This window comes from Streptomyces sp. HD, from assembly GCF_028369295.1.
GTDB lineage: Bacteria > Actinomycetota > Actinomycetes > Streptomycetales > Streptomycetaceae > Streptomyces.
This window is the reverse complement of record NZ_JAQMYP010000002.1, coordinates 283,314-340,294: the sequence shown is the minus strand read 5'-3', so window position 1 is coordinate 340,294 and position 56,981 is coordinate 283,314. Positions and strand designations below refer to the sequence as shown.

Below are 56,981 nucleotides of genomic sequence, written 5' to 3'. Positions count from 1 at the left end.
TGACGACGCGAGCGTCGATCTTGCCGGCGTCCACGTCGGCCTGGGAGTAGCCGACGGTGGCGATCTCGGGGTCGGTGAAGACGTTGGAGGAGACGGTCTTCAGGTTCAGCGGGGCCACGGCATCGCCCAGGAAGTGGTACATGGCGATACGTCCCTGCATGGCGGCGACGGACGCGAGGGCGAAGACGCCGGTGACGTCACCCGCGGCGTACACGCCCGGCGCGGTCGTCCGGGACACCTTGTCGGTCCAGATGTGCCCGGACTCGCGCAGCTTGACGCCGGCCTCCTCCAGACCCATGCCCTCGGAGTTCGGGATGGCACCGACGGCCATGAGGCAGTGGCTGCCGCTGATGACCCGCCCGTCGGCGAGGGTGACCTCGACCCGGTCACCGACCCGCTTGGCGGCGGCGGCGCGCGAGCGGGCCATGACGTTCATGCCACGACGCCGGAAGACGTCCTCCAGGACGGCCGCCGCGTCCGGGTCCTCACCCGGCAGCACGCGGTCCCGGGACGAGACGAGGGTGACCCGCGACCCGAGCGCCTGATAGGCGCCGGCGAACTCGGCACCGGTGACACCGGACCCGACCACGATGAGCTCTTCGGGCAGCTCGGTGAGGTCGTACACCTGGGTCCAGTTCAGGATCCGCTCACCGTCGGGCTGGGCGTCGGGCAGCTCACGCGGATGACCACCGGTGGCGATCAGAACCGCATCCGCGACGAGCGTCTCCTCGCTCCCGTCGGCGGCACGCACCACGACCTTCCGTGACCCGTCGAGGCCCTGCATGCCCTCCAGCCGGCCACGGCCGCGCATCACCCGCGCACCGGCGCGCGTGACGGAGGCGGTGATGTCGTGGGACTGCGCGAGCGCGAGCCGCTTGACACGCCGGTTGACCTTGCCCAGGTCGACGCCCACGACACGCGCGGGCGTGTCGATGTGCGGGGTGTCGTCGGCGACGATGATGCCCAGCTCCTCGTAGGAGGAGTCGAAGGTGGTCATCACCTCGGCCGTAGCGATAAGGGTCTTCGACGGCACGCAGTCGGTGAGCACCGACGCCCCGCCCAGACCGTCGCAGTCGACGACGGTCACCTCCGCGCCGAGCTGGGCGGCCACCAGGGCCGCCTCGTATCCGCCGGGTCCGCCACCGATGATCACGATCCGAGTCACGTACTCCATTGTCCCGCACGCCCCACCCTGCCACTGCCTGGGGGCCCGCCCGAGACACCACTGTTACGGGAGGGGCGGACGATTCGGCTGCCGTACCCTCTCTGCATGTCGCTCTACGCCGCGTACGCCGGCAATCTCGACGCGCGGCTGATGACCCGCCGCGCCCCCCACTCGCCGCTGCGCGCCACCGGCTGGCTGAACGGGTGGCGGCTGACGTTCGGCGGCGAGCAGCTCGGCTGGGAGGGCGCGCTGGCCACGCTCGTCGAGGACCCGATGGAGCAGGTCTTCGTCGCGCTGTACGACATCGCGCCGATGGACGAGGACTCACTGGACCGCTGGGAGGGCGTCGGTCTCGGCATATACCGGCGGCTCCGGGTCCGTGTACACACGCTGGAGGGCGAGGAGTCGGCGTGGGTGTACGTCCTGAACGCGTACGAGGGCGGACTGCCGTCGGCACGCTATCTGGGGGAGCTCGCGGACGCGGCGGAGTCGGCGGGAGCACCGCACGACTACGTGATGGAACTACGCAAACGCCCCTGCTGAGAACACTGAAGCCGCACCACCCTCTCCCGTCACACTCTTCGTTGGAAACGACAAGACAACGATCGCCATCCCGTGAGCTCTGTCATCTACGCGCGTAGGCCCAAACCGGCTACCCTCAGTCGCGTGAACGCATCTCTTCTTCCGGACGACATCCAGGGCGACCCTCACGCGGCCGCCGACGCCGCCGCCGCGCGCCTGCGCGAACTGACCGGCGCCGAGACCCACGACGTCGCCCTCGTGATGGGCTCCGGCTGGGCACCGGCCGTGGACGCCCTCGGCGCACCCGACGCCGAGTTCCAGGTCACCGAGCTGCCCGGATTCCCGCCGCCGGCGGTGGAAGGGCACGGCGGCAAGATCCGCTCCTACAAGATCGGCAACAAGCGCGCCCTGGTCTTCCTGGGCCGCACCCACTACTACGAGGGCCGCGGCGTGGCTGCCGTGTCCCACGGTGTCCGCACCGCGGTCGCGGCCGGCTGCAAGACGATCGTCCTCACCAACGGCTGCGGCGGCCTGCGCGAGGGCATGCGCCCCGGCCAGCCGGTCCTGATCAGCGACCACATCAACCTCACGGCCACCTCCCCCATCGTCGGCGCCAACTTCGTCGACCTCACCGACCTGTACTCCCCGCGCCTGCGCGCGCTGTGCAAGGAGATCGACCCCACGCTGGAGGAGGGCGTCTACGCCCAGTTCCCCGGCCCGCACTACGAGACGCCGGCCGAGATCCGCATGGCCCGCGTCATCGGCGCGGACCTGGTGGGCATGTCGACGGTCCTGGAGGCCATCGCCGCGCGCGAGGCGGGCGCCGAGGTCCTGGGCATCTCCCTGGTGACCAACCTGGCGGCCGGCATGACCGGCGAACCCCTCAACCACGAGGAGGTCCTCCAGGCCGGCCGTGACAGCGCGACGCAGATGGGTTCGCTGCTGGCGCAGGTTCTCGGCCGCCTGTAGAAGGGCATCGCCGACGGGGCTGCCTCGTCCTGTCGTATGGCGACCGCAGGCCCGTCGTGGCTTGTCGCGCGGTTCCCCGCGCCCCCGGGGGGGTGCAGGCGGCCTGCGCCAGGAACCGGCCGCAGTCGCCCACGGCGGGAAGGGGACGGGTCGGGGGGTGTCCGCCCGCAGCGGCGGGCGTCAAGAAACAGCACCTCTTGAGCCACAGCAACCGCCCGACCGAGGACGGACACCCCCCGACCCGGCCCGACCCACCACAAACCGCAGGCGCTCGGCGAACCCCCACCGCACAGCAACAGGCCGCCGCAGGCATAGACGCGCACCACCGACAACGAGAGGCTGACCCGCCGTGCACGACGATCTCATCGCCCGGGCCAAGACCTGGCTGGCCGAGGACCCCGACGCGGAGACCCGCGACGAACTCGCCAAGCTCATCGAGGCCGGCGACGTCACCGAGCTCTCGGACCGCTTCAGCGGCACCCTGCAGTTCGGCACCGCGGGCCTGCGCGGAGAAATCGGCGCCGGGCCCATGCGAATGAACCGCAGCGTCGTCATCCGCGCCGCGGCCGGCCTCGCCGCGTACCTCAAGAAGCAGGGCCACGACAACGGCCTGGTCGTCATCGGCTACGACGCCCGCCACAAGTCGGAGGACTTCGCCCGCGACACCGCCGCCGTCATGACCGGCGCCGGCCTGCGCGCCGCCGTACTCCCGCGCCCCCTCCCCACCCCCGTCCTCGCCTTCGCGATAAGGCACCTCGGCGCGGCAGCCGGCGTGGAGGTCACCGCCAGCCACAACCCGCCCCGCGACAACGGCTACAAGGTCTACCTCGGCGACGGCTCCCAGATCGTCCCGCCCGCGGACACGGACATCGCCGCCGAGATCGACGCGATCGCGAGCCTCGACGACGTCCCCCGCCCGACCGACGGCTGGGACACCCTGGACGACAGCGTCCTCGACGCCTACCTCGCCCGCACCGACGCGGTCCTCTCCCCGGACTCCCCCCGCACCGCCCGCACCGTCTACACGGCGATGCACGGCGTCGGCAAGGACGTCCTCCTCGCCGCCTTCGCCCGGGCCGGCTTCCCGACCCCGGGCCTCGTCGCCGAGCAGGCCGACCCCGACCCGGACTTCCCCACCGTCGCCTTCCCCAACCCGGAAGAGCCCGGCGCGATGGACCTGGCCTTCGCGAAGGCCCGCGAGACGAACCCCGACCTGATCATCGCCAACGACCCCGACGCCGACCGCTGCGCCGTGGCGGTGAAGGACGGCGAGGACTGGCGCATGCTGCGCGGCGACGAGGTCGGCGCCCTGCTCGCCGCGCACCTGGTCGACCGCGGAGCACAGGGCACCTTCGCCGAGTCGATCGTCTCCTCCTCCCTCCTCGGCCGTATCGCCGAGAAGGCGAACCTCCCCCACGAGGAGACCCTCACCGGCTTCAAGTGGATCGCCCGGGTCGAGAACCTCCGCTACGGCTACGAGGAGGCCCTCGGCTACTGCGTCGACCCCGAGGGCGTACGCGACAAGGACGGCATCACGGCGGCCCTCCTGATCACCGAACTCGCGTCCGCCCTAAAGGCGGAGAGCCGCACCCTCCTGGACCTCCTGGACGACCTCGCCGTGGAGCACGGCCTGCACGCCACCGACCAGCTCTCGGTCCGCGTCCAGGACCTGTCGGTCATCGCGAACGCGATGCGCCGGCTCCGCGAGCAGCCGCCCACGCGGCTCGCCGGCCTGGCCATCACCCGCGCCGAGGACCTCACCCGGGGCACGGAGACGCTCCCGCCCACCGACGGCCTGCGCTACACGCTCGACGGCGCCCGCGTCATCGTCCGCCCCAGCGGTACCGAGCCCAAGCTGAAGTGCTACCTGGAGGTCGTGGTCCCGGTGGCGACGCACGCCGACCTCCCGGCGGCCCGCACCAAGGCGACGGCCCTGCTGGCGACGATCAAGCAGGACCTGTCGACGGCGGCAGGCATCTGAATTTCGGGAACACGTACCCGATCCTCGGGAACAGGTGTCCGAACCTGAGAAACCCGGCGAGCCGCCATGCCCGCCCCCGACGGGGTGCCCCCATCCGGAGGCACCCCGTCGGGTGATTTCTCCAGGACGATTGACCCGGGCTCCACGCCCCACCCCACCACCCGGGCAACGGTGGAGCGGAAACGCACCACCGAATCGCCTGGAGCCGCCGTGTCCACGACCGCATCCCGGCCCACACCCCGAACGACCACCACCCCCGGCGCCGCACCGGAGCAGCCACAGCGACCAGCACGCGCCCCACGCGCCTTCACCCCCCGCGCGCACGTCCACCACGCCCTGCACGCCCTGCGCCACGCAGCCCCCGCCCTCCTCGCCTACCTCGCCGTACGCGGCACGGGCCTGCTGCTCCTCACCGTCTGGGCGCACCGCCAACGGCACGGCGTCTGGCCGATCCTGGCGACGCAGTGGGACGCCGACTGGTACCTCGGCATCGCCGACCACGGCTACGCCCACGAACTCGGCACCGCACCGAGCGCCAACAACCTGGCCTTCTTCCCGCTCTACCCCACCCTCGTGAAGGCGTTCGCCGCGCTCACCCCGGGCACCCGCGCGAGCACCGGACTCGCCATCGCCGTCATCGCCTCCCTCGTCGCCGCGTGGGGCGTCTTCGCGGTCGGCGACCGGCTGCACGGCCGCCGTGCCGGCATCCTCCTCACCACCCTGTGGGCGGCGCTCCCGGTCGGCCTGGTGCAGTGGATGGGGTACACCGAGTCCCTGTTCACGGCGCTCGCGGCCTGGTCCCTGTACGCCGTGCTCACCGGCCGTCTCCTCACCGCGGCCGGCCTGGCGGCGCTGGCGGGCCTCACCCGCCCGACCGGCGTCGCGGTGGCGGCAGCGGTCACCGCGGCGGCGCTGCTCGCCCTGCGCCGCCGCTTCTCCCTCCGCACCCTGGCGGCCGCCGCGATCGCGCCGCTCGGCTGGTGCGGATACGTCGGCTGGGTGGGCCTGCGCGTGGGCCGCTGGGACGGCTACTTCGCCGTACAGCGGCTCTGGCACAACGAGCTGGACGGCGGCCTGGAGACCCTGCGCTGGATGCGGCGCCTGCTCGTGTACGACTCGACGCCCGAGCTGTTCCTGGTGATGGTGACGCTCACGCTGATCGCGTCGGTGGCGCTGTTCGGGCTGTCGCTGTGGGACCGCCAGCCGGTGCCGCTGCTGGTCTTCGCGGCCGTACTGCTGACGATCGTCCTGGGCAGCGGCGGCGTCTACTTCCCCCGCGCCCGCTTCCTCCTCCCCGCCTTCCCCCTCCTCCTCCCCCTCGCCCTACGCCTCTCCCACGCCTCCAGCCGCTACCGCACCCTGACCCTCACCGCGGCCGTGGCCGGCTCGGCGTACTGCAGCGCGTACATGACGCTGGTGTGGCCCAGCGCGCCGTGAATCAGCGGAGCGGGCCGGTGCAGGGCAAGGTGCCTCTCCCACGCCTCCAGCCGCTACCGCACCCTGACCCTCACCGCGGCCGTGGCCGGCTCGGCGTACTGCAGCGCGTACATGGCGCTGGTGTGGCCCAGCGCGCCGTGAATCAGCGGAGCGGGCCGGTGCAGGGCAAGGTGCCTCTCCCACGCCTCCAGCCGCTACCGCACCCTGACCCTCACCGCGGCGGTAGCCGGCTCGGCGTACTGCAGCGCGTACATGGCGCTGGTGTGGCCCAGCGCGCCGTGAATCAGCGGGGCGGGCCGGTGCAGGGCAAGGTGCGCCGCCACAGGGACCGGTCGTGCGATCGATGCTCCAGGGCTAGCGGAGACACCAGTGGGCGGTCAGCCGGCCCCGACACACCCCGGCCGGCCGTTCAGCCCCACACCATCACCGCCACCCACCCCAACCCCACGAGCACCGCGAGCGGCCACAGCGCGCGCCCGCGCTGCCGCTCGTCGCTCACCCCGGCCGGCCGGGCGGCGGGGTCCTGCCACATCGCCGTGATCTCGGTGGCGACTCGGTCGTAGGGGTGGACGAGGCCCAGTTTCCGCTCCAGCCGACGCCAGCGGAGGGTGCTCACCGACCACGCGCCGAGGAGACTCCCCCGGCTGCCGATCCTCAGCTCGGCGCCCTTGCACTCGACGGCCCGCACGTCGTCCCACACGAGCTGACGCGGCCCGCCCAGCCCGTTGAACCACAGCCCCTCACGGTCGGCGGTGACCTGCCAGGCGAGCCGGCGCGGCACCATCGCGGCGACGGCGAACCCGAGCAACGCGCCGAAGACGTACCGCCAGAGCCCGCTCTCGCTCACGAAGAGGACCAGCACCCATCCCACCCCCAACGCCACCGTGAGCCAGTCGGACCACCCGGCCCGCCACCGCCGTACCTCCACGGCTCCCTGCCCACGCAGCCGCCCGGCGAGATCCTCGACGGCCTCCCGCCGCCGAGCCTCGTCCGCCACCGCACGCTTCTCACCGGCGATCCGACGCCGTACGGCCCCCTCGGTCAACGGCCGTACGGGCCCCGAGGACCGCTCCACGACCGGCGACTCGTCCAGCTCCCCCGCGGCGATGAGGAGCTGCACCTCGGCGCCGTCGTAGGGCAGCCCGTACAGGACGGCTTCCCGCAGGGGTCCGGCCTGGTCGTGGTCGAGCCGGTCGAGGAGTTCCTGCATCTCCTCGTCACCGCCCTCGTCACCGCCCTCGTCGCAGTCCTCACCACTGCCCTCGGCCTCACCCTCGCCGTCCTCGCTCCCCTTCTCGCCCTCGCCCTCGTCCTCGTCAAGCACCGACGTGGCGACAATGAACAGCGGCCGCACCGCCTCCAGGTCATCAGCGGCGTACACCTCGGTATCGATGTCCTTGTTCACCCGCATCAGCACCCGCAGCACCGGCACAGGCTCCCGGCGCAGCCCCGCCGCCCGCCCCCGCCCGAGCGCGGCGGACAGCAGCACGGTGACGCCGAGCCCGGCGACGAACCAGCCGACAGCAGAGGCGGCCTGCCGGTCGTCGGCGAGCTCCCAACCTCCGGAGCCGACCAGCACGGCACCGGCCACGAGCGGTACGGCCCCGACCCAGACAAGGAACTTCCCGCGCCCAAGTCGCGCACCGCCGTCCGGCAGGGCGCCGGTCACGCCCCCGGCGGCAGCCCGGGCCGCCTCCCGCTGTCGCCTCCTCGCGACGAGCCGCAGTACGGCGGCCACCCACAACACAACGAGGCCGGCCACGACAGCCGCCCGCACCGCCCAGGCCAGGGCGTCCCCCTGAACCAGCACGACCACGACCAGCGCGGGCGCCGCCACCGGCACGGCCTCGGGTCGTACCACCGCCCAGAGGAGCTGCAGGGCGACACCCGCGGCCACCCACCCCCGCACCCCACCGGACAGCGCCAGCCCTCCGGCCAGCGCACCGGCGGCCGGCACGAGGGCCACCACAGCGGCCGGACGCAACCGCACCGGCACCCAGCGGGGCGGCAGGGCACCGCTCCAGCGCCGGGCCTGCTCACCGTCCCAGGGGAGACAGCCGTCGGGGATCGCGGAGGCGGGCAGCGAGCGGGGTTGCTGAAGATTCGTAGTCATCGCTTGCCAGACGAGCGGATCACGCACGTGGTTGCTCCACGCACCCGCGGGTCTCAGGACATGGCGAGGCCCGTCTTAGAGCATGGCGAGGCAGGGGTCCTGGACCATGGCGAGGCGGGGTCCTGGACCATGGCGAGGCGGGCCTCAGGACACGGCGAGCAAGATCAGCAGCAACACAAACCCGGCGACGACCGGCCCGATCACCTCATAGGCCCACCGCACGGTCACCTCACCCTGAGCGGACTCCGCGTCCCCCCGGTGCTCCAGCAGTTCCCGCAGGTCGGCCATGACCTGGTCGGCGTCGGACCGCACCAGACCATGCGCGTCCGTGTCCGTCCCGGGCGCGTCGAACCCGAACTCTCCGAGCCCCGTGCCCCCGCCTCCACGACCTCCCCGGTCGCCCCGCGCGGGAGTGTTCCGCTCGGCGGCCGCCCGGGCCAACCGGCGCGCCGCCCTCTTGCGGGCCCGCAGCGAGACCGGGACCGCCCAGAGCTGGAACTTGGTGCCGGCGTTGTCGACGACCTCGTTGGAGTAACCGGACCGCAGCGCGGCGATCTGCCCCCAGGGCAGCACGATCACCCGGAGCGGGTTGCGGATGCGCAGCCGGTCGTCGTTGGCGTAGACGGCGGGGCGCAGGGTGAACGCGGAGACCAGCGGCACGATGAGGATCAGTGCGGCGAGGGCCAGCCACTGCGTGCGGCCTTCGCCCCGGATCAGCGCGTCGATGCCGAGCCAGAGCGCGATGGCCAGCATCAGGACGCCGCCCGCGATGCCCATGTGCGAGCGGTAGACCCGGTCCTTCAGGGCGGGGTCCGGGGTGGGGGGCTGCTGCTCCGGGGTGGTCATGGGCTCGATTCTGCCGTACGCCTGCGGCGGCCCGGCCGACCGCCTGTGCGCCGCGGGGGGTTCGCATGGTGCGCGAGTGCGGGTTGTCCGTGGCTGGTCGCGCCCACGCGGCGGAGCCGCATATCGATACAGCCCCGCGCCCCTTGAGGGCGTGGCAGCCCCCGGCGCTGCGAGAACCGTCTCTCCCGGGTAGAGAGACGTGCCCTCGGGGTGTACAGCCGCTACGCGCGTAGATATGCTCGTCTGGTGACCATGCCCACCAATGCATCTGCCGCAGCTCACGCACTCGCGGACGTCACCGCGTCCGACAGCACGCTGCGCCGCTTCCTCCACGGGCTGCCCGGTGTCGACGCGGTCGGCCTGGAGGCGCGGGCCGCGTCCCTCGGTACCCGTTCCATCAAGACGACCGCCAAGGCGTACGCCATCGACCTCGCCATCTCGATGGTCGACCTGACGACGCTGGAAGGCGCGGACACCCCGGGCAAGGTCCGGGCGCTCGGCGCCAAGGCGGTCCACCCCGACCCGACCGACCGCACGACCCCGGCGACCGCGGCCGTCTGCGTCTATCCCGACATGGTGGCCACCGCGAAGGAGGCCGTCGCCGGGTCCGGCGTGAAGGTCGCCTCCGTGGCCACCGCGTTCCCGGCCGGGCGCGCCGCCCTCGGTGTGAAGCTGGCCGACGTGCGCGACGCCGTCTCGGCCGGCACGGACGAGGTCGACATGGTCATCGACCGCGGGGCGTTCCTCGCGGGCGACTACATGAAGGTGTACGACGAGATCGTCGCCGTGAAGGAGACCTGCGGGGCGGCCCGCCTCAAGGTCATCTTCGAGACCGGCGAGCTGTCGACGTACGACAACATCCGCCGCGCGAGCTGGCTCGGCATGCTGGCGGGCGCCGACTTCATCAAGACGTCCACCGGCAAGGTCGCCGTGAACGCCACCCCCGCGAACACGCTCCTTATGCTGGAAGCGGTGCGGGACTTCCGTGCCCAGACCGGCATCCAGGTCGGCGTGAAGCCGGCCGGCGGGATCCGGACGACCAAGGACGCCATCAAGTTCCTCGTGCTGGTCAACGAGACCGCCGGCCAGGACTGGCTGGACAACCACTGGTTCCGCTTCGGCGCCTCCTCGCTGCTGAACGACCTGCTGATGCAGCGTCAGAAGCTGGCCACCGGCCGCTACTCCGGCCCCGACTACGTGACGGTGGACTGAGACCCATGACCATGGAAAACCTGTCTTCGGTATTCGAATACGCACCGGCCCCCGAGTCGCGCGCGATCGTCGACATCGCGCCGTCGTACGGCCTGTTCATCGACGGCGAGTTCACGGAGGCGGCCGACGGCAAGGTCTTCAAGACCGTCTCGCCGTCGTCCGAGGAGGTCCTCTCCGAGATCGCCCAGGCGGGCGAGGCGGACGTGGACCGCGCGGTCAAGGCCGCCCGCAAGGCCTTCGAGAAGTGGTCGGCGCTGCCCGGCACGGAGCGCGCGAAGTACCTGTTCCGCATCGCCCGGATCATCCAGGAGCGGGCCCGCGAGCTCGCCGTCCTGGAGACCCTGGACAACGGCAAGCCGATCAAGGAGACCCGTGACGCGGACCTCCCCCTGGTCGCCGCGCACTTCTTCTACTACGCGGGCTGGGCCGACAAGCTCGGCCACGCCGGCTTCGGCGCCGACCCCAGGCCCCTCGGTGTGGCCGGCCAGGTCATCCCCTGGAACTTCCCGCTGCTGATGCTGGCGTGGAAGATCGCCCCGGCGCTCGCGACCGGCAACACGGTCGTCCTGAAGCCCGCCGAGACGACACCCCTCTCCGCGCTCTTCTTCGCGGACATCTGCCGCCAGGCGGGCCTGCCCAAGGGCGTCGTCAACATCCTTCCGGGATACGGCGACGCGGGCGCCGCGGTCGTCGCGCACCCGGACGTGAACAAGGTCGCCTTCACCGGCTCCACCGCGGTCGGCAAGGAGATCGCCCGGACCGTCGCCGGCACCCGCAAGAAGCTCACCCTGGAGCTGGGCGGCAAGGGCGCCAACATCGTCTTCGACGACGCCCCGATCGACCAGGCGGTGGAGGGGATCGTCAACGGGATCTTCTTCAACCAGGGCCAGGTCTGCTGCGCGGGCAGCCGTCTGCTGGTCCAGGAGTCGATCCAGGACGAGCTGCTGGACTCCCTCAAGCGCAGGCTCTCCACGCTCCGCCTCGGCGACCCGCTGGACAAGAACACGGACATCGGCGCGATCAACTCCGAGGAGCAGCTCTCCCGCATCACCTCGCTCGTCGAGCAGGGCGAGGCGGAGGGCGCCGAGCGCTGGTCCCCGGCCTGCGAGCTCCCCTCGTCCGGCTACTGGTTCGCCCCGACGCTCTTCACGAACGTCACCCAGGCGCACCGGATCGCCCGCGACGAGATCTTCGGCCCGGTGCTGTCGGTCCTGACCTTCCGTACCCCGGACGAGGCGGTGGCCAAGGCGAACAACACGCCGTACGGCCTGTCGGCGGGCATCTGGACGGAGAAGGGCTCGCGCATCCTGGCGGTGGCGAACAAGCTCCGTGCGGGCGTCGTCTGGTCCAACACGTTCAACAAGTTCGACCCGACCTCGCCGTTCGGCGGCTACAAGGAGTCGGGCTTCGGCCGCGAGGGCGGCCGCCACGGCCTGGAGGCGTACCTCGATGTCTGACAAGTCCGAGCAGCAGCGCCTGAGCGTCTTCAAGACCTACAAGCTGTACGTCGGCGGGAAGTTCCCTCGTTCCGAAAGCGGCCGGGTGTACGAAGTGACCGACTCGAAGGGCAACTGGCTGGCGAACGTCCCGCTGTCCTCCCGCAAGGACGCCCGTGACGCCGTGGTCGCCGCGCGCAAGGCGTTCGGCGGCTGGTCCGGTGCCACGGCGTACAACCGGGGCCAGATCCTCTACCGCATCGCCGAGATGCTGGAGGGCCGCCGCGAGCAGTACGTCCGTGAGGTCTCCGACGCCGAGGGCCTGTCGAAGTCGAAGGCGGCGGCGCAGGTCGACGCGGCGATCGACCGCTGGGTCTGGTACGCGGGCTGGACGGACAAGATCGCCCAGGTCGTGGGCGGCGGCAACCCGGTGGCCGGCCCGTACTTCAACATCTCCTCCCCCGAACCGACCGGCGTGGTGGCCGTGCTGGCCCCGCAGGAGTCGTCGTTCCTGGGCCTGGTCTCGGTCGTCGCCCCGGTGATCGCCACGGGCAACACGGCGATCGTGGTGGCGTCGGAGAAGTCCCCGCTGCCCGCCCTCTCCCTGGGCGAGGTACTGGCCACCTCCGACCTGCCCGGCGGCGTGGTCAACGTCCTGTCCGGCCGTACGGCGGAGATCGCGACGCCGCTCGCCGCCCACCAGGACGTCAACGCGATCGACCTCGCGGGCGCCGACGACGTACTGGCGAAGGAGCTGGAGATCGCCGCGGCGGACAACCTCAAGCGCGTCCTGCGTCCACAGCCTGTGGACGACGCCGACTGGTCGGCCACCCCCGGCACCGACCGCATGACGGCGTTCCTGGAGACCAAGACGGTCTGGCACCCGACGGGTTCGCTGGGCGCGTCGGGCTCCTCGTACTGAGCCCCGACGGCAACCTGGACCGGAGAGCCGCGTTTCCCCGCCGTCCCGGGGAAGCGCGGCTCTCTGCCGCACTACGCCCGTGGCACAGGGTAGCCGGGGGAACGCGGGATGTAGTCGAGGTGTGACGCGCGCTGCAAACGCGGTACGCCGGGTCGTTCCCCGGCCCGCCCATGCCTCACACTGGTGTCCCGTGAGTTCCCAACCGCCCATACCGACGCGAGTCGTGCTGCTCTGCGGCCCTTCCGGCTCCGGCAAGTCCCTGCTCGCCGCCCGCTCCGGTCTTCCGGTACTGCGGCTCGACGACTTCTACAAAGAGGGCGACGACCCGACGCTGCCGCAGGTCCCCGGGAGCTCCGACATCGACTGGGACCACCCCGACTCGTGGGACGCCGACACGGCCGTCGCGGCGATCGTGGAACTGTGCCGCACGGGCCGTACGAGCGTTCCGCTGTACGACATCTCGCTCAGCGCCCGCACCGGCGAGGAGGCCGTCGAGATCGGCCGTACGCCCCTGTTCATCGCGGAAGGCATCTTCGCGGCGGAGATCGTGAACCGCTGCCGTGATCTCGGCGTACTGGCCGACGCGCTCTGTCTGAGCCGCGGCCCGGTGAAGACCTTCCGCCGCCGGTTCCTGCGCGACCTGAAGGAGGGCCGCAAGTCGGTGCCCTTCCTGTTGCGCCGCGGCTGGCGCCTGATGCGCCTGGAACGCTCGATCATCGCCCGCCAGACCGCCCTCGGCGCCCACGCCTGTGACCGCGACGAGGCCCTGGGCCGCCTCACCGCTGCCGCGGCGGGCCGCTGCCCGGCGGCGAACACGGCGCAGCCGGCCTCCTGAACCCAGGGCGGCCGTACCCCTCCGGAACGCACGAAGAACGGGACTGGACGGACCCCCCGGCCCTCCAGCCCCGCTCTCGTTGTGCTCCCCCATCGTCCCCCGTGGGTGAGCATCCCCCGATTCCCCCATCAGGTCCCCCGTTGGCCCCCCGGCCCCCGTGGGTCCCCCCACTTGTTACCGCTCCCCCGCGGTCCCCCCGAACCTTCAGGCGACAAGCTCCCCGAAGGCGTCCTCCTCGTCACGGCCGAAGCTGAGGACCTCGTCCTCGCGCAGCCGGCGGAGTGACCGCCAGATGCTGGACTTCACCGTGCCGACACTGATGTCGAGGATGTCCGCGATCTCCGGGTCGGTGCGGCCCTCGTAGTAGCGCAGGACCAGCATCGTGCGCTGGAGTTCGGGCAGCCGGGCCAGCGCCTGCCACAGGACCGCGCGCAGCTCGGTGCCGCGCATCGCGTCCGTGTCGCCGGGCGTCTCCGGCAGTTCCTCGGTCGGGTACTCGTTCAGCTTGCGGCGGCGCCACGCGCTGATGTGCAGGTTCGTCATCGTCCGCCGCAGGTAGCCCCCGACTGCGGCCTTGTCACTGATCCGGTCCCAGGCCTTGTACGTCGAGAACAGCGCGCTCTGCAGCAGGTCCTCGGCCTCGAAGCGGTCCCCGGTCAGGTGGTAGGCGGTTGCGTACAGGGAGGCGCGGCGCTCCTGGACGTAGGCGGTGAACTCCGCCTCCGACAGCGAGCGACGACGCTCCCCCGAGTCCTCCCTGTACGCGGCTCCCCCGTGCGGTTCCCCCGTGAAACCGTCAACCACCGTCATGTACGCGGTGTGCTGACGCCCGGTGCCGCGAGCGCACCCCCGCCCGCTCACGGCACCGGACTTCTCGGAACCCCGGCCCCCGTTCACGTCGTGCAGACGCGTGATCACTGCGCTGGTGCTGGTGCCGTGCAGCGTATTCATCTCGCGCCCCCCGTCGTGGACTTCCGGTGTTCTGCTTGGTGCGGCTTGCTGTCCTGCGTCCTGCTGTCTTGCCTGTGCCGAAAAGCTTGCCCGGGCACCTTCATGGCCGTGTCCGCCGACTGTCACAGAGCTGTCACAGGGGCCTGTGTCAGAGGTCCGCCCCAGGACCCGGACAGCTCGCGCACAGCCAACAGCGCTACGCGCACGTATCCCTACAGCTCGTACAGGTGTCGAAACACCACCCCCACATGAGCCAGAATGAGCCCGTGCCTTCCCTGTTGCTGATCGAGGACGACGACGCCATCCGTACGGCCCTGGAGCTCTCACTGACGCGCCAGGGACACCGTGTGGCCACCGCTGCCACCGGCGAGGACGGTCTGAAACTTCTGCGTGAGCAGCGGCCGGACCTGATCGTGCTGGATGTGATGCTGCCCGGCATCGACGGCTTCGAGGTGTGCCGCCGTATCCGGCGCACCGACCAGCTGCCGATCATCCTGCTGACCGCGCGCAGCGACGACATCGACGTCGTGGTCGGACTGGAGTCCGGCGCGGACGACTATGTCGTCAAACCCGTCCAGGGGCGGGTGCTCGACGCCCGGATCCGGGCCGTGCTGCGGCGCGGCGAGCGGGAGTCGAACGACGCGGCGGCCTTCGGCAGCCTGGTCATCGACCGCGCGGCGATGACCGTGACGAAGAACGGCGAGGACCTCCAGCTCACCCCGACCGAGCTGCGCCTGCTGCTCGAACTGAGCCGCCGCCCTGGCCAGGCCCTGTCCCGCCAGCAACTGCTGCGGCTGGTCTGGGAGCACGACTACCTCGGCGACTCCCGCCTCGTGGACGCCTGCGTCCAGCGACTGCGCGCCAAGGTCGAGGACGTCCCCTCCTCCCCCACCCTGATCCGTACCGTCCGTGGTGTCGGTTACCGCCTGGACGCGCCTCAGTGACAGACGTGCAAGGGGGTCTCCGCGGCTGGATCGCGGCTCGCAAGGGAGTGTGGTCGAGGCTGCGCTTCACCAGCCTGCGACTGCGGCTGGTGGTCGTCTTCGGCCTGGTGGCGCTCACGGCCGCCGTATCGGCCTCCGGCATCGCGTACTGGCTCAACCGCGAGGCGGTGCTCAGGCGCACCCAGGACGCGGTGCTGCGCGACTTCGAGCAGCAGATGCAGAACCGCGCGGGCCTGCTCCCTCAGGAGCCGACCCAGGACGAACTGCAGCACACCGCCGGACAGATGGCCAACAGCAGCCAGCGCTTCTCCGTCCTGCTGGTCGCCCAGGACACCGCCGACGGTCCGCTGTACGGCAGTTCCGGCGGCCTGGACGGCTTCACGCTCGCGGACGTGCCCAAGTCGCTGCGCACGGCGGTGAACGAGAAGCAGAAGGTCAACTCCACCAACAAGTCGGAGTACCGCCTGTACTGGCAGCGGATCGTGGTGGACGACACCCCGTACCTGATCGCCGGTTCCCGGGTGAACGGCGGCGGCCCGACCGGCTACATGCTCAAGTCCCTTGAGCAGGAGGCCAAGGACCTCAACTCCCTCGCCTGGTCGCTCGGCATCGCCACCGGCCTCGCCCTGATCGGCTCGGCGCTGCTCGCGCAGGCCGCCGCCACGACCGTACTGAAGCCGGTACAGCGCCTCGGCGTCGCCGCCCGCCGCCTCGGCGAGGGCAAGCTGGACACCCGTCTGCGCGTCTCCGGCACGGACGAACTGGCCGATCTCTCAAGGACCTTCAACAACGCCGCGGAAGCTCTGGAGAAGCGGGTGGCCGACATGGCAGGGCGGGACGAGGCGTCGCGCCGCTTCGTGGCCGACATGTCGCACGAACTGCGCACCCCCCTCACCGCGATCACCGCCGTCACGGAGGTACTGGAAGAGGAGCTGGAGGCGGAGACCGGGTCCATGGACCCCATGATCGAGCCCGCCGTACGGCTCGTCGTCAGCGAGACCCGACGCCTGAACGACCTGGTCGAGAACCTCATGGAGGTCACCCGCTTCGACGCGGGCACGGCCCGTCTGGTCCTGGACAACGTCGACGTCGCCGACCAGATCACCGCCTGCATCGACGCCCGCGCCTGGCTGGACGCGGTCGACCTGGACGCCGAACGCGGCATCATGGCCCGCCTCGACCCCCGCCGCCTGGACGTCATCCTCGCCAACCTCATCGGCAACGCCCTCAAGCACGGCGGCTCCCCGGTGCGCGTAGCCATCCGTGCGGCGGACGATTCGGTCGTGATCGACGTACGGGACCACGGCCCCGGTATCCCCGAGGACGTACTCCCCCACGTCTTCGACCGCTTCTACAAGGCCAGCGCCTCCCGCCCCCGTTCCGAGGGCAGCGGTCTGGGCCTGTCCATCGCCCTGGAGAACGCCCACATCCACGGCGGCGAGATCACGGCCGCCAACTCCCCGGAGGGCGGCGCGGTCTTCACACTCCGCCTCCCCCAGGACGCCTCGGAACTCGCCGAGCAGACGAACAACCCCGACAAGAAGAACACCAGCGGCACGAAGAAGGGGGACGCCTGATGACCGAGCACGGCTCACCGGGCGTTCTCACCAGACACACCCCCACGGCCCGCCTGCTGACCCTCTCCGCCCTGGCAGCGACCCTCCTGACAGGCTGCGGCATACGGTCCACGGAGGTACCCACCGACTTCGGCCCCGCCCCCTCACGTGTGCACTGCTCACTCTCCGAGCCGAACGTCTCGACCCAGGCCGCACGCGGCCTCCCGGTCCAGGTGTTCCTGCTCTGCGGCTCACAACTGGTGGCCGTGGAACGAACGGTGCGCGTACCCGACGGCACGGCGGACTCGGCCCGCCGCGTCCTGGTGGCCCAGGGCCTCCTGGACGAGCTGGAGAAGTCCCCGTCGGCCGACGAGAAGGAGGCCGGCTACACCACGGACGTCCGAGGCGCCATGAGCGTAACGGCCCCTCGCCCGGCCGACCCGGACGAAACCCTCCGCCTGACCACGCCCCCCAACGACCTGACGTCCTACGCCCTGGCCCAGATCGTCTGCACCTTCTCGGACTCCACAGCGGCAGAGGGCGACGGCTCGGTAATTCTGGGCGGCCCGGCCAACGACCCCCCACGCCGCTACGAGTGCACGGACGAGGTCCGCACCAGACCGGGCAGCAACGAGCCCCCGTCGAGCGAGGTCACAACCGACTGACGGCCTTGGGGGGCCGCAACCCCCGCGGCGCCGCAGCCGCGCACGGCGGCAAGGGGACCTGCCGGGGGGGTGTCCGCCCGCAGTGGTCGGCGTCAACACGCGGCACCTCCTGGCCCAAGGCGACCGCCGATCCAAGGACGGACACCCCCCGGCGCGGCCCCGACCCACAACGCACCCGCAGGCGCTACGCGAACCCCCACCGGCCGGCGACGGGCCGCCGCAGGCTCCAACACGAGCCCCCACCACAGGCATCCAAAGCCCACCCGCCGAAGCCAGTTGTGGCGGATGCCTCACGACACTCCGGCGTGTCCCGGAACCGATCCCACCGGGGGGCGCGTCTAGGGGGGCGTGCAGCGTCAAGGCTCCATCGGCGGCAGCGCCGCGATCCGCATCCGTGCGACCGGGGGTGTGCTCCTGGTCGCGCACCTCGCGTTCGTCGCCTGGCTCACGCTGCGCCCCCTGGAGGTCCCCTGGGTCATGCCGGCCAACCTGCGTCCGTTCGCCGGGATAAGAGCCGACCTGGCCCTGGGCTGGCAGGAGGCCGCCCACCGCATCATCGAGGGCCTCGCCCTGCTCGCACCCCTGGGCGTACTGATCCCGATGACCCACGGCAGACTCCACGCCTCCCCCCTCGGCTCCCTGGTCCGTACGGTGGCCGCCGGCGCCCTGATCTCCCTCGGCATCGAACTGCTGCAGACCGACGTACCGGGCCAGGTCGTCGACGTCGACTCCCTGCTCCTGAACACGGTCGGCGTGGCCCTCGCCCACATGGCGATCGTCCCCGCGTCCCGCGCCTGGCTCCGCCGCAGGTCCCGGCTCGCACCAAGGCGCACGACCCCCCAGGAGGAGCCGTCTCAGGGTCGGACCCCGACGATTCCCAGGGTCGGGATAGCTCCATAGAGTGACGCTTTGCCCGCTTCGTCGCCCTAGCGTGGATGTCAGATGAGGCACCCACCAGGAAGGCCCCACAAGGGGGGCCTCCGGCCGACGCCCGCGAAGGAGCCGCACCATGACCGCGCTCGCCCGACCCACCCACGGCCGCATGATCGGCGGAGTGTGCGCCGCGCTGGCACGGCGCTTCGGCACCTCCGCGACGACGATGCGCGTGATCTTCCTGATCTCCTGCCTGCTCCCGGGCCCGCAGTTCCTGCTCTACATAGCCCTGTGGATCCTGCTTCCCTCGGAGGACAAGGCGAACAGGACCCGCACGGCCTGGTAACCACAGCCAACCGAAGAGATCCACACAAGTACGCCGCTGGGGCGCACCCGTTTCCAAGGGTGCGCCCCAGCGGCGCGCTTGCGGCAAGACAGACTCAGGCGAGCGGAATCCCGTTCACGGGCAGACCCTGGGTGGGCAGCGCGTCGGTGGGCAGACCCTGCACCGGCAGACCACCGAGCAGCCCGGCGACAAGGCCGGTCGGTCCCCCGGCCAGCGCCTGCTCGGCAGCCGGCTGCGCGGCGGCCACACCGGCGGTGACGGCCTCCTGACCCTGGGCCAGACCCGAGGTGGCGGCCGGCGTGGCCGCGGTGAGGTTCTCGGCCGGGAGCGTGGTGGTGACGCTGTCCAGCGCCGTGCCCGCGGCCTCCGGGCCGACCGGCGCGGCGTTCGCGGCACCGGCGCCCGCAGCGGCGAAGGCGGCACCGAGAGCGGCGACACCGAGGGTCTTGGCAGCAGACTGCTTCATGAAATGCGTCCTCGAAATTCGTAACGGGGTTGTGAGCGGTTCTCGACCGTAAACACGCGCCACACACCTCCGCAAACATCGAAATGCGGACGGATTGTGAATGAGGTTCGCCCTCCGTGTGGCCTCCGACCCGCGCGTCACTCTCCCTCAGCAGCAGAATCGCTGGTAGACGTGGCCTGTCGGAAAAGCCACTCGGACTTCAGTTCGGCATATCCGGGCTTGATGACGTCATTGATCATGGCGAGTCGTTCATCGAAAGGAATGAACGATGATTTCATCGCATTGACGGAGAACCACTGCATGTCATCGAGTGTGTAGCCGAACGCGTCGACAAGGTGCTCGAATTCCCGGCTCATGCTGGTGTGGGACATCAGGCGGTTGTCGGTGTTCACCGTCGCCCGGAAGTGCAGTCGGCGCAGCAGCCCGATGGGGTGGGCGGCGTACGAATCGGCCGCGCCCGTCTGGAGGTTGGAGCTCGGGCACAGCTCCAGCGGGATGCGCTTGTCCCGTACGTACGAGGCGAGCCGGCCGAGCTTGACCGAGCCGTCGGCGTGCACCTGGATGTCGTCGATGATGCGCACCCCGTGCCCGAGCCGGTCGGCGCCGCACCACTGCAGGGCCTGCCAGATGGAAGGCAGCCCGAAGGCCTCGCCGGCGTGGATGGTGAAGTGGTTGTTCTCGCGCTTGAGGTACTCGAAGGCGTCGAGATGGCGGGTCGGCGGATGACCGGCCTCGGCGCCCGCGATGTCGAAGCCGACGACACCCAAGTCGCGGTAGCGGTTGGCGAGTTCGGCGATCTCCAGCGCACGGGCGGCGTGCCGCATGGCGGTGAGCAGGGCGCCGACGCGGATGCGGTGGCCGTTCTCCCGGGCGATCCGCTCGCCGTCCCGGAATCCCTCGTTGACGGCCTCGACGACCTCTTCGAGGCTGAGCCCGCCTTCGAGGTGCTGTTCGGGGGCGTAGCGCACCTCGGCGTAGACGACGCCGTCCTCGGCGAGGTCCTCGGCGCATTCGCGCGCGACACGGACGAGGGCGTCGCGGGTCTGCATCACGCCGACGGTGTGGGAGAAGGTCTCCAAATACCGCTCCAGGGAACCGGAGTCGGCGGCTTCGCTGAACCAGACGCCGAGCTTGTCGGGGTCGGTCTCGGGAAGCTGGGAGTAGCCCGTCGCGCGGGCGAGCTCGACGATGGTGCCGGGGCGCAGCCCGCCGTCGAGATGGTCGTGCAGCAGAACCTTCGGCGCCCGGCGGATCTGGTCCGAGCTCGGGGTGTTCGCCTTTGGGGCAGTCTCGCTCGTCATTTCCGCACTGTAATCCCTACGCGTGTAGAACGCCTGTTGATTGTCCCATTTCTTTCGGTGGCCGATCGATGGCGGTCTTTGTTCCTCTTTGTACGAATCCGTCGATACGCAACGGTGACCCCACAGACGGGTGGCGTACACCCGCACTTCTGACACTGTTCTGTCATGGCACAACAAGCGACGCCGGTTCGCAGGGCCCGGCTGGGCAGGGCGATCGGGCCGGAGCCGACAGCAGTGAGCGGTGCGGTGCTCCTGCTTCCCGGTGGTGACGAGGCCTCACATCGCAGACCGGCACCGTTGTTGGCGACCTCCCATGTGCGGGCACTCGGGCGGCGGTTGTCCCGGGCGGGGCGCGGGGAGGGGCTCGCCGCGCATGTCGTCCACTATCGCTTCCGTGGTTGGAACGGCAGCGCCGCGAACCAGGCGAGCGACGCCTTGTGGGCCGCGGACGAGGTCGTACGGCGCTATGGCGACGTCCCTGTGTGCCTCGCCGGGTTCGACATGGGCGGGCGGGCCGCCCTGCATGCTGCGGGCCACGAGGCCGTCAACTCCGTGCTGGCGATCGCTCCTTGGCTGCCGGAGGAGGACATGGCGGCCTCGCCCGAGCCGGTGAAGCAGCTCGGGGGGCGTCGGGTGTTGATCGTGCACGGCACGAATGACGAGCGGACCGATCCCGAGTTGTCGTTTCGGCTGGCGGCCCGGGCGAAGAAGGCGAACCGGGATGTCTGCCGGTTCGAAGTGCACGCCGATGGACACGGGTTGCACCAGTACCGGGATGAAGTCCTCGCATTGGCCGAGGACTTCGTCATGGGGGCGCTGTTCGGGAGGGTGTTCTCCCGGCCGGTCGCCGATGCGTTCGCGGCGCCGCCGCCCTTGGGCTTGAGGATGCCGCTGGCCTCCGGCTTCGGGCGGAGACGGTAGCGCGGCAGGGGTTCAGGCCGGCAGCAGATTCCCCTTCTTCGAGAGCAGGAACTTCTTGAAGGCCGCCACCGGAGGCGTATCAGGCCGGCCCTCCAGCCATGCGACGCCGATTTCCCGTGCCGCTCGCGGCGCCGTGACCGTCAGTTCGACGACGCCCGGGCGGGGCACCGCCGGCGGGGGCAGCAGGGCGACTCCCAGACCCGCCGCCACCAGCCCCCGCAATGTCTCCGCCTCCTCGCCCTCGAAGGCGATCCGGGGTTTGAATCCCGCTTCCTGGCACAGGTCGTCGGTGATGCGGCGCATGCCGTAGCCGGGCTCCAGCGTCACGAACGTCTCGTCGGCCGCTTCCGCCAGCCGGATGCGCCTGCGCGAGGCCAGCCGGTGGTCGGCCGGCACGACCAGGCGGAGTTTCTGTTCGTCCAGGCGGCGGGCCACCAGGTCCGGGGCGTCCGGGACGGGCGAGGTCAGGCACAGGTCCAGCTCGCCCGCGCGCAGCCGCTCGATCATCGCCTCGCCGTAGTTCTGGACCAGGCTGAACCGGATGCGGGGGTGGTCGGCGCGGAAGGCGTGCAGGAGGCCGGGGACCGTTTCCGCGCCCATGGTGTGCAGGAAACCGAAGGCGACCTTGCCGGTGGCCGGGTCGGCGTCGGCCCGTACCTCGTCGGCGGCGCGCCGGATCTCGGCGAGGGCGCGTTCGGCCGAGGCCAGGAAGGTGCGGCCGGCGGGGGTCAGGGAGACCGTACGGCCGTGGCGGGCGAACAGATCGACGCCCAGGTCCTGTTCGAGGCGGACCATGGCGCGGGAGAGCGTGGACTGCGGGACCTGCATCTCCTGGGCGGCCCGGGTGACGTGCTCGGTGCGGGCCACACCGACGAAGTGGGCGAGGCGGGGCGCGAGCAGCCTCGCCAAATCTTCCATGTCTTCTGTGTCACCGGATGGTGACAGCCGAGCCTGTGAGCTGTGTTGATGCACCATGGGAACGATTATGGCCAATCCATGCATTGGACGGATGAATGGAGGTGTACGTAACTTCGAAGCATGTCTCCCGCCAGTACCGGGGCGTCCACCATCGTGGGCGCCGCACCCGCTGTCCCTGTCGTCGACTCCCGCATGGCCCCGGGCGGCCCCGGCTACCGCCGGATGAGCTTCGCCCTCTTCCTCGCCGGTGTCGCGACCTTCGCGCTGCTGTACTCCACGCAGGCCCTTCTGCCGCTGATCTCCGGTGAGTTCGGGGTGGCGGCGAGCGAGGCGAGCTGGACGGTGGCGGCGGCGACGGGCGGTCTGGCGCTGTTCGTGCTGCCCATGAGCGCGGTGTCGGAGCGGTACGGACGCCGTGCGGTGATGACGGGGTCGCTGGCGGTCGCGGTGACCGTCGGGCTGCTGGTTCCCTTCGCTCCCGACCTGACCGCGCTGGTCGTGCTGCGGGCGGTCCAGGGAGCCGCGCTGGCCGGTGTGCCCGCGTCGGCGACGGCGTATCTGGCCGAGGAGGTCCGCCCCAAGGCGCTGATCACGGCGATCGGACTGTTCGTCGCCGGCAACAGCGTCGGCGGGATGAGCGGCCGGGTGATCACCGGCTGGGTCGCGCAGGAGTGGGGCTGGCGGGTCGCCATCGGCGTGATCGGCGCGATCGCGGTGGTGTGCGCGGTGGCCTTCCGGCTGCTGCTTCCCGCGCCGCGTCACTTCAAGGCGGGTTCGCTGCGGCCGCGGGTGCTGGTCCGTACGGTCCGTGATCACCTCTCCGATCCGCTGCTGTGCCGCCTGTACGCGATCGGTGCGCTGTTCATGACCGTCTTCGGCGGGGTCTACACGGTGATCGGCTACCGGCTGACGGAGGCGCCGTTCTCGCTGCCCCAGGGTGTCATCGGCTCGATCTTCCTGGTGTACCTGGTCGGCACGGTGTCGGCCTCGACGGCGGGGCGGCTGGTGGGCCGTCTGGGCCGCCGGGGCGCGCTGTACGCGGCGGGCGGCACCACCACGGCAGGTCTGCTGCTGTCCCTGGCCGACTCGCTCCCCCTGGTCCTCCTCGGCCTGGTCCTGATCACCGGCGGCTTCTTCGCGGGCCACGCGGTGGCGTCCTCCGCGGTCAGCAAGACGGCCACACGCGGCCGTGCGCAGGCTTCGGCGCTGTACCAGTCCGCCTACTACGTCGGCTCCAGCGCGGGCAGCACGGTCGGTGCCGTCGCCTTCCACGCGGGTGGCTGGGCCGGGACCGTCGGGGTCGGGCTGCTGGCGGTGCTCGGCGTCGTGACGATCACGGTGTTCGGCACCCGGGCGGCGCGCCTGCAGCGGGCGCGGCTGACCACGGCGGCCTGAGCCCGAGTCTGTACGAACCCCCTGGTCGGGGCCGGTTGTCAGTGGCCGCGGATAGTCTCCGCGATCACTGCTGACCGGGCCGATCAGGGGGATTTTTCATGGAGTTCCGCATCGAACGCGCCGCCTTCGCCGAGGCCGTGGGTGGGCGGGGCGCGCGCTGCCGTCGCGTACGCCGGTGCCCGTGCTCGGTGGTCTGCTGCTGGCGGCCGGCGCCGACCGGCTGACCGCCTCGGGGTGCGCCTGGGCGGCGACTCGATGACGCTGTCGGCCTCGGACCGGTACCGGTATGACGTACGGCGACCGGAGTGGAATCCGGAGGGGCCGGCGGCATCGGCGACGCCGTCCTGCGGGGCGCCGACGGAGGCGGTGCGGCGGGTCTCCGTGGTGGCCGAGGCGAGCAGTCCGGTGCGGATGGACTTCTCGGGCGACGGCACGGTACTGCTGCGGGCCGGGTACGGCGATGACGTCGCGACACAGCGGCTGCCGGCCGTGCTGAGCGGCGCGCGGGAGGTCTCCGTGGCCTTCAACCCGGCGTATCTGCTGAACGCCCTGAACTCCTTCGAGGCACCCCGGCTGCGCCTCGACCTGCTGGGTACCGGGCAGCGGGCGCTGCTGAGCGGGCTCGGCGGCGAGGAGCGGGACGGCGACGCAGAGGACGAGGAGCCGGGAGCGGTGCCCGAGCGGCACCGGCATCTGCTCATGTCGGTGAAGCAATTGGTCTGACAGCGGTTCTGACCTGGGCTTTTGCTCGCTCGGGGGGCCATTGTCAGTGGGCTGCGGTAGCTTCCGAGGTGTTGGGCGCGACGATGCGCGCGACGGGATACGGCCACAGGGGTGGGTGGACGATGAGCGACGGCACGGCGACTACGACAACGGACCTCGACGTCAGGCTGGAGAAACACCGCGTCGAACTGACCGGGTACTGCTACCGCATGCTCGGCTCGTCCTTCGAGGCCGAGGACGCGGTGCAGGACACGATGGTCCGCGCCTGGCGGAGCTACGAGAAGTTCGAGGGGCGCTCCAGCCTCCGGTCGTGGCTGTACCGCATCGCGACGAACGTATGCCTGGACATGCTGACCGCGGGCAACAAGCGGGCCCGGCCCATGGACCTGACGGAGTCGACGCCGCTGGCTCAGGCGGCGCTCTCGCCCCGTCCGGACAACACCTGGCTTGAGCCGATGCCGGACAGCCGGGTGCTGCCCACCACCGACGATCCGGCGGAGGCGGCCGTCGCCAAGGAGTCGGTGCGGCTCGCCTTCATGGCCGCCCTGCAGCAACTGCCGGCCAAGCAGCGGGCGGTGCTGATCCTGCGCGAGGTGCTGGCCTGGAAGGCGAGCGAGGTCGCCGAGCTGCTCGGCACGACGGTCGCGTCGGTCAACAGCGCGCTGCAGCGGGCCCGGGCGACGCTCGCCGAGGGGCAGCAGCCGGGCGCCGCGGCCACCGTCTCCGACCCGCTGGACGAGGAGCAGCAAAAGCTCCTGGACCGGTATGTCGCGGCCTTCGAGGGCTATGACATGACGGCGCTCACGGCCCTGCTGCACGAGGACGCCATCATGACGATGCCGCCGTTCGACCTGTGGCTGACCGGCGTCAAGGACATCACCGGCTTCATGACGACCCTCGGCGCCCCCTGCGCGGGCTCACGTCTGGTGCCGGTCCAGGTCAACGGGCTGCCGGGGTTCGCCCAGTACAAGCCGGACCCGGAGAAGGGCGGCTTCACCCCCTGGGCGGTGCAGGTGCTGGAGATCTCAGACGGCCGGATCACCGGGTTCCACTGCTTCCTCGACACCCAGCGCTGGTTCCCGCTGTTCGGGCTCCCCGTCCACCTCGAAGCGGAGACCGACCAGGTCGAGGAGGGCGTGTAGCGCGGGGTCGGCGTCCCGCAGCCGGATCCGCCCGCCGGCCCGCCGCGCGGCCAGCTGCAGCCGGGCCAGCAGATCCACGACGCCGAGCCCCGGCGGCCCGAGCCCTCCGACATCGCACACCAGAACCGCCGCCCCACTGGCCGCCAGCCGCCCCCGCACCTCGTCACAGAGCCCCGGCACCTCGTCCCGGGTGACGGGGCCGGTCAGTACGAGTACAGCGGGTGTCATCGAGTCCACGATCGGTAGACCGGGCGGGGGCGGACAACTCATCGCGGCGGCGGACCTCGGGGTGTCCGCCGACCGGGATCACATTGACCCGCTCCCCTCCTTCCCCAGAGGGTTGGCTGTATGCCCCATGCATCAGTGCACCCCCGAATACCCTGCGGTTTCCTCCCCGGCAAGGAGGTTCCGTGCAGGGAGTGCTGACGGGGTTCGCGGTGATCGCGGTCGTCATCGGGGTGGGCTATGCGATCGGCCGCCGCGGCTACCTCGGCGACCACGGCCGGGAGGTGCTCACCAAGCTGGCCTTCCACGTGGCGTCCCCCGCGCTGCTGTTCACCACCCTCGCGCAGACCGACCTCTCGGTGATCTTCTCCAGCCGCCTCCTGGTCACGGCACTGAGCACGGCCGCGGCGGCCGGAGTCTTCGTCGCGGTGGGTGTCGTACGGCGGTGGGGCATGGGCCGTACGACGATCGGCGCGCTGTGCTCCAGCTACGTCAACTCCGGCAACCTCGGCATCCCGATCGCGGTGTACGTCCTGGGCGACGCCTCGCTCGTGGCACCGGTGCTGCTCTTCCAGCTCGTCGGTGTCACCCCCGTCGCGCTGACGATCCTCGACCTGTCCGGCAAGGGCGCGAAGGGCCCTCTGTGGCGCCGTCTGCTGACCCCGCTGCGCAACCCGATCGCGGTCGGCTCACTGGCGGGCGTCGCCGTGTCGGCGGCGGGGGTGCGGGTCCCGGCGCCCGTCCTGGACCCCCTCACCCTCATCGGCGGCATGTCGGTCCCGGCCGTCCTGCTCGCCTTCGGCATCTCCCTGTGCGGCAGCACGATGCCGGGCCGCGGCCCGGACCGGCATCCGGTCCTGCTGTCGGTCGCGCTGAAGTCGGTGGGCCAGCCGGCGGCGGCCTGGGCGCTGGCGACCGGGGTGTTCGGCCTGCACGGCGCCCAGTTGCTGGACGTGGTGGTGACGTCGGCGCTGCCGGCCGCGCAGAACCTCTTCACCTACGCGTCGAGCTACCGGGTGGGCGAGCGACTGGCCCGGGACTCGATCCTGCTGTCGACGGTGATCTCGGTGCCGGTGCTGGTGGTCGTCGCCGCGCTGCTCGGGTGACCCGGGCGGGGAGGGTGCCGAAACACGACGGGCCGGGACGCAAAGGGCCGGGACCCGAAGGCCCCGGCCCGTCGCAGGTTCAGCCGCCTCAGGCGATGCGCTCCAGCACCACCGGCGAAGCGGTGAAGTCCGTCCCCGCGGCCGCCACGTCGTACGAACCCTCCACGGCCTGCAGCGCGTACTCGAAGCGCTCCGGCGTGTCCGTGTGCAGGGTCAGCAGGGGCTGGCCCTCGGTCACCGTGTCGCCCGGCTTGGCGTGCAGCTCGATGCCCGCGCCGGCCTGCACCGGGTCCTCCTTGCGGGCGCGTCCGGCGCCCAGGCGCCAGGCGGCGACGCCGATGTCGTAGGCGTCCAGGCGGGTCAGCACACCGGAGGACGGGGCCTTGATCACGTGCTGCTCGCGCGCCACCGGCAGCTCCGCGTCGGGGTCGCCGCCCTGGGCCGCGATCATGCGGCGCCAGACGTCCATCGCCGAGCCGTCGGCCAGCGCCTTCGCCGGGTCGGCGTCATGGACACCGGCCGCCTCCAGCATTTCCCGGGCCAGGGCGATCGTCAGCTCCACGACGTCCGCCGGGCCGCCGCCGGCCAGGACCTCCACGGACTCGCGGACCTCCAGCGCGTTGCCCGCGGTCAGGCCCAGCGGGGTCGACATGTCCGTCAGCAGGGCCACCGTCTTCACGCCGTGGTCGGTGCCGAGGCCCACCATCGTGGACGCCAGCTCACGCGCGTCCTCGATGGTCTTCATGAAGGCGCCCGTGCCGACCTTCACGTCCAGGACCAGGGAGCCCGTACCCTCCGCGATCTTCTTCGACATGATCGAGGACGCGATCAGCGGGATCGCCTCCACCGTGCCGGTCACGTCACGCAGCGCGTACAGCTTCTTGTCCGCCGGGGCCAGGCCGTCGCCCGCCGCGCAGATCACCGCGCCGGTGCCGTCCAGCACGGACAGCATCTCCTCGTTCGAGAGGAGGGCCCGCCAGCCGGGGATCGACTCCAGCTTGTCCAGCGTGCCGCCCGTGTGGCCGAGGCCCCGGCCCGACAGCTGGGGTACGGCCGCGCCGCACGCCGCCACCAGGGGGGCCAGCGGGAGGGTGATCTTGTCGCCGACGCCGCCCGTGGAGTGCTTGTCCGCCGTCGGGCGGGACAGGGACGAGAAGTCCATCCGCTCGCCGCTCGCGATCATCGCGGCCGTCCAGCGGGCGATCTCGCGGCGGTTCATGCCGTTGAGCAGGATCGCCATGGCGAGCGCGGACATCTGCTCGTCGGCGACCTCCCCGCGGGTGTACGCGTCGATGACCCAGTCGATCTGTTCGTCGCTGAGCTCACCGCGGTCCCGCTTCGTGCGGATGACGGAGATGGCGTCCATGGCCATGGGTTTCCTTCCGAAGGTTCCAGAAGTGGTACGGCCCCTCCGAGCCGATCGCCGGGATCAACTCGGAGGGGCCACAAGGGAGTTACTTGCGGAGATGACCCGGCCCGAAGGCCTGCGGCAGCATCTCCGACAGCGGCAGGATGCCCGCCGGGGTCTCCAGCAGGAGCTCCGGACCGCCGAACTCGAAGAGCAGCTGGCGGCAGCGACCGCACGGCACCAGGACGTCGCCCTTGCCGTCCACGCACGTGAAGTGCGTCAGTCGGCCGCCCCCCGTGTTGTGCAGCTCCGAGACCAGTCCGCACTCGGCGCACAGGGCGAGGCCGTACGACGCGTTCTCGACGTTGCACCCGGTGATCGTGCGGCCGTCGTCGACCAGGGCCGCGACGCCGACCGGGTAGCCGGAGTACGGGGCGTAGGCGCGGGACATGGCGTCCAGCGCCGCCGCGCGCAGCTTGTCCCAGTCGATGTCGTGGGAAGCGGCCGAGGTCACTTGCCCTGGCCCTTCTTGTACGGCAGGCCGTCCGCCTTGGGCATCCGCAGGCGTTGCGCGGACAACGTGAGGACGACCAGGGTGACGACGTACGGCGTGGCGGAGACGACCTGGTTCGGGACCTCGTTCGTGGTCGCCCACCAGGCGTACACCAGGGCACCGACGACCGCGGTGATCGTCGAGGAGGCGTACTTCTTGCTGACCACCAGCCAGATGGCGGCGATGATCAGCAGCAGGGCGCCGAGCAGCAGCAGGGCGTGGACGTTCTGCGAGCCGCCGCGCAGGTTGAGGCTGTCGGTGTAGCCGAACAGACCGGCGCCGAGGGCGAGGCCGCCCGGCATCCAGTTGCCGAAGATCATCGCCGCGAGGCCGATGTAACCGCGGCCGCTGACCTGGCCCTCCAGATAGAAGGGGTTGGCCACGATGGAGAGGAAGACGCCGCCGAGACCGGCCAGGCCGCCGGAGATGATCACGGCGATGTACTTGTACTTGTAGACGTTGACGCCGAGGGACTCGGCCGCCACCGGGTTCTCACCGCAGGAGCGCAGCCGCAGACCGAAGGCGGTGCGCCACAGGATCCACCAGGTCGCCGGGATCAGCGCCACGGCGATCAGGGTGAGCCAGGAGACGTTGGTGACCAGGCCGCCGAGCAGACCGGCGACGTCCGAGATGAAGAACCAGCCGTTGTTGTTGAGGTCGCGCAGCCCGTCGGACAGGCCCGGCACGGTGAAGTGGCCGAGGGTGTCGACCGCCGGGGACTGCTTGGCGGAGCCGCCCGCGTGGCCCTCGAAGGCGAGGGGCGCGAGGTAGCGGGTGATGCCGAGGGCGAGGATGTTGATCGCCACACCGGAGACGATGTGGTTGACCCGGAAGGTGATGGTGGCGATGGCGTGCAGGATGCCGCCGACGCAGCCGCCGAGGATGCCGACGACGACGCCGGTCCACGGGCCCCACTGGAAGCCGGCCCAGGCACCGAACCAGGTGCCGAGGATCATCATGCCTTCGAGGCCGATGTTGACGACGCCCGCCCGCTCGGCCCACAGACCGCCGAGACCGGCGAGGCCGATCGGCACGGCGAGCTGGAGGGCGGTGGACATCTGGCTGACGTTGGTGATGCCGTCGGCGTCGGTGATGATGCGGACGATCGAGGTGAGCGCCAGCGCGCCGGCGATGACCAGCAGCAGGATCTGCCAGGACAGGCGGCGGCCGGTCGGCGCCGCGGGCTGCAGCGTGGGCTGGTTGACGTCGACCGCTGAGGTCTGCGGGGTGGTCATCGGCCGGCCACCTCCTTCTTGGAGTTGTTGTCGGCGCCGAGGACGTGACCGGCGGCCAGTTCGGCGCCGACCCGGCGCTGCTGGCGACGCAGGCCCCACTCGCGGACGGCCTCGTAGGAGACGACGACCGAGAGCACGATCAGGCCCTGCATGATGACCGCGATCTCCTTGTCGTAGCCGTGGAAGTCCAGCTCGGGCGATGCCTTGTCGAGCCAGGCCCACAGCAGGGCGGCGAACGCGATGCCGACCGGGCTGTTACGGCCGAGCAGGGCGATGCCGATGCCCAGGAAGCCGATGCCGGTGGGGAAGTTCAGGCTGTACGTGTGGGTGTCGCCGAGCAGGATCGGCAGACCCGCGAGACCGGCGAGACCGCCGGAGAGCAGCATGGCGGTGAGCACCATGCGCTTGGGGTCGACACCGCTGGCCGCGGCGGCGGACTCCGAGGCGCCGGAGGCGCGCAGGTCGAAGCCGAAGCGGGTGCGGTTGAGGACGATCCAGTAGCCGATGCCGAGCAGCATGGCGAGGAAGACCAGGCCGTAGATCTCGCCGGCGTCGCCCATGTTGATGCCGGGCACCCAGCCGGACTCGTGCATCTCGCCGGTGGTGTTGTTGTTGCCGACCTTGACGCCGAAGACGTTCGGCAGCCACAGGTAGGCGATGACCGAGGTGGCGATCGCGTTCAGCATGATCGTCGCGACGACCTCGCTGACACCGCGGGTGACCTTGAGGACACCGGCGATGCCCGCCCAGAACGCGCCCGTGCAGATCGCCGTGAGGAGCAGCAGCGGCACCTGGATCGCGGCCGGCAGGTTCATGTGGGCGCCGACGATGGCGGCCATCATGGCGGCGAGCTGGTACTGGCCGTCGACACCGATGTTGAACAGGTTCATCCGGAAGCCGATGGCCACCGCGAGGGCCGCGATGTAGTACATCGAGGCCTGGTTGATGATCAGCACCTGGATGTCGGAGTACGAGGCCTGCTCGAACATCAGGGTGTACGGCTCGACCGGGCTCTTGCCCGAGGCGAGCAGCACGATCGCGCTGAGCACGAAGGCCACGGCGAGCGCGATGACCGGTCCGGCCACCGCGAGGAGCACGCGCTCCTTGTCGAACTTCTTCATCAGCGGGCCTCGTCTTCCGGAGCCTCGGGAGACTTACGGATCTCGGGGGTGTCTGCCTGCGGCTCGGCGGTCTCGTCGTGTTCCAGGTGGCCGGTCGCGGCACCGGTCATCGCCGAGCCCAGTTCCTCCGGGGTGATGGTGGCCGGGTCGGCGTCCGCGACCAGCTTGCCGTTGTAGATCACCCGGAGCGTGTCGGACAGGCCGATCAGCTCGTCCAGGTCGGCGGAGATCAGCAGGACGGCCAGGCCCTCGCGGCGGGCCTCGCGGATGTGGTCCCAGATCGCGGCCTGCGCGCCGACGTCCACACCGCGGGTGGGGTGCGCGGCGATCAGGAAGCGCGGCTTGTGGCTCATCTCGCGGCCGACGATCAGCTTCTGCTGGTTGCCGCCGGACAGGGAGGCCGCGGTGACGTCGATGCCGGGCGTGCGGACGTCGTACTCCTCGACGATGCGGCGCGTGTCCGCCTGCGCGGCCTTCGGGTCCAGCCATACGCCCTTGGCGTTGGGCTTCTCGGTGACGTGGCCGAGGATGCGGTTCTCCCAGAGGGGGGCCTCCAGGAGCAGGCCGTGCCGGTGGCGGTCCTCGGGGATGTAGCCGACGCCCTGCTCGCGGCGCTTGCGCGTGGTCCAGCCGGTGATCTCCTCGTCGATGAGGGTGATCGTGCCGGAGTCGGCGCCCTTCAGGCCGATCAGCGCGTCGACCAGCTCGGTCTGGCCGTTGCCCTCGACGCCGGCGATGCCCAGGACCTCGCCGGCGTGGATGGTGAAGGTGATGTCGTCCAGCAGGGCCTTGCCGCCCACCGCCTCAAGGCGCAGCTTGTCGACGGAGATGACCGGGCGGTCGGTGACCGTGGACTCGGCGGTCTCCGGCGTGGGCAGCTCGCTGCCGACCATCATCTCGGCGAGCTGACGCGGCGTCGTCTCGGCGGGCACGGCCGTACCGACGGTCGTACCGCGACGGATGACGGTGATCTCGTCGGCGACGGAGAGCACCTCGCCCAGCTTGTGGGAGATGAAGATGACCGACAGGCCCTCGGCCTTCAGCTCGCGCAGGTTGTCGAAGAGCGCGTCGACCTCCTGCGGCACGAGGACGGCGGTCGGCTCGTCGAGGATGAGGGTGGTGGCGCCGCGGTAGAGGACCTTGAGGATCTCCACGCGCTGGCGGGCGGCGACGCCGAGCTCCTCGACCAGGCGGTCGGGCTCCACGCCGAGGCCGTAGCGCTCGGAGAGCTCCTTGATCTTGCGGCGGGCCTTGCCGCCGATGCCGTACAGCTTCTCGCTGCCCAGCACGACGTTCTCAAGGACGGTGAGGTTGTCGGCGAGCATGAAGTGCTGGTGCACCATGCCGATGCCGCGGGCGATGGCGTCGGCGGGCGACGAGAAGGTGACCTGTCGGCCGTCGATCGCGATGGTGCCCTCGTCCGGCTTCTGCATGCCGTAGAGGATCTTCATCAGCGTCGACTTGCCGGCGCCGTTCTCGCCGACGAGGGCGTGGACGGTGCCCTTGTCGACGGTGAGGTGGATGTCGTGGTTGGCCACGACGCCCGGGAATCGCTTGGTGATCCCGGCGAGTTCGACGGCGGTCACCTGACCGTTGACCGCCGCGCCGGCCGGAGGGCTGCTGGACGCGTTGATGGCGCACTCTCCTGGGGACGGGGGTCGTCTACGCGCGTAGCGCCCCTATGGCCTGATAAGGGGCTGACGCACCGCGACAACGGGGTACGGGGAGAAGCCTCCCCGTACCCCGTTGAGCGGACGTAACCCCTTGGTTACCGCTGCTCAGGGTATTGCTGCAATCAGCTGGACTTGACCTTGATCTCGCCGCTGATGATCTTCTCCTTGGCCGTCTTGATGGCTTCCTGGACCTCGGCGTTGTCCGCGAACTTCGGGTTGGAGTTCGACAGGCTCACCTGGCCGGTCTTCAGATCGCCACGAACGATACCGGTCGCGGGCTTACCGTCCTTGACCGACTTCGCCAGGGTGTAGACCGCCTTGGCGACGTCCTTCATCGCCGACGTCAGGATGGAGTCCTTGTACTTGGCGAGGGCCGCCTGGCTGTACTGGTCGGAGTCGACCCCGATGGCCCACACCTTGTTGGCGGCGGCGGCCTCGATGACGCCCTGACCGGAGAGGCCGGCGGCGGCGTAGACGACGTCGGCCTTCTTCTCGATCTGGCCCTCGGCGGCCGACTTGCCCTTGTCGGGGCTGGCGAAGCCGCCCTCCTCCGCGGTCTGCGTGAGGTACTGCGACAGGACCTTGACCTTGGGGTTGGTGTCCTTGACGCCCTGCTCGTAGCCGGCCTGGAACTTGTGGATCAGCGGGATGTCCACGCCGCCCACGAAGCCGACGGTGTTCGTCTTGGTGTTCTTGGCGGCGGCGACACCGGCCAGGTACGAGGCCTCCTCCTCGGAGAAGACCAGGTCGGCCACGTTCTTCGACTCGACCGTGGAGTCGTCCACGATGCCGAAGGTGGTGTTCGGGAACTTCTCCGCGGCGCCCTTCACGGCGGCGGCGTACGCGTAGCCGACACCGACGACCGGGTTGTAGCCCTGCTTGGCCAGCGACACCAGTCGCTGCTCCTTGTCGGCGTCCGTCTCGCCCTCGGTGGGCTCGACATCGGCCGTCTTGTAGCCGAATTCCTTCTTCGCCTTCTCCAGGCCCGCGTACGCGGCGTCGTTGAAGGACTGGTCGCCCTTGCCGCCGACGTCGTACGCGATGGCGAGACCCTTGTCGCCCTTCGAGTCCGACGACGCGGACGTCGAGGTGCCGCCACAGGCGGAGAGCGCGAGGGCCAGAGAGGCGGTCGCTGCGCCTGCGACCGTGATCCGGGAAATCCGGCGCATGTGTAGAGCTCCTGTCGTACGAGCGCCGGACGGTACAGCTCGGTACAGCTTCACAGCTTCGGCGCTGGCTTTCGCCGCAGATTAACGCGCGTAGACAAGCCTGAAAACCCCTTCTGTCCACCTTGTTATCCGGCCGTGGCCAAGTCCACGCACGACCTTGACCACTGGCTTGCCGACAGCAAACGGAACGTGGCGGTGGGTGATCCGGAAAGGGGCAGGTCGGGCCGGGAACGACGGCGGGAACGGCAGTGGAAACGGCAGTGGAAACGACGCGGGAACGACGGAGCGGGCGGGCACCCCCCGGATGCCCGCCCGCTCTGTCTGAGTGCGACCGCCGCCGCGGTCGTCGTACGGCCGCCGCCGCGATCCGCCTGCGACCGCTACTACTCGGTCTTGACCTTGATGGAGCCGTCGATGATGCCCGCCTTGGCCTTCGCCACGGCGGCCGAGAGGCCCGCGATCTTCGCGAACTCCGGGTTGGACTCGGACAGGCCGACGCCGTTGACCTTCAGGTCGAAGGTCTGAGTGCCGGTCAGCGGCTTGCCGTCCTCGACGGACTTGGCCAGCGTGTAGACCGCACCGCCGACGTCCTTGAGGGCGGAGGTCAGGATGGAGTTCTTGTAGTTGGCGAGCGCCGCCTGCTTGTACTGGTCGGAGTCGACGCCGATCGCCCAGACCTTGGCCTTCGAGGCGGCCTCGATCACGCCCTGACCGGACAGACCGGCGGCCGCGTACTCGACGTCGGACCCCTTCTCGATCTGGCCCTCGGCGGCGGCCTTGCCCTTGTCCGGGCTGGCGAAGCCGCCCTCCTCGGCGGTCTGCGTCAGGTACTGCGACAGGACCTTGACCTTGGGGTTGGTGTCCTGGACGCCCTGCTTGTAGCCGGCCTCGAACTTGTGGATCAGCGGAACGTCCACACCACCGACGAAGCCGACGATGTTGCTCTTGGTGGCCTTGGCGGCGGCGACGCCGGCCAGGTAGGAGGCCTCCTGCTCGGCGAAGACGAGGGAGGCGACGTTCTCGCCCTCGACGACGGAGTCGACGATGCCGAAGGTGGTCTTCGGGTACTTCTTGGCCACGGCCTCCATCGCGGGACCGTAGGCGAAGCCGACGCCGATCACCGGGTTGTAGCCCTGCTTGGCGAGGGAGGACAGCCGCTGTTCCTTGTCGGCGTCCGTCTCGCCCTCGGTGGGCTCCACGTCGGCGGTCTTGTAGCCGAACTCCTTCTGAGCCTTCTGCAGACCGGCGTACGCGGCGTCGTTGAAGGACTGGTCGCCCTTGCCGCCGACGTCGTACGCGATGGCGAGACCCTTGGTGTCGCCGCTGCCGTCGCTGTCGTTGCCGCTGTCGCTGCTGGTACCACCGCACGCCGTGGCAGCGAGCGCGATCGACGCGACCCCCACCGCGACGCGGGTCAGTTTGGAAATCCGACGCATCGTGAAGTCCCCATTCTCCAAGCCCCGCAGTGGGTGCTGAGTTCGGCGCACATTAACGCGCGTAGACACTCCTGGGAACGGGGTTTCGCCGTGCCGTTATCCATTCGTGCCGATGGCCGGTTACGGCCTTGTGAACCACCGGATCGAAAGGCACGCATGGGGCGATTGCACCATGGGTGCCTTCACCGTGATGACGCTCAGGACCGCCCGGCATGGGGCCAGGCTCCCCCCGCCGCACGCCGACCGCAACCGGAGCGCCTCAGGGGCGCGGGGCTGTGTCGATCTGCGGCTCCGCCGCGGGGCGCGACCAGCCCGAACAGGCCCGCGGCCGCCACACCACCGCACCCCTACGACGATCGGGCTACTCCGCGGCGTCGAGAATCGCGGCCGCCGTGAACAGCTCAACGCCCACCGCGATGGCGGACTCGTCCACATCGAAGTCACCCTGATGCAGGTCACGCCCGACCCGGTCCCCCGGCACCCGCACGCCCAGCCGGGCCATGGCGCCGGGCACATGCTCCAGGTACCAGGAGAAGTCCTCACCACCGAGGCTCTGCTCGGTGCTCTCGACGGAGTCGGCGCCACGGCGGGCGGTCATGGCCTCGCGCATCAGCTCCGTCGAGGCGGGGTCGTTGACGACGGGCGGGACGCCGCGGATGTAGTTGATCTCCGACTTGGCACGGTGCAGGTTGGCGACCTCGTCGATGGCGGCGACGACGACGTCCGGCGCCTGCCGCCAGGCGTCGAGGTCCAGGCAGCGGACGGTCCCGGAGAGCTCGGCGTGCTGCGGGATGACGTTCGGCGCATGGCCGGACTCGATACGCCCCCAGGTCACGGCGAGCCCGCTGCGGGCGTCGGTGCGCCGGGCGACGAGGGCGGGTACGTCGGTGACGACGCGGGCGGCGGCGGTGACCAGGTCGGTCGTGAGGTGGGGACGAGCGGTGTGCCCACCGGGCCCGTCGAGGGCGATTTCCAGCCGGTCGCAGGCGGACGTGATGGCGCCCTGCCGCAGACCGATCTTCCCGGCGTCCACCTTGGGGTCGCAGTGCACGGCGAGCATCTGCCCCACACCCTCCAGCACCCCGCACTCGACGACCTCGGCGGCGCCGCCGGGGAGCACCTCCTCGGCGGGCTGGAAGAGCAGCCGCACGGGCCGGGGCAGCTGCCCGCGCTTGTGGAGCTCGGCCAGCACGAGCCCGGCCCCCAGCACCACAGCCGTGTGCACGTCATGCCCACAGGCGTGCGCCCGGTCCGGCACGGTGGACCGGTACGGGCACTCACTCTTCGTGTCCGGGATCGGCAGGCCGTCGATGTCGGCGCGCAGGGCGAGCATGGGCCGCTTGCCGTCCCACTCCCCGATGTCACAGATGAGCCCGGTTCCGATGGCGAGCACGCGGGGCTTCAGGCCGGCCTTCTCCAGCCGGGCCTTGATCGCGGCGGTCGTACGGAACTCCTGGTTGCCGAGCTCCGGGTGCATGTGCAAGTCGCGCCGGAACTCGACGAGTTCCGCGCGGAGCGCCTCCGGCAGGGTGCCGGGCAGTGCGGCTTCCCCGGGGTGATCGGCCTCGGACTCTGGGGACATCAGTTGCATCACCCTCTAGAGGGTAGGACGCCGGGGTGGCCAACTCCCCCTCGATCAACAAAAGTTCAACCCGTTAGGGGAAGAAAATCTGGCCGCTCGACGCATGGGCGGGGATTGAGATGGGTAGGTACATCTTTTCTCTACGCATACCACGTCTTGCACCATCTCGGCGGTTCTGTCCACCCGGCGGAATCACGCCGCGAGAGAAAGCGGCTCGGATCCCTGTCGCCATCAGCACCGCGCGACACTCCCGTCACACTGCGTATACGACAGCCCCGGGGGCAGAGGAACGCACCCCCTCCCTCGACTCGGATCGAGGGCCCCCACTTCACCCCGGCCGCCCGCACACCCCATGCCGGAGACACAACACCGATCAAGAAGCAGGCGGCCCCACGGCCGCCCCTAGGCCGCGGCCAACTCGCACCACACGTACTTGCCCCGGTTTCCGCCCCTGGTCAGCGGCTGCCACCCCCACAGATCGGCACACGCCCGCACCATCGCCAGCCCCCGCCCTTCCTCCGCCTCTCCGAGCTGCGCCAAGTCCCGCGGCGGCTCCGGAGGTTCGGGATTCGCATCCCACGCCCCGAACCGCAGCACCCCCGCCGACCAGCGCACGCGCAGGGCAGCGGGCCCCTTGGTGTGGAGTACGGCGTTGGCGACCAGCTCGGTGGCGAGGAGTTCGGCGGTGTCGGCGAGGGTGATGAGGCCGTGCATGGTGAGGATGAGCCGGAGGGTGCGGCGGGAGACGGTGACGGCTCGGACGTCGTTCGGGATGTAGAGCGTGTACTCCCAGGGTTCCGTTTCGGGCATGCGACAGCTCCAGTCCTGATGGCGGGGATTTCGGTGATCTGCGGGTGGCGGGCGGTGGCAGTGCCGCAGCCGTCATGGCAGGACGGGGCGGTGCGCTTCCGGAATCCCGGCAATCCGCATCGTGTGCGTCGCGTCACCAACAGTAGGTATTGATTTTTAAGTTCTGCAAGCCGACCGCGTAATCTGGCCCCGAACGAGTCGCGCTTCAGGGCGCGTTGAGAGGAGCACTCAATGGCGCTGAGGAGTGAGCCGACGGCACGTCAGATGCGACTGGCGACCGAACTGCGGCGGCTTCGCGATGCGGCGGGCATCACGGGCCGAGAGGCAGCGACAGCACTGGGGGTGAGCTCCGCACAGATCAGTCAGATCGAGACGGGCCTCGCAGGTGTGAGCGAGAAGCGCCTTCGCCGCATGGCCGCCAACTACGCCTGCTCGGACGGCGCCTTGGTCGACGCCCTCGTGACCATGGCGACCGACCGGACGCGCGGCTGGTGGGAGGACTACCAGGAGAGCTTGCCCACCCCGTACCTGGACCTCGCAGAGGTGGAGTACCACGCTAGTCATCGCTGGGACGTCGACTTCCTGCACATCCCGGGACTGCTACAGACCGACGACTACGCCCGAGCACTCTTCTCCTATGTGAACGCGGAGTTCCCACAGAGCGAGGTGGATCTCAGGGTGGAGCACCGAATGAGGCGGAGGGGCATCATCGAGCGATCCGATCCGATCCCGTACGAGGCAGTGATCCACGAAGCGGCGCTGCGCATCAGAGTCGGCGACCGTTCCGCAACGCGAGCTCAGCTCACTCGGATCCTGACGCTCTCCGAAGCCGACCACGTGTCCGTCCGGGTGATCCCCTTCGAGCTTGACAGCTTCGCCGGAGCGGGCAGCGCCATGGTGTACGTAGGCGGTCCGGTTCCCAAATTGGACACCGTTGTACGCGATGGCCCCCACGGCACAGCGTTTGTCGACGCCGAGGCCCAACTCGAACGATTCCGAACACTCTTCCGTAGGCTGGAGCGTGTGTCACTCGATCCGGAACGGTCGCGTGACTTCATCCACAATCTGGTCAAGGAGCTGTGAGGAGCACCATGACTACCCCCACCCCCTGGCAGAAGTCGAGCTACTCCGGTGGCGGCGAAGGCAACGCCTGCGTGGAAATCTCAGACCGCCGCACCCGCATAGCCATCCGCGACTCAAAGTCCCCGGCCGGAGCAATCCTCACCTTCCCGGCCGGAGCCTTCACCCCCTTCATAGAGGCCCTGAAGTCCCCTCACTCCGCCACGGGGCCGCAGCGGTCGCATCGGTGAACTCCCGGACGCCCGTCCATCGTCCGCACTAGGGTGCGCCCCGTGACCGCCGAGAACCCCCAGACCCCCACGACGGCCGAGCGCGCAGACTTCCTGGAGACCACCAGAGCCTCGTACGACGCCATCGCGCCCGCCTACACGGAGGCCTTCCCGGACTGGCTGGCCGACAGCCATCCCCTGGACCGCTCCCTGGTCACCACCTTCGCCGAGCTGGCCCGCGACCACGCCCCGGCCCCCGTCGCCGACCTCGGCAGCGGACCGGGCTACATCACCGCCCGCCTGGCCGCTCTCGGTGTACCGGTCTTCGGCGTCGACATCTCACCGCAGATGGTGGCGCTGGCTCGCCGCGCGCATCCTGAACTCCGGTTCCACGTGGGATCGATGACGTCTCTGGACCTGCCGGACGAGACACTGGGCGGAATCATCGCGCTGTTCTCGATCATCCACGTCCCCGACGACCACCTGCCCGCCGCATTCACCGAATTCCACCGCGTCCTACGCCCCGGCGCCCCGGTTCTCCTGTCCTTCCAGTCCGGCGACACCGAGGACCGACTCCACCTGACCGAACGCTTCGGCCAGGAGATCGCCCTCGACTACTACTGGCGCACCCCGGACACCGTCACCGACGCCCTGACCAAGGCCGGCCTCCAACTCCAGGCCCGCGTCCTGCGCGAACCACAGGGCGAGGAGAAGCGGCCTCGCGCGTTTCTGCTGGCCCGGAGGGCGGCATAAGACCCGGATGACCAAGGATCAAGCCGCCTCAATTCTTTATTGAGCAAAGAGAGTACAAGAACGGCAATATTCTCGGCCTACCATCAAGCTCAAGCGTTGATCAAATTGTTCGAATTTTCTTGACTCTCTCCCAGGCACGGCCGTTGCACTCACCGCTTTTCTTGCCATAGGAGGCGGGGGCTCGGGCACCGCCTTTGCAGAGGATTCCCCGACGCCGGTCGGTGCCGACCAGGACGGGAACCCGATCCCCCAGGCACCGGCCGACGCCGACGTCAACGGTCCGGTACATACGGACGGCTGCCCAGCCGACCTGGGCTTCTCCTTCTCCAACGTCAAGAGCACGTTCGTCGGTGACAAGAGCAAGACCGTCTACGGACAGTCCGGCGTCACGCTCTCGGTCTCGGTGGCCAAGGGCCACACCTGGACCGGCACCTTCTCCTATGCGGCCAAGCTGAGCGAGTCAATTCTCGTGGCCTCCGCCGAGGAGACCATCAGCGGCTCGATCTCCTACGCGAAAACAACCACCGTGACCCTCAGCGGATCGTGGAAAGTTCCGGCGAGCCAGAAGGACGGATGGCTTGCCCTCGGCTCGAAGGGATACTCCTTCAACTGGCAGTACGGTTCTTATAACGGTGGCTGCAAGTGGATCGCCTCGAACCACGGGACCGCCAAGCTCCCGGCGCTCTCGCCCTACATTGCCCACTCGTGAGTCGAGGACGTTCTGATGAAGGTTTCCCTGCTGGCCGTCGGCCTTTCGGCTCTGGTGCTTGTGTCAGCCTGTTCCGCCGGCGGCAACCCCCAGGCGACCGCCACCCACGGCGCGACGCCCTCTGAGATGCGGACCCCGACGAGCCCGGACCGCCTTCCTGATCCGGTCCAGTCTCCGGTCCCTGTCGGGTCGAAGACGCTGTACACGGGGTCGGGTCAAGGCGCGGGCAGTGCCACACTTTCCGCGTCCGCGGGGAAAGCCTCATCCATAACGGTGATGTGGACATGCGCCGGCCCGTCCAAGTTCAGCATCACCGCCGCCGGAAAGATCCTTGCCGGGTCTCAGTGCGGTGACGGGAGCGGCGTGTTCACCGCGGAGATTCCGCACGCCAATGTGCACGAACTCGCGTGGAAGTTCTCAGCGCCCAATTCGGTGATCTGGCGAATCGTCATCACCCAACCGCCCGGAAACCACTGAGCGCGGCCGGCTCACACCGCCGTAACCGCCGACAGTCGGTGCACGTCCCGCGCGGTCCCGGTAACGCCGGACAAAAACCCCTGCGCCCGAGGCGAGGCATTCTCCGTCAGCCAAGCCGGATCGATGTCGCACACCGCGACCCGGACCTCCGTACCCGTCAGGGCCAGCGGCAGCGTATGCACCACCGTCGACGGGAAGCTCAGGATCGTCCGTCCTATCGGTCCGCGGCGTGCGATCAGCTCCAGGGGCAGGTCCGGGCGTACGACCTCCAGGCCCGTCTCGACCGCCAGTCGGTGGAGCTTCTCGGCGCTCTCGCGGCGGTGGGCGAAGTAGCGGGTGGCGCCATGGGTCTTGGCGAGGGAGCTGACCGCCTCCAGGTAGCGGTCGCCGTCCACGACTCCCGTCTCGACCAGCGACGTACCCACCATGTCCGCGCCCTTCGTGATGCGCGGCGGGCCGAAGCGGTCGCGGGTCCAGGCGAAGGTGTTGGCGGTGACCTTCACGCCGTCCGGGGTTTCCTCCATCGGCATGGAGGAGAAGATCTCGACCGTTCGGCTGTCGGACGGCGTCAGTCGTTTCCGGGCCGCCGACGACACCGGGGCGAAGACCAGGTCGCGCGGGCCGGGGCGGCCGCCCTTGCGGTGCCAGCGGACCAGGCGTTCGCCGCGCGCCAGTTGGGCGACGAACTCCATCGTCGCCGTGCCGTCGTCCACGACGACCAGGTCGCGGGCCTTCGTGATGGTCAGCAGGAGTTGGACGTAGCGGGAGAACGGGTCGCCCAGGACCACCCGGTCCGCCCTGCGCAGCAGGCCCGCCAGGCCGCCGATCGTCTGGAACGGGGCCGCCGCGCCGCCCCGCGCCTCCTCCCAGCGGACCTGATGACCGTCCTCGCGGGCCAGCTCGGCCATCCGGCGCAGCTGGCCGCGGGTCATGGGGTCGTTCGGGGACAGGACGACGAGGGTGAGCCCCGCGCCGACGCTGTGCGCGTGGGCGTGTGCCCACTCCAGCACGTTCAGGAGCTGTACCGGGCTCTCGACGAAGGCGAGAGTGTGGGGGCCGGTGTTCCCGGCGCGGAAGCTCATCGACGTACGACCTACCCGTCGTAAGGCGCTCATGGGGCGCTCGTATTCAGAAGTCGCTCAGAAGGCGGTCAGCAGGCGGTCAAACCGGCTCCGAGTCCGAGCGCCCTTACTGGGAGCACTCGGACCCGGACTCAGCAGGACAGGATCTGGATCTGTGTCGGACCGGTACCGGTCAGACCGACACCGGCTCGCCCGCCGCCGCGGCGATCTCCGCCTCGGCGACCACACCGGCGACGCGGCGCAGCTTCTTCATCGGGCCGAGCTCGGAGTCGTAGACCTTCTTGACGCCGTCACCGAGGGACGCCTCGATGGTGCGGATGTCGCGGACGAGGCGGGTGAGGCCCTGCGGCTCGACCGAGGCGGCCTGGTCCGAACCCCACATCGCGCGGTCCAGGGTGATGTGGCGCTCCACGAAGGTGGCGCCGAGGGCGACCGCGGCCAGCGTGGTCTGCAGGCCCGTCTCGTGGCCGGAGTAGCCGATCGGGACGTTCGGGAACTCCTTCTCCAGCGTGTTGATCGCGCGGAGGTTGAGCTCCTCGGCCTTCGCGGGGTAGGTCGAAGTCGCGTGGCACATCAGGATGTTGTCCGAGCCCAGGACCTCGACCGCGTGGCGGATCTGCTTCGGCGTCGACATGCCGGTGGAGAGGATGACGGCGCGGCCGGTGGCGCGCAGGGCGCGCAGCAGCTCGTCGTCGGTCAGGGAGGCCGAGGCCACCTTGTGCGCCGGGACGTCGAACTTCTCCAGGAAGGCGACGGCCTCGGTGTCCCACGGGGAGGCGAACCAGTCGATGTTCTTGCTCTTGCAGTACTCGTCGATCTGGCGGTACTCGTCCTCACCGAACTCCACACGGTGGCGGTAGTCGATGTAGGTCATCCGGCCCCAGGGGGTGTCGCGCTCGATGTCCCACTGGTCGCGCGGGGTGCAGATCTCCGGGGTGCGCTTCTGGAACTTGACGGCGTCGCAGCCGGCCTCGGCGGCCACGTCGATGAGCTTGAAGGCGTTCTCCAGCTCACCGTTGTGGTTGATGCCGATCTCGCCGCAGATGTAGACGGGCTTGCCCGGGCCGACCTCACGCGAACCGAAGTTACGCAGACGGGAGTAGGTGCTCATGGCAGAAGATGTCCTTACTTGGTGAGGGAGTCGAGAGAGGGGCCGAGGATCCAGCTGGCGATCTCTCGGATCGCGCCGTCGCCACCGGGGGTGGCGGTGACCGCGCGTGCGGCGCCGCGCACGACGTCGTGGGCGCTCGCGACCGCCACGGGCCAGCCCACGAGGGCGAAGCACGGGAGGTCGTTGACGTCGTTGCCGACGTAGAGCACGCGCTCAGGCGCGATGCCCTGCTCCTCGCACCACTGCTTCAGTGCGAGGTCTTTCCGGTCGATGCCGTGCAGCACGGGAATCTGCAGCTTCCGTGCGCGGGCGGCTACGACCGGGTTCTGCTCCGTGGACAGGATCAGCATCTTCAGGCCCGACTTGCGCAGGGCGGCGATGCCGAGTCCGTCTCCGCGGTGCACGGAGACGAACTCCTTTCCATCGGCATCGATCAGCACCCGGTCGTCGGTCTGGGTGCCGTCGAAGTCCAGTACGACCGCGTCGATGTCGTCCGTGGTCGGGAGGGCGCCGGGCCGGTCCGCGTCGAACAGCGGAGCCAGCGCCCGGGCGCGGGCCAGGTCGTGGGGATCGTCGATCTCCAGGACCCGGGCGGGGTCGGTGCGCACCAGCTCGGTGCGGCCGAAGAAGCGGTGCTTGTGCTCGCGGAAGCCGTCGGCGGCCATCGCGTAGGCGGCGCCGGTCTCCAGGAAGTCCTGGGGGCGGTCCTGGCGGCGCGGGCGGAAGGACTTGTCGTGGTTGACGCCGTAGCCGCCGGTGGTGGCCGCGCGCTCGTTCTCCGCGGCGGCCGCGTCGTCGTCGCCGTGGCGCCATACGAAGCCGTGGAAGGGCGCGACGGTCAGGGCCGTGTCGGCGCCGTTCGCGACGATCGCCTTGACGACGCCGTCGAGGTCCTCGCGGATGATGAACGGGCTCGTGCACTGCACCAGCAGGACCACGTCCAGCTTCGTGCCGTGCAGGGTCTCGTGCGCGTCCATCGCGTGCAGCACGGCGGCCTCGGAGGTCGCGGTGTCACCGGCGATGGCGGCGGGGCGCAGCACGACTTCGGCGCCGGCCTGCCGGGCGGCGGCCGCGATGCCCTGGTCGTCGGTGGAGACGACGACGTCCGTCACGAGCCTCGAAGCCCGGCACTCGCGCACCGCGCGGGCCACCAGCGGCACACCGCCGACGGGCATCAGGTTCTTCGCGGGCACTCCCTTGGAGCCGCCGCGCGCGGGAATCACGGCGAGCACCCGGGGCGCCGAAGTGCCTTGGCCTGCTTCCGAGTTGGACATGGGCTCCACTCCTTGGGCTGCTTGCAGGGGCTTCGCGGCGCGTCCCGGCGCCCCGGACCCCGAATCGGTCGTCTGGTCGCTCACAGCTCCCCCATCCGCCGGATGACGGGCGCCACCCGCTGTACGCCGTGCCGGTAGGCGCCGCGTGCCGCCCGGCGCACTATCTGGCGGACCGGGCCGGGCTCCTTGTCATGCGCGGGGGCGCCGGGCAGCGGGCTGCCGTCGACGCCGAGGTGGTGGCGGGCGAGGATGCCGGGCAGGTAGCCGGGCGCGGTGGCCGGCGTGTAGTACGGCGTGAGGGCGGGCAGTCCGCCGGGCCGCGCGAGCAGCTTGGCGATGCGTTCGCGGGCCGGGTCGAAGGCGGTTGCGTAGCTGCCGTCGGCGCAGACGCCCTGCCGGGAGACCCACTCCTCGTCGGGCGCCGGCCGGTGTCCCTCGTCGAGCTGGTCCCAGGAGGCGAGGCAGCCGGAGCCCACGAAGTGGTGGTTGCCGAGCACCTCGCGCACACCGAGGTCGGTGAGCACGACGGTGGGGATACGGCGGTGCAGCGATTCCAGCGCCGCCGTGGAGCTGATGGTGACCATCAGGTCCGTGCGGTTGAGGACCTCGCCCATGTTGCCGTACACCAGTTTGAAGTTGGCCGGTGGTTCGAGCCGCTGGACCAGCTTCTGGTACGGCAGTTCCTCGATGTGCGTGGTGTGCTCGCCCGGCTTGGAGCGCAGCTTGAGCAGCACCTCGCGCTCGGGGTGCTTGCGGGCGTGCTGGATGAGGCGGTTCAGCAGGTACGTACGGTCCTTGCGGCTGTCCGGCACGGAGGGCTGGGCCGCGAAGACGACCGTGTACGGGTCGTGCTCGCCGGTGTAGGGCTCGCCGCCGAGGAACGGCAGCGCGACCTCGGTCACCGCCGAGGCGTCGGCGCCGACCCCCTCGTACACCGCGCGGAAGCGCTCGGCGTCCTGGCGGGAGTTGGCGAGGACGAGGTCCGCGCCGTGCCGCAGCAGCAGGCCGTCGGCGAGCTTCTCGTAGACGACGCCGACATAGCCGGTGACGACCACGGGGCGCTCGGCGCGCTCTTCCCAGACCCGCTTCAGTCCGTGCAGCATGGCCTGCACACCGCCGCCCACGAGGGCGAGGACGAGGACGTCGTACGGCTCCTGCGCCATGCTGCGCAGGAACTCCACGGCGGTCACCTCGCGGAGGGAGTCGGCGTGGACGCCGACTTCCTGGAGCTGGCGGGCGGTGGGGGTGGCCCGGCCGCGCAGGAGGTATCCGTCCAGGTGGATGTCCGGTTCCCCGGTGTTCTCGGAAGCTATACGGCTCGCGGTGAGCGCGCCCCACTTCCACCGGGTATCGGAATCCGCGAGTACGGCCACTCGCCGGGTCTTCGTCGCACTTACTGGCACGTCGAAGACGCTAGGAAGCAATTTCGATGTTCCGCCCAACCGAAATGTAACAAAGGGTTAACAGCACACCGCCGAACGGCGAATCGGGGTCCGGAAGGGTTGAAAAAAAGCCTGGTTCACGGCATCGCCACGTGTCGTTCACCTGACATCAAGCTCCGAGTAAAGACGGGTGCCGGACCGCCCCCTAACGTCCCTCACGTGGTCAAGCTCTCCGTCATCGTGCCGTTCTACAACGTGCAGCAATACGCACCAGACACCCTGAAGAGCCTGCGTGCGAACACACGTGAGGACTTCGAGTTCATCCTCGTCGACGACTGCTCGACGGACGGGACACCGGACATCCTCGCGCGCGCGGAGCGCGAGCTGCCGGGCGCGGTGCTCGTCAGACACGAGCAGAACGGAGGGCTGGCCACCGCGCGGAACACCGGGATCGACAAGGCGCGCGGCGAGTACCTGACGTTCCTCGACGGCGACGACTGGCTGGCGCCCGGCTACTTCCCTCAACTCCTGTCCGCCATCGAGGAGTTGGACTGCGATTTCGTGCGCACCGACCATGTGCAGTGCACCGGCCGGGCGCGCAGCATCCACCGGGTGCCGCACGGCCGCCGCTGGACGGTGATGAACCCGCGCGAGGCGATCCTGCCCGCCGACCGGTCGACGTCCGTGGACTACGCGTACGCCTGGGCCGGCATCTACCACCGCCGGCTGGTCGACCGCGGGATCCTGCACTTCACGCACGGGCTGCGCACCGCCGAGGACCGGCCGTGGATCTGGAGACTGCACCGGGAGGCGGAATCCTTCGCCGCGGTGGGACTGCTCGGCGTCTACTACCGACGCGGCGTGGCGTCGTCTCTCACCCAGATCGGTGATGTCCGGCAGTTGGATTTCATTCGTGCGTTCGACCAGGTAATCATGGAAACCGCGGCTGACCCCGAGGCCGATAAGCTGCTGCCGAAAGCCGTGCGCACTTATTGCGCGATCATGGCTCATCATCTCGGACAAATCGAGAGGTTCGAACCCGCAGTGGCTCGAAAACTGCGCTCGATGAGCGCCGCCGCCCTGAAAAGAATGCCGCAGGACGTGCTCGCGGAGGTTATGGACTCGATGGACGCGCAGCGAGCGGCCCGGCTGCGGCGGGTGCGCCGCAGGGCGGTCGGGGCCCGGACGGTGGCCGCCTGATGCGTCGCACCACCCAGATCTTCTGCGCCTCGACGCTGTACGGCGCCGCGACCCTGGCCGCCGCCCTGGACGCCGGGCTCTTCGAACCGGCCGACCGCCGGATCCTGCTGGTCACCAACAACGCGGCCAACCCCGAGATCACCCCGTCCGTCGACGCGATGCCCGGCTTCGCCCAACTGCGCGGGCGCTTCGACGAGGTGCTGTCCTGGAACGAGACCATCTCCCCGTTCCACCCCAGTGGCTGGTCTCCCCGCGAGAACGACATCCCCATGTGGGAGCGGTACGTACGGCTGCTGTGGAACCTCGGCGACGACGAGATCCAGCTGGCCGTCGAGTCCGTCCAGGTCAACCCGGCCCTGGCGCTGTGCCAGCTGTTCACCGGCGCTCCCGTCGACGCCTACGCGGACGGCCTCATAAGCTATGGCCCCACGCGCGACAAGATCGACCCGCTGGTCGGCACCCGGATCGGCCGGCTGCTGCACCTCGATCTCGTCCCGGGCCTCACCCCGCTGCTGCTCACCGAGTTCGGCGTCCCGTCCGAGCTGGTGCCGTCCGAGGTGTTCCTGAAGGTGCTCGGCGAACTCGCCGAGGCGGAGACCGAGCTGACGCCCCTGTCGGCGGCGGTCGACGGTGACCAGCCGGCGCTGCTGCTCGGTCAGTACCTCAGCGCGCTCGGCATCCTCACCGACGCCGAGGAGGAGGACCTGCATCTGCAGATGGTGCGCGGCGCCGTCGCGCTCGGCCATCGCAGGCTCGTCTTCAAGCCGCACCCGGTCGCCCCGGCCCGCTGGTCGCGGCTCCTGGAGGACGAGGCGAAGGAGCTGGGCGCCGAACTCACCCTGCTGGACCGCCCCGTGCTGGCCGAGGTCGCCTTCCAGCGCATGCGCCCCGCCCTGGTCGTCGGCTGCTTCTCGACCGCGCTGTTCACCGCCGCCGGTCTGTACGGCGTCCCGGTCGCGCGGGTCGGCACCGACGCCGTGCTGGCCCGGCTCACGCCGTACCAGAACAGCAACCGGGTGCCGCTGACCATCGTCGACGCACTGCTGCCGGACATCGCGGACGCCGCCGCGGTGAACGGCTGGGCGATGCCCTCGCGCGAGCGGGTGGACGAACTGGCCGCGCTGCTCAGGGCGGTCGGGTTCGCGATGCAGCCCAAGATCTACCCGGGGCTGCGCGGCGCGGCCGAGGCCTACCTCTCCCGGCATCTGAACCCGCACACCTGGCGCTACTTCAAGCGCAAGCGCCTGACCTCGCTGGCACTGCCCGGCGCCGTACCGGCCCAGCTCTCCTTCATCCCGCGCAACGCGACCGTGCGCCGACTGGCGCGCCGGGCGCGGGCGCTGAAGCAGGTGACCGGCCGCAAGTAGACAGAAACAAGGGGTGGTTGTTCATCCGTGTGACACCTTTGCGCTCCCTGAGCGTCAGCCGTCACTCACCTTTCACCCGTCCGAGGGACATAGCGTTCGGTCGTCGTATTAATCGGCAACAGCCGACACGTACGACTGAACGCACCTCGCGACTCCCAGGAGAAGGGTCCCAGGATGAGCACGGCTGACCAGGCCACGGCACCGCCGGCGCCCCCGGCCCCCCGGCTGGACCAGGTCCTCGCCGAACAGCCCGAACGGCCTCCTGTCCGGCCCCGCAGGGAGAACCGGCTGCGCGCCCTGGACGGGCTGCGGCTGGTGGCCGCGCTCATGGTGTGCATGTACCACTTCACCGGAAAGAACGGCGAGGTGGCCAACTCCTGGCACCAGTCCCCCGGAGCGATGTTCCCGACGCTGTCGCAGTTCTCCACCTACGGCAGCCTCGGTGTGCAGTTCTTCTTCGTCATCAGCGGGTTCGTGATCTGCATGAGCAGCTGGGGCCGCAGCCTCGGCGACTTCTTCCGCTCCCGGATCTCCCGCCTCTTCCCGGCGTACTGGGTGGCCATCGTCATGGTCACCGGCGCCGCGGTGCTCCTGCCGGTCGTGGTCCACCCGCTCCGGCCGGACGAGTTGCTGGTCAACCTCACGATGATGCAGCAGCCGCTGGGCGTCCCGCGGGTCCTGGGCGTGTGCTGGACGCTCTGGGTGGAGCTGAAGTTCTACGTGCTCTTCGCCCTGTTCGTCATCTGGAAGGGCGTCACCTACAAGCGGGTCGTCACCTTCTGCATCCTGTGGACGCTGGCCGGCGCGTTCGCCCGGGTCGCCGACAACCCGCTCACCGACGAGCTGGTCATGCGCGACCACGCCCCGTTCTTCATCGGCGGTCTCGCCCTGTATCTGATCCACCGCTTCGGCAGTGACCTGCTGCTGTGGGGGATCGTCGGCATGTCGTTCCTGCTGGGTCAGCGCTACTCGGTGACGGCGCTGTGGCACCCGGGCGCGCAGGGCGAGTTCCATCGCAATCCGCTGGTCATCCAGGCCATCGTCTTCTGCGCCTTCGCCGCCGTGGCGGTGGTGGCGCTGGGCTGGATGCGCTGGGCCAACTGGAGCTGGCTGACGGTGGCCGGGGCGCTGACGTACCCCTTCTATCTGATCCATGAGCACCTGGGCTGGTTCTTCATCCGGGTGCTGCACCGGGGCCTGGGCCTCGGCTCCTATCCGACGCTGGCGCTGTCCGTGGGCAGTCTGCTGCTGCTGGCCTGGCTGATGCACCGGTTCGTGGAGCGGCCGTTCGGGCCGAAGCTGAAGCGAGCGCTTCCGGCGGTGCGGCTGCGTTAGGGGGCCGTGGTTCGGGTGCGGCTTCGTGGGGGCTGGTCGCGCAGTTCCCCGCGCCCCTGGTGGGGGGGCGCTGCGCGCCTCCCCACCAAACGCCTTTCGGGACCGTCCGCTACTTCCGTGTCGTCTGCCGCAGCTGACGTACCGCCTTGCGGACCGCCGGGTGCCTGCGCAGCGCCTCCGCGCGGACCGGGCTGCCGCCGGGGAGGCGCAGGCTGGTGAGGCGGCGGCGTTTGAAGTAGCGCTGGTACTGGGCCAGGTTGGCGCCGAGCCAGGCGGTGACCTCGTCGCGCAGGGCGTGGTGCTTGCGGGACTGCATGCAGAAGCCGACGCTGCGCACCAGCGGGGCCAGGGCCTCGGCCATCCCGGCGAGTTCGAGCGGGGAGCCCAGCTCGGCGTTCTCGGCGTCGGGCAGGGCCGCGTCGATGATGGTCAGCGGGATGCGGTTGCTGTTCTCGTACGGCGTGATGCGTTCGAGGAGCAGCTCGGTGCCGACGCGGGCGACGGGGATCCCGTAGAAGGCGGCGGCGGTCATGAGTGCCGTGGAGAAGCAGCCGACGACGAGCTTCGGCTTGAGGTAGGCGAAGACGGTCTCGGCGAGGACGGGCTCGCCCAGCACCGTGAGCCGGACGTCGAGTTCCTTCGCGACCGCCTCCAGGGACTCGTTGAAGACGGCGGGCGCGCTCGGGTGCGGCTTGAACAGGACGTCACGGTGACCGGCCCGGGCCGCGGCACGCAGGAAGCGGATGTGGAGCTGCTCCTCCTCGTCCTGGGTGATCAGGTCGATGGCCGAGAGGTACTGGCCGAGGAGGACGGCGGTGGGCGGGTTGTCCGCCGGAAGGCGCTCGGCGAGGATGCCGGCGCCGGACTCGCCGATCTGGGCGAGGACGTCGACGATCGCGTCGTTCGGGACGGCCTCGGGCGGTACGCCGTACTCGGCCAGGAGCATGGGCTCCAGGCCCGGCACCAGGTCCAGGTGGAGGACGCGCTTGATGCGGCTGCTCATGCCGTGCGGGATGCGGTTGCGGGTGGGGCCGTAGCTCATCAGGCCGTCCGCGTACACATGGATCGGGCTGTCCGCGAAGATGTCGGCGACCGCGCGGGAGGGGTTGGCCTGGATGGACTCACAGGCGATCTCGACGGGCTCGTCGCCCAGGTTCCAGGCGAGGCGTACGGCCTTCTCCCACAGCAGGGTGTCCTGGCCGCGCGGCGACCAGCCGGCCGGGTGGTGCGGGGAGATGAAGTCGTTCCAGGAGCGCACCTCGTCGAACTCGGGGCGCAGCTTCTCGAACCCCGCCATCCGGTCCAGCGGGGTGCCGACCTCGGGGATCGCGGCGGTGTTGCTGACGACGAGGATGCGGCGGACGCCCTCGCGGGGGCCGAACTGGCCGGCCCGTATGGCGGCGGTGACGGTCGCGGCCGCGTACTGCGTGGCCGAGAAGAAGATCTGGATCATGCCGCCACTCCCTTCATGCCGCCCCGTATCCGGCGCAGCATGTACACGCGCTCCTCGCCCATCCCGACGAGAGCCTCTTCCAGTTCCTCCTCCGACATCCTGCCCAGCGCCTCGGCGGCCATCTGCTTCAGTCTGGCCGCGATGCTGCGTTCGAACCGGCCGCGGCTGAGCAGCTGGTGGGCGATGACGACGCAGTAGTTGCGCAGCGCCTTCTTGCGCAGGCGGCCCACCTCGGGGTCGTCGGCGAGCTCGGCGAGGACGAGGTCGAAGGAGCGGAAGAAGTCCAGCTGCCGGACGTCACCGATCTGGGTCAGCGAGCTGGCCACGCCCCGGCGGTAGAAAACGCCGCGCAGGCTGGCGACGGCGTAGGAGTCGGCCCTGCGGTGCAGGTCCCAGATCCAGGGGCGGTCCTCGGCGGTCTTCAGTCCGTCGTGGAAGCGCAGCATGCCCTTGTCCAGGAGGCGGCGGTGGTAGATGCCGGCCCAGGCGTAGGGGTAGTCGACCATGGTGGTGTCGTCGACCGGCAGGATCGAGGTGCGCGGGTCGAGCGGGGTGTGCCGGCGTCCCTCGGGGGCGCGGTGCACGGCCCGTTCGATGCCCGTCACCTGGACGTGGTCGGTGCGTACGAAGTCGACGTCGAACCGTTCGACGGCGTCGACCAGATCCGCGAGATAGCCGGGGGCAAGCCAGTCGTCGCCGTCGAGGAAGGTGAGGTAGCGGCCTTCCGAGGCGTCGATCCCGGTGTTGCGCGCGGTGGCCAGGCCGCCGTTCTGCTCGTGCCGTATCACCCGGCTGTTCCTGAGTCTCTTCGTCAGCGTCAGCAGCGCTTCGTACGTCTTGTCCTTCGTGGACCGGTCCTCGACGAAGATGAACTCGAAGTCGTCCCGTTCGTTGTTGACCAGGCTGGTCACGGTCTCGGGGACATAGGACTCGATGTTGTAGCACGGGACGATCACGGACAGTGTCGGGGGGCGGTTGGTCACGCGTACACCTGGGCTCTCTCCGGACGGGATCCCTGCGACCGTAGGAGATGTTCGACGCCGGATCTCAACTCCCTGCCAACTTCCAGGTGAACGAAAAGTAACCGGACGGCGCCCCCTTTCCCGCGTCCATGTGCCCGCCACCAACAGCGCTTACCATCCCCGCTCGGGTGTTCGATACGACTCGACAGAACCCGGGGGGAATGTATGTGTACGACCGTTTTCCACAGAGACCATCGCGACCATCCGATGCGGGGCACCGACCCGGACCCGGAACCCTGCCGGGCCACGGCCCGGGCACTCGACCTCGGCCCGGTGCAGATCGTCGAGCTGACCTGCCCGCCGTCCCTCGTACCGCGCACCCCGGCGATGATCCGGCAGACGGACCCGGAACTGTGCTCGGTCGTCTTCCCGCGCCGGGGCGCGCTTGTGGTGGCCCAGGCCGGGCGCGAGGCCCTGCTGGGCGAGCGTGATCTCGCGTTCTACGACAGCTCGCGTCCGTTCAGCCTGCGGACGGCCGGTCCGGGGACGGTCACGCTGGTGCGCACACATGTGCCGCGTACCCTGCTGCCCCTGTCCGCCCGGCACACCGACCGGCTGCTCGGAACCCGGTTACCTGGCCAGGAGGGCATGGGTGCGCTGCTCACGCACTTCCTCGGGGACCTGGCCGCCGACGGCACCCCCCGTACGACCGCCGACGTCGACCGGCTGAGCACGGTGACCCTGGACCTGCTCGCCGCGACGCTCGCCCACCATCTGGACACCGGCCCGCGGCTGCCGGAGGAGTCCCGTCGAAGAACCCTGCTGCTGAGCATCGAGGCGTTCGTCCGGGACCAGCTGTCCGACCCGGACCTCTCACCCCGGGACATCGCGGCCGCCCACCACATCTCCGTCAGCTATCTGCACCGTCTCTTCCGGAGCCGGGACACCACCGTCACCGAGCTGATCCGCCGCCGACGCCTGGAGCGGGCCCGGCGTGCGCTCGCCGACCCGCGGCTGCGGGACACTCCGGTGAACCGCATCGCGGCCGACTGCGGATTCCGGGAGCACTCGGCCTTCACGCGGGCCTTCAACGCCGCGTACGGCATGCCGCCACGGGACTGGCGCCACCAGGCCCTCCGGGCGCCCCGCGGCTGAGGGCCGGGACACCATGGGAGGACTCACCCGGGTCCACGGCCACCACCCCGCCTCCGTCCGGCAACACGTACGGCTCGTCGAATACGGTGCGGCATCGGTGTGGTCCGTGACCTGTCCGCCGCAGTTCCCACGGGCCCTGGCCCCCGTCCGACGGACGGCCACCCGCCGCCTCCACCTGGTCCTGCTGCTGCACGGCGAGGCGACGATCCTCCACGAGGGCCGCGAGACCGTCCTGGGCGCGGGCGACTTCTACTGCGACGACCGCGTACGACCGCTCCAGCTGCGCGGCGGCCCGATCAGCGCCGTCGGTATCGCGCTCCCCGAGGCGCTGCTTCCGCTGCCGCCGGACGAGGCGGACCGGATGGTGGGGCGCCGTATCGCCGGCCGCGCGGGCGCCCTGCTGGCCCGTCTGCTCACACGGCTGACGGAGGACACCGGCACCTTTCAGCCCTCGGACGGACCGCGCCTCGGGACGGTCCTGGGCAACATGGTGGCGGCACTGCTGTCCCACTCCCCCGACGCCGACGCCGACAGCAGCGCCAGCACCGACACCGGTCGTCCCTTGACCATGCGCATCATGGCGTTCACCCAACGCCACCTGTCCGACCCGGAGTTGACCCCTCGTGCCGTCGCCGCCGCGCACGGCATCTCCCTCAGCTATCTGCACCGCCTCTTCGAGGCCGAACGGGAGACCGTCGCCGCGTACATCCGCCGCCGGCGCCTGGAACGCGCCCGCTTCGACCTCGCCGACCCCGCCCAGGCGGCCACACCGGTTCATGTCATCGCCACACGCTGGGGCTTCGCCCGGGCCACCGACTTCGCCCGGGCCTTCCGGGCGGTGTACGGCATCGCGCCGACGGACTTCCGGCGGCAGGCTTGTGCCCCCGGTGGACGGATTGCCACATAAGTGTGCTCTGAGCGCCAAGACCCCAACAGCCACAGGCGGCAATGCTGTTGATCGCTTCACTCCCGCTCCATCGGTTCACTTCCCGCTCTTCGGAGAGAGGTTCGTGATTTCGTGATGAAGAAGCTGCGACTTGCCACCGTCACCGCGCTGAGCACGCTGGCCGTGGGCGCCGGGATGATCTTCCCGTCGTCCGCACAGGCGGCCACGTACTGGACGTTCGAGAACGGCGCGTGGAACACCTGCCTGACCGCCGGCGACAGCGGGGTGGCGTACCACACGACCTGTCAGGGCTCGAACCGGCAGCAGTGGGACTGGGTCGGCTCCGGTCATGGCCAGTACCTCCAGCTCAAGAACCGGGAAACCGGCAAATGCCTGACGACCGACTTCAAGAACTCCGTCAACGCCGTGTGGACCAGCACCTGTGGCGCCGCCCCTGACCAGTGGTGGTACTACCGGGGCTCCGACCGGGCCCTCTACAACGAGGGCGAGGGCAACGGTTCGAGCGGTTTCCTGCGGACGAGCCCCACCGAGAGGGACGCCGTCTACACCAGCTCGCTCGCCGGATCGCCGGTCGCCGGAAGCTACTTCACGTGGATCGGCAGCCACACGTGACCGCGCCCCTCACCTGACCCCGTACCGCGCCCCGATCCCGGCGATCACCACCGCCAGCCCCTCCTCGAAGTGCCGGTCGTAGTCAGCGAAGATCTCCGCGCCCGCCTGAGCCGACAAGGGATAGTCGGCCATCAGGCGGGCGCGTTCGTCCACGTCGTAGCCCTCGCGGCGCTCCCCCGCCATGGGCTCGACGCCCTGTTCCTCGGTGACGAAACCGAGGGTGTAGAAGTACGTCGTCGAGGTCGCGCGGACCGCGTCGCCGAGGGCGAAACCGGCGGCCGTGAACAGGCGCAGGTTGGCCTCCATCTGCTCGGCGTGCTCGATGCCGGTGAAGCGTGAGCCGCTGAAGACCTTCGCGCCGTCGCGGTAGCCGAGCAGCGCCGCGCGCAGTCCGCGGTTGGACCTGAGCAGCCGCTCCTGCCAGGTGTCCGCGGGATCGAGGGCCGTCCCGGCGACCATCCGGCGGTACATCTCGGTCGCCATCTCGTCGAGCAGCGCCTGTTTGTCCTTGAAGTGCCAGTACAGGGCCGGCGCCTTGACGTCCAGTTCCCGGGCGATGGCGCGCAGGGTCAGCCCGTCCAGGCCGACCTCGTTCAGCAGCTTGAGGGCGGTGTCGGCAACGCGGCCGCGGTCGAGGGGTGCTCGGCGTTCGGTGGTCACGCTTGACAGTTTAACGGCGTTAAGGGCACGCTCGTAGCCGACAGCACTTAACAACGTTAAGGGGGATTGCCCGATGCGTACCGACATGCGCTCCGAGCTGCGTACCGATATGCGTGCCGACGTCGACGTCCTGATCGTCGGCGCGGGCCCGACCGGCCTCGCCCTCGGGATCGACCTGGCCCGGCGCGGGGTGGACGCGCTGGTCGTGGAGCGGGCCGACGGGCTGTTCCCGGGGTCACGCGGCAAGGGCATCCAGCCGCGCACGATGGAGGTCTTCGACGACCTGGGCGTGCTCGACGCGATCCGCGCAGCGGGCGGCAGCTATCCGGTGGGGATGATCTGGCAGGACGGCAAGCGGGTGGGCGAGCACCAGATGTTCGATCCGGCCGAGGCGACGGCGGACTCGCCGTACGCCGCCGAGCCGTGGATGGTGCCGCAGTGGCGGACGCAGGAGATCCTCTTCGCGCGGCTGACCGAGCTGGGCGGGAAGGTCGCGTTCGGCCGGGAGGCCGTCGGGATCACGCAGGACGAGGACGGGGTGACGGTCGGCTTCGCGGCCGGCGAGAGCGTCCGCGCGCGGTACGTCGTCGCGGGCGACGGCGGCCGTTCGGCACTGCGGCGGGCTCTCGGCATCGGCATGACCGGGGAGACCGTCGACCCGAACCCGATCCTGGTGGCGGACGTCCGGATCACGGGCCTGGACCGGGACAACTGGCACATCTTCCCGCCGCGCGGGGAGGACGGCGCCGAGGACGACGGCTACCTCGCCGTCTGTCCGCTCGCGGGGACCGAGGACTTCCAGGTCGTGGCCCAGTTCCCGGAGGGGGCCAGGGTCGACGTCTCACCGGAGGGCATACGCAAGGTGGTCGCCGCGCGCTCCCACCTCGCCCCGGAGGATGTGACGGCGGTCCGCTGGGCCTCGGACTTCCGGCCGCGGGCGGCCCTGGCGGACCGGTTCCGGGACGGGAGGGTGTTCCTCGCGGGGGACGCCGCGCACGTCCACTCACCGGCCGGGGGCCAGGGCCTGAACACGAGCGTCCAGGACGCCTACAACCTGGGCTGGAAGCTGGGCGCGGTCCTGCGGGGCGGGGCCGACGCGGCGCTGCTCGACACGTACGAGGCGGAACGGCGCCCCATCGCCGCCGACATGCTCGGTCTGTCGACCGGCGTCCACCGCGGCGAGGTCCGCCGCGGTGAGGCGACCCGCCAACTCTCCCTGGGCTACCGCGAGTCGACGCTCACGGAGGAGACACGGGCGACCCCGGGTCCGCTGCGGGCGGGTGACCGCGCCCCCGACGGAACCCTGGGCGGCGTACGCCTCTTCGACGCGTTCCGGGGGCCGCACTGGACGCTGGT

54 protein-coding genes and 1 pseudogene (2 of these 55 cut by a window edge) are annotated in these 56,981 nt (G+C 70.2%); 30 read left to right on the top strand and 25 right to left on the bottom strand.

The window, feature by feature from the left end; all coding sequences use genetic code 11:
- A pseudogene (locus POF73_RS03435) lies at nt 1–1,180 on the bottom strand (NAD(P)H-quinone dehydrogenase) (its annotated part extends 275 nt beyond the left edge of the window); the annotation flags it as partial.
- Between the two features lie 90 nt (nt 1,181–1,270).
- Between POF73_RS03435 and POF73_RS03430 the strand changes: the two are divergent.
- The 4 genes from POF73_RS03430 (at nt 1,271) to POF73_RS03415 (ending at nt 6,074) form a co-directional block, all read left to right on the top strand.
- Nucleotides 1,271–1,708 (top strand): gamma-glutamylcyclotransferase, encoded by a 438-nt coding sequence (locus POF73_RS03430; RefSeq protein ID WP_272112897.1) that lies wholly within the window; start codon nt 1,271–1,273, stop codon nt 1,706–1,708.
- Between the two features lie 123 nt (nt 1,709–1,831).
- Nucleotides 1,832–2,656, top strand: a complete 825-nt coding sequence (locus tag POF73_RS03425; protein WP_272112896.1) for a purine-nucleoside phosphorylase — start codon at nt 1,832–1,834, stop codon at nt 2,654–2,656.
- Between the two features lie 349 nt (nt 2,657–3,005).
- Nucleotides 3,006–4,637: a phospho-sugar mutase gene (locus tag POF73_RS03420; protein ID WP_272112895.1), complete on the top strand. Its 1,632-nt coding sequence runs from the start codon at nt 3,006–3,008 to the stop codon at nt 4,635–4,637.
- A 210-nt stretch (nt 4,638–4,847) separates the two neighbouring features.
- On the top strand, nt 4,848–6,074 hold the full coding sequence (locus POF73_RS03415) for a hypothetical protein (RefSeq protein ID WP_443049401.1): 1,227 nt from the start codon (nt 4,848–4,850) through the stop codon (nt 6,072–6,074).
- 194 nt (nt 6,075–6,268) lie between these two features.
- Here the strand turns inward: POF73_RS03415 and POF73_RS03410 are convergent, their stop codons facing one another.
- The 3 genes from POF73_RS03410 to POF73_RS03400 all read right to left on the bottom strand — a co-directional run bounded on the left by POF73_RS03410 (nt 6,269) and on the right by POF73_RS03400 (nt 9,033).
- A complete protein-coding gene (locus tag POF73_RS03410) occupies nt 6,269–6,397 on the bottom strand; it encodes a hypothetical protein (protein WP_272112894.1) in 129 nt (42 codons plus the stop codon).
- An 86-nt stretch (nt 6,398–6,483) separates the two neighbouring features.
- The gene (locus POF73_RS03405) at nt 6,484–8,187 is read right to left on the bottom strand and encodes a hypothetical protein (RefSeq protein ID WP_272112893.1); all 1,704 of its coding nucleotides are present in this window, start codon (nt 8,185–8,187) and stop codon (nt 6,484–6,486) included.
- A gap of 144 nt (nt 8,188–8,331) precedes the next feature.
- Nucleotides 8,332–9,033, bottom strand: coding sequence for a PH domain-containing protein (locus POF73_RS03400; protein ID WP_272112892.1), 702 nt, complete (start codon nt 9,031–9,033; stop codon nt 8,332–8,334).
- A 252-nt stretch (nt 9,034–9,285) separates the two neighbouring features.
- Here POF73_RS03400 and deoC point away from each other — a divergent pair, with 252 nt between their 5' ends.
- The 4 genes from deoC (at nt 9,286) to POF73_RS03380 (ending at nt 13,438) form a co-directional block, all read left to right on the top strand.
- Nucleotides 9,286–10,245, top strand: a complete 960-nt coding sequence (deoC, locus tag POF73_RS03395; protein WP_272112917.1) for a deoxyribose-phosphate aldolase — start codon at nt 9,286–9,288, stop codon at nt 10,243–10,245.
- 20 nt (nt 10,246–10,265) lie between these two features.
- A complete protein-coding gene (locus POF73_RS03390; protein WP_272112916.1) occupies nt 10,266–11,702 on the top strand; it encodes an aldehyde dehydrogenase family protein in 1,437 nt (478 codons plus the stop codon).
- The gene (locus tag POF73_RS03385) at nt 11,695–12,603 is read left to right on the top strand and encodes an aldehyde dehydrogenase family protein (RefSeq protein ID WP_272112891.1); all 909 of its coding nucleotides are present in this window, start codon (nt 11,695–11,697) and stop codon (nt 12,601–12,603) included. Before POF73_RS03390 ends, POF73_RS03385 begins: the two co-directional genes overlap by 8 nt.
- 190 nt (nt 12,604–12,793) lie before the next feature.
- A complete protein-coding gene (locus POF73_RS03380; RefSeq protein WP_272112890.1) occupies nt 12,794–13,438 on the top strand; it encodes a uridine kinase family protein in 645 nt (214 codons plus the stop codon).
- A gap of 204 nt (nt 13,439–13,642) precedes the next feature.
- Here the strand turns inward: POF73_RS03380 and POF73_RS03375 are convergent, their stop codons facing one another.
- Nucleotides 13,643–14,389, bottom strand: coding sequence for a SigE family RNA polymerase sigma factor (locus POF73_RS03375; protein WP_272112889.1), 747 nt, complete (start codon nt 14,387–14,389; stop codon nt 13,643–13,645).
- A gap of 266 nt (nt 14,390–14,655) precedes the next feature.
- Between POF73_RS03375 and afsQ1 the strand changes: the two genes are divergently transcribed.
- From afsQ1 to POF73_RS03350, 5 genes are all read left to right on the top strand, one after another.
- On the top strand, nt 14,656–15,333 hold the full coding sequence (gene afsQ1 / locus POF73_RS03370; protein WP_041819431.1) for a two-component system response regulator AfsQ1: 678 nt from the start codon (nt 14,656–14,658) through the stop codon (nt 15,331–15,333).
- On the top strand, nt 15,330–16,910 hold the full coding sequence (locus tag POF73_RS03365) for a sensor histidine kinase (protein WP_272112888.1): 1,581 nt from the start codon (nt 15,330–15,332) through the stop codon (nt 16,908–16,910). Before afsQ1 ends, POF73_RS03365 begins: the two co-directional genes overlap by 4 nt.
- Nucleotides 16,910–17,554: a hypothetical protein gene (locus POF73_RS03360; RefSeq protein ID WP_272112887.1), complete on the top strand. Its 645-nt coding sequence runs from the start codon at nt 16,910–16,912 to the stop codon at nt 17,552–17,554. Before POF73_RS03365 ends, POF73_RS03360 begins: the two co-directional genes overlap by 1 nt.
- A 348-nt stretch (nt 17,555–17,902) precedes the next feature.
- Entirely contained in the window at nt 17,903–18,454 is a 552-nt protein-coding gene (locus tag POF73_RS03355; protein ID WP_272112886.1) for a VanZ family protein, read from the top strand.
- Nucleotides 18,455–18,563: 109 nt separating this feature from the next.
- Complete coding sequence (locus POF73_RS03350) at nt 18,564–18,773, top strand: PspC domain-containing protein (protein WP_272112885.1); 210 nt, start codon at nt 18,564–18,566, stop codon at nt 18,771–18,773.
- Nucleotides 18,774–18,867: 94 nt separating this feature from the next.
- Here the strand turns inward: POF73_RS03350 and POF73_RS03345 are convergent, their stop codons facing one another.
- Entirely contained in the window at nt 18,868–19,239 is a 372-nt protein-coding gene (locus tag POF73_RS03345) for an ATP-binding protein (RefSeq protein ID WP_272112884.1), read from the bottom strand.
- 137 nt (nt 19,240–19,376) lie between these two features.
- Nucleotides 19,377–20,540, bottom strand: coding sequence for an adenosine deaminase (locus POF73_RS03340; RefSeq protein ID WP_272112883.1), 1,164 nt, complete (start codon nt 20,538–20,540; stop codon nt 19,377–19,379).
- 165 nt (nt 20,541–20,705) lie between these two features.
- Here POF73_RS03340 and POF73_RS03335 point away from each other — a divergent pair, with 165 nt between their 5' ends.
- Complete coding sequence (locus POF73_RS03335; protein WP_272112882.1) at nt 20,706–21,461, top strand: alpha/beta hydrolase; 756 nt, start codon at nt 20,706–20,708, stop codon at nt 21,459–21,461.
- Between the two features lie 12 nt (nt 21,462–21,473).
- Here the strand turns inward: POF73_RS03335 and POF73_RS03330 are convergent, their stop codons facing one another.
- Complete coding sequence (locus POF73_RS03330) at nt 21,474–22,436, bottom strand: LysR family transcriptional regulator (protein WP_272112881.1); 963 nt, start codon at nt 22,434–22,436, stop codon at nt 21,474–21,476.
- Nucleotides 22,437–22,499: 63 nt separating this feature from the next.
- Here POF73_RS03330 and POF73_RS03325 point away from each other — a divergent pair, with 63 nt between their 5' ends.
- From POF73_RS03325 to POF73_RS03315, 3 genes are all read left to right on the top strand, one after another.
- Nucleotides 22,500–23,774, top strand: a complete 1,275-nt coding sequence (locus tag POF73_RS03325) for an MFS transporter (protein WP_272112880.1) — start codon at nt 22,500–22,502, stop codon at nt 23,772–23,774.
- A 234-nt stretch (nt 23,775–24,008) separates the two neighbouring features.
- Nucleotides 24,009–24,497, top strand: a complete 489-nt coding sequence (locus tag POF73_RS03320; RefSeq protein ID WP_272112879.1) for a hypothetical protein — start codon at nt 24,009–24,011, stop codon at nt 24,495–24,497.
- A 122-nt stretch (nt 24,498–24,619) separates the two neighbouring features.
- Nucleotides 24,620–25,639, top strand: a complete 1,020-nt coding sequence (locus POF73_RS03315) for a sigma-70 family RNA polymerase sigma factor (protein WP_272112878.1) — start codon at nt 24,620–24,622, stop codon at nt 25,637–25,639.
- On the opposite strand, the gene POF73_RS03310 is transcribed toward POF73_RS03315, so the two are convergent.
- On the bottom strand, nt 25,523–25,867 hold the full coding sequence (locus POF73_RS03310) for an STAS domain-containing protein (protein WP_272112877.1): 345 nt from the start codon (nt 25,865–25,867) through the stop codon (nt 25,523–25,525). The two genes, POF73_RS03315 and POF73_RS03310, sit on opposite strands and share 117 nt — an antisense overlap.
- A 182-nt stretch (nt 25,868–26,049) precedes the next feature.
- On the opposite strand from POF73_RS03310, the gene POF73_RS03305 reads away from it, so the two are divergent.
- A complete protein-coding gene (locus tag POF73_RS03305; protein WP_272112876.1) occupies nt 26,050–26,970 on the top strand; it encodes an AEC family transporter in 921 nt (306 codons plus the stop codon).
- A gap of 88 nt (nt 26,971–27,058) precedes the next feature.
- Here the strand turns inward: POF73_RS03305 and POF73_RS03300 are convergent, their stop codons facing one another.
- The 9 genes from POF73_RS03300 to POF73_RS03260 all read right to left on the bottom strand — a co-directional run bounded on the left by POF73_RS03300 (nt 27,059) and on the right by POF73_RS03260 (nt 37,897).
- Complete coding sequence (locus POF73_RS03300; protein ID WP_272112875.1) at nt 27,059–28,336, bottom strand: thymidine phosphorylase; 1,278 nt, start codon at nt 28,334–28,336, stop codon at nt 27,059–27,061.
- A gap of 88 nt (nt 28,337–28,424) precedes the next feature.
- A complete protein-coding gene (locus POF73_RS03295; RefSeq protein WP_272112874.1) occupies nt 28,425–28,832 on the bottom strand; it encodes a cytidine deaminase in 408 nt (135 codons plus the stop codon).
- Entirely contained in the window at nt 28,829–30,106 is a 1,278-nt protein-coding gene (locus tag POF73_RS03290; RefSeq protein WP_272112873.1) for an ABC transporter permease, read from the bottom strand. The genes POF73_RS03295 and POF73_RS03290 overlap by 4 nt, the downstream gene beginning before the upstream one ends.
- Nucleotides 30,103–31,227 (bottom strand): ABC transporter permease, encoded by a 1,125-nt coding sequence (locus POF73_RS03285; protein ID WP_272112872.1) that lies wholly within the window; start codon nt 31,225–31,227, stop codon nt 30,103–30,105. Before POF73_RS03285 ends, POF73_RS03290 begins: the two co-directional genes overlap by 4 nt.
- Nucleotides 31,227–32,813, bottom strand: coding sequence for an ABC transporter ATP-binding protein (locus POF73_RS03280; RefSeq protein ID WP_272112871.1), 1,587 nt, complete (start codon nt 32,811–32,813; stop codon nt 31,227–31,229). The genes POF73_RS03285 and POF73_RS03280 overlap by 1 nt, the downstream gene beginning before the upstream one ends.
- A gap of 209 nt (nt 32,814–33,022) precedes the next feature.
- On the bottom strand, nt 33,023–34,069 hold the full coding sequence (locus tag POF73_RS03275; RefSeq protein WP_272112870.1) for a BMP family lipoprotein: 1,047 nt from the start codon (nt 34,067–34,069) through the stop codon (nt 33,023–33,025).
- Between the two features lie 383 nt (nt 34,070–34,452).
- Nucleotides 34,453–35,505 carry a BMP family lipoprotein gene (locus POF73_RS03270; RefSeq protein WP_272112869.1) on the bottom strand — a complete coding sequence of 351 codons (1,053 nt, stop codon included), beginning with the start codon at nt 35,503–35,505 and terminating at the stop codon, nt 34,453–34,455.
- A gap of 361 nt (nt 35,506–35,866) precedes the next feature.
- Entirely contained in the window at nt 35,867–37,087 is a 1,221-nt protein-coding gene (locus POF73_RS03265; protein ID WP_272112868.1) for a M20 family metallopeptidase, read from the bottom strand.
- 402 nt (nt 37,088–37,489) lie between these two features.
- Nucleotides 37,490–37,897, bottom strand: a complete 408-nt coding sequence (locus POF73_RS03260; protein ID WP_272112867.1) for an ATP-binding protein — start codon at nt 37,895–37,897, stop codon at nt 37,490–37,492.
- A gap of 231 nt (nt 37,898–38,128) precedes the next feature.
- Here POF73_RS03260 and POF73_RS03255 point away from each other — a divergent pair, with 231 nt between their 5' ends.
- From POF73_RS03255 to POF73_RS03235, 5 genes are all read left to right on the top strand, one after another.
- Nucleotides 38,129–38,980, top strand: a complete 852-nt coding sequence (locus POF73_RS03255) for a helix-turn-helix domain-containing protein (protein WP_272112866.1) — start codon at nt 38,129–38,131, stop codon at nt 38,978–38,980.
- A gap of 8 nt (nt 38,981–38,988) precedes the next feature.
- Complete coding sequence (locus POF73_RS03250) at nt 38,989–39,207, top strand: DUF397 domain-containing protein (RefSeq protein WP_272112865.1); 219 nt, start codon at nt 38,989–38,991, stop codon at nt 39,205–39,207.
- A gap of 42 nt (nt 39,208–39,249) precedes the next feature.
- Complete coding sequence (locus tag POF73_RS03245; RefSeq protein WP_272112864.1) at nt 39,250–39,939, top strand: class I SAM-dependent DNA methyltransferase; 690 nt, start codon at nt 39,250–39,252, stop codon at nt 39,937–39,939.
- A 403-nt stretch (nt 39,940–40,342) separates the two neighbouring features.
- Nucleotides 40,343–40,648, top strand: coding sequence for a hypothetical protein (locus POF73_RS03240; RefSeq protein ID WP_272112863.1), 306 nt, complete (start codon nt 40,343–40,345; stop codon nt 40,646–40,648).
- Nucleotides 40,649–40,663: 15 nt separating this feature from the next.
- Nucleotides 40,664–41,125, top strand: a complete 462-nt coding sequence (locus tag POF73_RS03235) for a hypothetical protein (RefSeq protein WP_272112862.1) — start codon at nt 40,664–40,666, stop codon at nt 41,123–41,125.
- 11 nt (nt 41,126–41,136) lie between these two features.
- Here POF73_RS03235 and POF73_RS03230 read toward each other — a convergent pair whose 3' ends face one another.
- The 4 genes from POF73_RS03230 to POF73_RS03215 form a co-directional block, all read right to left on the bottom strand.
- Entirely contained in the window at nt 41,137–42,207 is a 1,071-nt protein-coding gene (locus tag POF73_RS03230; protein WP_272112915.1) for a hypothetical protein, read from the bottom strand.
- 172 nt (nt 42,208–42,379) lie between these two features.
- Nucleotides 42,380–43,318: an N-acetylneuraminate synthase family protein gene (locus POF73_RS03225; protein ID WP_272112861.1), complete on the bottom strand. Its 939-nt coding sequence runs from the start codon at nt 43,316–43,318 to the stop codon at nt 42,380–42,382.
- Between the two features lie 14 nt (nt 43,319–43,332).
- A complete protein-coding gene (locus POF73_RS03220; RefSeq protein ID WP_272112860.1) occupies nt 43,333–44,592 on the bottom strand; it encodes an N-acylneuraminate cytidylyltransferase in 1,260 nt (419 codons plus the stop codon).
- Between the two features lie 80 nt (nt 44,593–44,672).
- Nucleotides 44,673–45,995: a DUF6716 putative glycosyltransferase gene (locus POF73_RS03215; protein ID WP_272112859.1), complete on the bottom strand. Its 1,323-nt coding sequence runs from the start codon at nt 45,993–45,995 to the stop codon at nt 44,673–44,675.
- 198 nt (nt 45,996–46,193) lie between these two features.
- On the opposite strand from POF73_RS03215, the gene POF73_RS03210 reads away from it, so the two are divergent.
- The 3 genes from POF73_RS03210 to POF73_RS03200 all read left to right on the top strand — a co-directional run bounded on the left by POF73_RS03210 (nt 46,194) and on the right by POF73_RS03200 (nt 49,876).
- Nucleotides 46,194–47,174 (top strand): glycosyltransferase family 2 protein, encoded by a 981-nt coding sequence (locus POF73_RS03210; RefSeq protein WP_272112914.1) that lies wholly within the window; start codon nt 46,194–46,196, stop codon nt 47,172–47,174.
- Entirely contained in the window at nt 47,174–48,541 is a 1,368-nt protein-coding gene (locus POF73_RS03205) for a polysialyltransferase family glycosyltransferase (RefSeq protein ID WP_272112857.1), read from the top strand. Before POF73_RS03210 ends, POF73_RS03205 begins: the two co-directional genes overlap by 1 nt.
- Nucleotides 48,542–48,715: 174 nt before the next feature.
- The gene (locus POF73_RS03200) at nt 48,716–49,876 is read left to right on the top strand and encodes an acyltransferase family protein (protein WP_272112855.1); all 1,161 of its coding nucleotides are present in this window, start codon (nt 48,716–48,718) and stop codon (nt 49,874–49,876) included.
- Between the two features lie 109 nt (nt 49,877–49,985).
- Here POF73_RS03200 and POF73_RS03195 read toward each other — a convergent pair whose 3' ends face one another.
- Both POF73_RS03195 and POF73_RS03190 read right to left on the bottom strand, forming a co-directional pair.
- Complete coding sequence (locus POF73_RS03195; RefSeq protein ID WP_272112854.1) at nt 49,986–51,329, bottom strand: alpha-2,8-polysialyltransferase family protein; 1,344 nt, start codon at nt 51,327–51,329, stop codon at nt 49,986–49,988.
- Entirely contained in the window at nt 51,326–52,312 is a 987-nt protein-coding gene (locus POF73_RS03190; RefSeq protein WP_272112853.1) for a glycosyltransferase family 2 protein, read from the bottom strand. Before POF73_RS03190 ends, POF73_RS03195 begins: the two co-directional genes overlap by 4 nt.
- Nucleotides 52,313–52,558: 246 nt before the next feature.
- On the opposite strand from POF73_RS03190, the gene POF73_RS03185 reads away from it, so the two are divergent.
- The 3 genes from POF73_RS03185 to POF73_RS03175 all read left to right on the top strand — a co-directional run bounded on the left by POF73_RS03185 (nt 52,559) and on the right by POF73_RS03175 (nt 54,965).
- Entirely contained in the window at nt 52,559–53,446 is an 888-nt protein-coding gene (locus POF73_RS03185) for a helix-turn-helix domain-containing protein (RefSeq protein ID WP_272112852.1), read from the top strand.
- Between the two features lie 13 nt (nt 53,447–53,459).
- On the top strand, nt 53,460–54,353 hold the full coding sequence (locus tag POF73_RS03180) for a helix-turn-helix domain-containing protein (RefSeq protein ID WP_272112851.1): 894 nt from the start codon (nt 53,460–53,462) through the stop codon (nt 54,351–54,353).
- 114 nt (nt 54,354–54,467) lie between these two features.
- The gene (locus POF73_RS03175; protein WP_272112849.1) at nt 54,468–54,965 is read left to right on the top strand and encodes an RICIN domain-containing protein; all 498 of its coding nucleotides are present in this window, start codon (nt 54,468–54,470) and stop codon (nt 54,963–54,965) included.
- Nucleotides 54,966–54,974: 9 nt separating this feature from the next.
- On the opposite strand, the gene POF73_RS03170 is transcribed toward POF73_RS03175, so the two are convergent.
- Nucleotides 54,975–55,625 (bottom strand): TetR/AcrR family transcriptional regulator C-terminal domain-containing protein, encoded by a 651-nt coding sequence (locus tag POF73_RS03170; RefSeq protein ID WP_272112848.1) that lies wholly within the window; start codon nt 55,623–55,625, stop codon nt 54,975–54,977.
- A gap of 73 nt (nt 55,626–55,698) precedes the next feature.
- Here POF73_RS03170 and POF73_RS03165 point away from each other — a divergent pair, with 73 nt between their 5' ends.
- Nucleotides 55,699–56,981 carry the 5' portion of an FAD-dependent oxidoreductase gene (locus POF73_RS03165; protein WP_272112847.1) on the top strand. The gene runs 181 nt beyond the window's last position, so the window shows 1,283 of its 1,464 coding nt (coding positions 1–1,283); it begins with the start codon at nt 55,699–55,701; the stop codon falls past the right edge of the window.

Bases quoted from the DNA above. Each gene is read 5' to 3' on its own strand.
- POF73_RS03430 (WP_272112897.1), top strand. From the start codon at position 1,271: ATGTCGCTCTACGCCGCGTACGCCGGCAATCTCGACGCGCGGCTGATG.
- POF73_RS03405 (WP_272112893.1), bottom strand. From the start codon at position 8,187: ATGACTACGAATCTTCAGCAACCCCGCTCGCTGCCCGCCTCCGCGATC.
- POF73_RS03400 (WP_272112892.1), bottom strand. From the start codon at position 9,033: ATGACCACCCCGGAGCAGCAGCCCCCCACCCCGGACCCCGCCCTGAAG.
- deoC (WP_272112917.1), top strand. From the start codon at position 9,286: ATGCCCACCAATGCATCTGCCGCAGCTCACGCACTCGCGGACGTCACC.
- POF73_RS03385 (WP_272112891.1), top strand. From the start codon at position 11,695: ATGTCTGACAAGTCCGAGCAGCAGCGCCTGAGCGTCTTCAAGACCTAC.
- POF73_RS03375 (WP_272112889.1), bottom strand. From the start codon at position 14,389: ATGAATACGCTGCACGGCACCAGCACCAGCGCAGTGATCACGCGTCTG.
- POF73_RS03360 (WP_272112887.1), top strand. From the start codon at position 16,910: ATGACCGAGCACGGCTCACCGGGCGTTCTCACCAGACACACCCCCACG.
- POF73_RS03350 (WP_272112885.1), top strand. From the start codon at position 18,564: ATGACCGCGCTCGCCCGACCCACCCACGGCCGCATGATCGGCGGAGTG.
- POF73_RS03345 (WP_272112884.1), bottom strand. From the start codon at position 19,239: ATGAAGCAGTCTGCTGCCAAGACCCTCGGTGTCGCCGCTCTCGGTGCC.
- POF73_RS03340 (WP_272112883.1), bottom strand. From the start codon at position 20,540: ATGACGAGCGAGACTGCCCCAAAGGCGAACACCCCGAGCTCGGACCAG.
- POF73_RS03335 (WP_272112882.1), top strand. From the start codon at position 20,706: ATGGCACAACAAGCGACGCCGGTTCGCAGGGCCCGGCTGGGCAGGGCG.
- POF73_RS03330 (WP_272112881.1), bottom strand. From the start codon at position 22,436: ATGGTGCATCAACACAGCTCACAGGCTCGGCTGTCACCATCCGGTGAC.
- POF73_RS03325 (WP_272112880.1), top strand. From the start codon at position 22,500: ATGTCTCCCGCCAGTACCGGGGCGTCCACCATCGTGGGCGCCGCACCC.
- POF73_RS03315 (WP_272112878.1), top strand. From the start codon at position 24,620: ATGAGCGACGGCACGGCGACTACGACAACGGACCTCGACGTCAGGCTG.
- POF73_RS03310 (WP_272112877.1), bottom strand. From the start codon at position 25,867: ATGACACCCGCTGTACTCGTACTGACCGGCCCCGTCACCCGGGACGAG.
- POF73_RS03300 (WP_272112875.1), bottom strand. From the start codon at position 28,336: ATGGACGCCATCTCCGTCATCCGCACGAAGCGGGACCGCGGTGAGCTC.
- POF73_RS03290 (WP_272112873.1), bottom strand. From the start codon at position 30,106: ATGACCACCCCGCAGACCTCAGCGGTCGACGTCAACCAGCCCACGCTG.
- POF73_RS03285 (WP_272112872.1), bottom strand. From the start codon at position 31,227: ATGAAGAAGTTCGACAAGGAGCGCGTGCTCCTCGCGGTGGCCGGACCG.
- POF73_RS03275 (WP_272112870.1), bottom strand. From the start codon at position 34,069: ATGCGCCGGATTTCCCGGATCACGGTCGCAGGCGCAGCGACCGCCTCT.
- POF73_RS03270 (WP_272112869.1), bottom strand. From the start codon at position 35,505: ATGCGTCGGATTTCCAAACTGACCCGCGTCGCGGTGGGGGTCGCGTCG.
- POF73_RS03265 (WP_272112868.1), bottom strand. From the start codon at position 37,087: ATGTCCCCAGAGTCCGAGGCCGATCACCCCGGGGAAGCCGCACTGCCC.
- POF73_RS03260 (WP_272112867.1), bottom strand. From the start codon at position 37,897: ATGCCCGAAACGGAACCCTGGGAGTACACGCTCTACATCCCGAACGAC.
- POF73_RS03255 (WP_272112866.1), top strand. From the start codon at position 38,129: ATGGCGCTGAGGAGTGAGCCGACGGCACGTCAGATGCGACTGGCGACC.
- POF73_RS03250 (WP_272112865.1), top strand. From the start codon at position 38,989: ATGACTACCCCCACCCCCTGGCAGAAGTCGAGCTACTCCGGTGGCGGC.
- POF73_RS03235 (WP_272112862.1), top strand. From the start codon at position 40,664: ATGAAGGTTTCCCTGCTGGCCGTCGGCCTTTCGGCTCTGGTGCTTGTG.
- POF73_RS03230 (WP_272112915.1), bottom strand. From the start codon at position 42,207: ATGAGCTTCCGCGCCGGGAACACCGGCCCCCACACTCTCGCCTTCGTC.
- POF73_RS03225 (WP_272112861.1), bottom strand. From the start codon at position 43,318: ATGAGCACCTACTCCCGTCTGCGTAACTTCGGTTCGCGTGAGGTCGGC.
- POF73_RS03220 (WP_272112860.1), bottom strand. From the start codon at position 44,592: ATGTCCAACTCGGAAGCAGGCCAAGGCACTTCGGCGCCCCGGGTGCTC.
- POF73_RS03205 (WP_272112857.1), top strand. From the start codon at position 47,174: ATGCGTCGCACCACCCAGATCTTCTGCGCCTCGACGCTGTACGGCGCC.
- POF73_RS03200 (WP_272112855.1), top strand. From the start codon at position 48,716: ATGAGCACGGCTGACCAGGCCACGGCACCGCCGGCGCCCCCGGCCCCC.
- POF73_RS03195 (WP_272112854.1), bottom strand. From the start codon at position 51,329: ATGATCCAGATCTTCTTCTCGGCCACGCAGTACGCGGCCGCGACCGTC.
- POF73_RS03185 (WP_272112852.1), top strand. From the start codon at position 52,559: ATGCGGGGCACCGACCCGGACCCGGAACCCTGCCGGGCCACGGCCCGG.
- POF73_RS03180 (WP_272112851.1), top strand. From the start codon at position 53,460: ATGGGAGGACTCACCCGGGTCCACGGCCACCACCCCGCCTCCGTCCGG.
- POF73_RS03175 (WP_272112849.1), top strand. From the start codon at position 54,468: ATGAAGAAGCTGCGACTTGCCACCGTCACCGCGCTGAGCACGCTGGCC.